51 protein-coding genes (1 of these 51 running past the window's edge) are annotated in these 57671 nt (G+C 51.5%); 17 read left to right on the top strand and 34 right to left on the bottom strand.

Features of this window, described 5'->3' with window-relative positions; genetic code table 11:
* The 3 genes in view from ruvX to ACY430_RS05530 are tightly spaced (at most 4 nt apart) and all read right to left on the bottom strand, a layout consistent with a single transcriptional unit that may run on beyond the window.
* On the bottom strand, positions 1-397 hold the 5' portion of the coding sequence (gene ruvX, locus ACY430_RS05540; protein ID WP_462137896.1) for a Holliday junction resolvase RuvX. The gene continues 17 nt to the left of window position 1, outside the view; 397 of the gene's 414 nt are visible here — the first part of the coding sequence; it begins with the start codon at positions 395-397; its stop codon lies beyond the left edge, outside the window.
* Between the two features lie 4 nt (positions 398-401).
* Entirely contained in the window at positions 402-656 is a 255-nt protein-coding gene (locus ACY430_RS05535; RefSeq protein WP_462137895.1) for a hypothetical protein, read from the bottom strand.
* The gene (locus ACY430_RS05530; protein ID WP_462137894.1) at positions 656-1270 is read right to left on the bottom strand and encodes a DUF924 family protein; all 615 of its coding nucleotides are present in this window, start codon (positions 1268-1270) and stop codon (positions 656-658) included. Before ACY430_RS05530 ends, ACY430_RS05535 begins: the two co-directional genes overlap by 1 nt.
* Positions 1271-1445: 175 nt before the next feature.
* Between ACY430_RS05530 and ACY430_RS05525 the strand changes: the two genes are divergently transcribed.
* Entirely contained in the window at positions 1446-3899 is a 2454-nt protein-coding gene (locus ACY430_RS05525) for an adenosylcobalamin-dependent ribonucleoside-diphosphate reductase (RefSeq protein ID WP_462137893.1), read from the top strand.
* 106 nt (positions 3900-4005) lie between these two features.
* Here the strand turns inward: ACY430_RS05525 and atpC are convergent, their stop codons facing one another.
* From atpC to ACY430_RS05485, 8 genes are read right to left on the bottom strand one after another with little or no spacing between them, the layout of a single operon-like run.
* Positions 4006-4404, bottom strand: coding sequence for an ATP synthase F1 subunit epsilon (gene atpC, locus ACY430_RS05520; protein WP_462137892.1), 399 nt, complete (start codon positions 4402-4404; stop codon positions 4006-4008).
* Positions 4405-4421: 17 nt separating this feature from the next.
* Positions 4422-5825 (bottom strand): F0F1 ATP synthase subunit beta, encoded by a 1404-nt coding sequence (atpD, locus tag ACY430_RS05515; protein WP_462137891.1) that lies wholly within the window; start codon positions 5823-5825, stop codon positions 4422-4424.
* Between the two features lies 1 nt (position 5826).
* Positions 5827-6705: an ATP synthase F1 subunit gamma gene (atpG, locus tag ACY430_RS05510; RefSeq protein WP_462137890.1), complete on the bottom strand. Its 879-nt coding sequence runs from the start codon at positions 6703-6705 to the stop codon at positions 5827-5829.
* Between the two features lie 20 nt (positions 6706-6725).
* Positions 6726-8252 (bottom strand): F0F1 ATP synthase subunit alpha, encoded by a 1527-nt coding sequence (gene atpA / locus ACY430_RS05505; protein WP_462137889.1) that lies wholly within the window; start codon positions 8250-8252, stop codon positions 6726-6728.
* Positions 8253-8282: 30 nt separating this feature from the next.
* Positions 8283-8825: an ATP synthase delta subunit family protein gene (locus ACY430_RS05500; RefSeq protein WP_462137888.1), complete on the bottom strand. Its 543-nt coding sequence runs from the start codon at positions 8823-8825 to the stop codon at positions 8283-8285.
* Positions 8807-9367 carry an ATP synthase F0 subunit B gene (locus ACY430_RS05495; RefSeq protein WP_462137887.1) on the bottom strand — a complete coding sequence of 187 codons (561 nt, stop codon included), beginning with the start codon at positions 9365-9367 and terminating at the stop codon, positions 8807-8809. Before ACY430_RS05495 ends, ACY430_RS05500 begins: the two co-directional genes overlap by 19 nt.
* Positions 9360-9872, bottom strand: coding sequence for an ATP synthase F0 subunit B (locus tag ACY430_RS05490; protein WP_462137886.1), 513 nt, complete (start codon positions 9870-9872; stop codon positions 9360-9362). The genes ACY430_RS05495 and ACY430_RS05490 overlap by 8 nt, the downstream gene beginning before the upstream one ends.
* 21 nt (positions 9873-9893) lie before the next feature.
* Positions 9894-11183 carry a cation:proton antiporter gene (locus ACY430_RS05485; protein ID WP_462137885.1) on the bottom strand — a complete coding sequence of 430 codons (1290 nt, stop codon included), beginning with the start codon at positions 11181-11183 and terminating at the stop codon, positions 9894-9896.
* An 84-nt stretch (positions 11184-11267) separates the two neighbouring features.
* On the opposite strand from ACY430_RS05485, the gene ACY430_RS05480 reads away from it, so the two are divergent.
* A complete protein-coding gene (locus tag ACY430_RS05480) occupies positions 11268-12965 on the top strand; it encodes a chloride channel protein (protein WP_462137884.1) in 1698 nt (565 codons plus the stop codon).
* Positions 12966-12993: 28 nt separating this feature from the next.
* Here ACY430_RS05480 and ACY430_RS05475 read toward each other — a convergent pair whose 3' ends face one another.
* Positions 12994-14682 (bottom strand): autotransporter outer membrane beta-barrel domain-containing protein, encoded by a 1689-nt coding sequence (locus tag ACY430_RS05475; RefSeq protein WP_462137883.1) that lies wholly within the window; start codon positions 14680-14682, stop codon positions 12994-12996.
* A 438-nt stretch (positions 14683-15120) separates the two neighbouring features.
* Here ACY430_RS05475 and ACY430_RS05470 point away from each other — a divergent pair, with 438 nt between their 5' ends.
* From ACY430_RS05470 to ruvB, 4 genes are read left to right on the top strand one after another with little or no spacing between them, the layout of a single operon-like run.
* On the top strand, positions 15121-15867 hold the full coding sequence (locus tag ACY430_RS05470) for a YebC/PmpR family DNA-binding transcriptional regulator (RefSeq protein ID WP_462137882.1): 747 nt from the start codon (positions 15121-15123) through the stop codon (positions 15865-15867).
* Between the two features lies 1 nt (position 15868).
* A complete protein-coding gene (ruvC, locus tag ACY430_RS05465) occupies positions 15869-16402 on the top strand; it encodes a crossover junction endodeoxyribonuclease RuvC (protein WP_462137881.1) in 534 nt (177 codons plus the stop codon).
* A complete protein-coding gene (gene ruvA, locus ACY430_RS05460; RefSeq protein ID WP_462137880.1) occupies positions 16399-17001 on the top strand; it encodes a Holliday junction branch migration protein RuvA in 603 nt (200 codons plus the stop codon). The genes ruvC and ruvA overlap by 4 nt, the downstream gene beginning before the upstream one ends.
* 12 nt (positions 17002-17013) lie before the next feature.
* Positions 17014-18051: a Holliday junction branch migration DNA helicase RuvB gene (ruvB, locus tag ACY430_RS05455; protein ID WP_462137879.1), complete on the top strand. Its 1038-nt coding sequence runs from the start codon at positions 17014-17016 to the stop codon at positions 18049-18051.
* A 3-nt stretch (positions 18052-18054) separates the two neighbouring features.
* Here ruvB and ACY430_RS05450 read toward each other — a convergent pair whose 3' ends face one another.
* A complete protein-coding gene (locus ACY430_RS05450) occupies positions 18055-18498 on the bottom strand; it encodes a hypothetical protein (RefSeq protein ID WP_462137878.1) in 444 nt (147 codons plus the stop codon).
* An 84-nt stretch (positions 18499-18582) separates the two neighbouring features.
* Here ACY430_RS05450 and ACY430_RS05445 point away from each other — a divergent pair, with 84 nt between their 5' ends.
* From ACY430_RS05445 to ACY430_RS05435, 3 genes are read left to right on the top strand one after another with little or no spacing between them, the layout of a single operon-like run.
* Positions 18583-19197 (top strand): histidine phosphatase family protein, encoded by a 615-nt coding sequence (locus ACY430_RS05445; protein WP_462137877.1) that lies wholly within the window; start codon positions 18583-18585, stop codon positions 19195-19197.
* On the top strand, positions 19194-20840 hold the full coding sequence (gene argS / locus ACY430_RS05440; RefSeq protein ID WP_462137876.1) for an arginine--tRNA ligase: 1647 nt from the start codon (positions 19194-19196) through the stop codon (positions 20838-20840). Before ACY430_RS05445 ends, argS begins: the two co-directional genes overlap by 4 nt.
* A gap of 6 nt (positions 20841-20846) precedes the next feature.
* The gene (locus tag ACY430_RS05435; RefSeq protein ID WP_462137875.1) at positions 20847-21584 is read left to right on the top strand and encodes a CDP-alcohol phosphatidyltransferase family protein; all 738 of its coding nucleotides are present in this window, start codon (positions 20847-20849) and stop codon (positions 21582-21584) included.
* On the opposite strand, the gene rplS is transcribed toward ACY430_RS05435, so the two are convergent.
* The 6 genes from rplS to ffh form a co-directional block, all read right to left on the bottom strand.
* The gene (gene rplS, locus ACY430_RS05430; RefSeq protein ID WP_462137874.1) at positions 21581-21931 is read right to left on the bottom strand and encodes a 50S ribosomal protein L19; all 351 of its coding nucleotides are present in this window, start codon (positions 21929-21931) and stop codon (positions 21581-21583) included. The genes ACY430_RS05435 and rplS overlap by 4 nt on opposite strands.
* A gap of 33 nt (positions 21932-21964) precedes the next feature.
* Positions 21965-23263: a tRNA (guanosine(37)-N1)-methyltransferase TrmD gene (gene trmD / locus ACY430_RS05425; protein WP_462137873.1), complete on the bottom strand. Its 1299-nt coding sequence runs from the start codon at positions 23261-23263 to the stop codon at positions 21965-21967.
* A 133-nt stretch (positions 23264-23396) separates the two neighbouring features.
* A complete protein-coding gene (rimM, locus tag ACY430_RS05420) occupies positions 23397-23915 on the bottom strand; it encodes a ribosome maturation factor RimM (protein WP_462137872.1) in 519 nt (172 codons plus the stop codon).
* A 23-nt stretch (positions 23916-23938) separates the two neighbouring features.
* Positions 23939-24178: a KH domain-containing protein gene (locus ACY430_RS05415; protein ID WP_462137871.1), complete on the bottom strand. Its 240-nt coding sequence runs from the start codon at positions 24176-24178 to the stop codon at positions 23939-23941.
* Entirely contained in the window at positions 24166-24408 is a 243-nt protein-coding gene (gene rpsP / locus ACY430_RS05410) for a 30S ribosomal protein S16 (protein ID WP_462137870.1), read from the bottom strand. The genes ACY430_RS05415 and rpsP overlap by 13 nt, the downstream gene beginning before the upstream one ends.
* 84 nt (positions 24409-24492) lie before the next feature.
* Positions 24493-25845 carry a signal recognition particle protein gene (gene ffh, locus ACY430_RS05405; protein ID WP_462137869.1) on the bottom strand — a complete coding sequence of 451 codons (1353 nt, stop codon included), beginning with the start codon at positions 25843-25845 and terminating at the stop codon, positions 24493-24495.
* 59 nt (positions 25846-25904) lie between these two features.
* Here ffh and ACY430_RS05400 point away from each other — a divergent pair, with 59 nt between their 5' ends.
* Together ACY430_RS05400 and polA are read left to right on the top strand one after the other, a co-directional pair.
* Entirely contained in the window at positions 25905-26489 is a 585-nt protein-coding gene (locus ACY430_RS05400; protein WP_462137868.1) for a class I SAM-dependent methyltransferase, read from the top strand.
* Between the two features lie 49 nt (positions 26490-26538).
* On the top strand, positions 26539-29181 hold the full coding sequence (polA, locus tag ACY430_RS05395; protein ID WP_462137867.1) for a DNA polymerase I: 2643 nt from the start codon (positions 26539-26541) through the stop codon (positions 29179-29181).
* A gap of 23 nt (positions 29182-29204) precedes the next feature.
* Here polA and ACY430_RS05390 read toward each other — a convergent pair whose 3' ends face one another.
* The 6 genes from ACY430_RS05390 to ACY430_RS05365 form a co-directional block, all read right to left on the bottom strand.
* On the bottom strand, positions 29205-30662 hold the full coding sequence (locus ACY430_RS05390; protein ID WP_462137866.1) for a leucyl aminopeptidase: 1458 nt from the start codon (positions 30660-30662) through the stop codon (positions 29205-29207).
* 106 nt (positions 30663-30768) lie between these two features.
* The gene (locus ACY430_RS05385; RefSeq protein ID WP_462137865.1) at positions 30769-31152 is read right to left on the bottom strand and encodes a hypothetical protein; all 384 of its coding nucleotides are present in this window, start codon (positions 31150-31152) and stop codon (positions 30769-30771) included.
* 128 nt (positions 31153-31280) lie between these two features.
* Positions 31281-32489 carry a glutamate--cysteine ligase gene (gshA, locus tag ACY430_RS05380; RefSeq protein WP_462137864.1) on the bottom strand — a complete coding sequence of 403 codons (1209 nt, stop codon included), beginning with the start codon at positions 32487-32489 and terminating at the stop codon, positions 31281-31283.
* A gap of 6 nt (positions 32490-32495) precedes the next feature.
* A complete protein-coding gene (locus tag ACY430_RS05375; RefSeq protein WP_462137863.1) occupies positions 32496-33536 on the bottom strand; it encodes a DsbA family protein in 1041 nt (346 codons plus the stop codon).
* On the bottom strand, positions 33502-34794 hold the full coding sequence (gene purB, locus ACY430_RS05370; RefSeq protein WP_462137862.1) for an adenylosuccinate lyase: 1293 nt from the start codon (positions 34792-34794) through the stop codon (positions 33502-33504). Before purB ends, ACY430_RS05375 begins: the two co-directional genes overlap by 35 nt.
* Complete coding sequence (locus tag ACY430_RS05365) at positions 34791-35528, bottom strand: MBL fold metallo-hydrolase (RefSeq protein WP_462137861.1); 738 nt, start codon at positions 35526-35528, stop codon at positions 34791-34793. Before ACY430_RS05365 ends, purB begins: the two co-directional genes overlap by 4 nt.
* Positions 35529-35672: 144 nt before the next feature.
* Between ACY430_RS05365 and ACY430_RS05360 the strand changes: the two genes are divergently transcribed.
* The 5 genes from ACY430_RS05360 (at position 35673) to ACY430_RS05340 (ending at position 42450) form a co-directional block, all read left to right on the top strand.
* Positions 35673-36593, top strand: a complete 921-nt coding sequence (locus ACY430_RS05360; RefSeq protein ID WP_462137860.1) for a sacsin N-terminal ATP-binding-like domain-containing protein — start codon at positions 35673-35675, stop codon at positions 36591-36593.
* Between the two features lie 77 nt (positions 36594-36670).
* A complete protein-coding gene (locus ACY430_RS05355) occupies positions 36671-38776 on the top strand; it encodes a protein NO VEIN domain-containing protein (protein WP_462137859.1) in 2106 nt (701 codons plus the stop codon).
* Positions 38777-38780: 4 nt separating this feature from the next.
* Entirely contained in the window at positions 38781-39512 is a 732-nt protein-coding gene (gene ispD / locus ACY430_RS05350; RefSeq protein ID WP_462137858.1) for a 2-C-methyl-D-erythritol 4-phosphate cytidylyltransferase, read from the top strand.
* Positions 39509-39991, top strand: coding sequence for a 2-C-methyl-D-erythritol 2,4-cyclodiphosphate synthase (ispF, locus tag ACY430_RS05345; RefSeq protein WP_462137857.1), 483 nt, complete (start codon positions 39509-39511; stop codon positions 39989-39991). The genes ispD and ispF overlap by 4 nt, the downstream gene beginning before the upstream one ends.
* Complete coding sequence (locus tag ACY430_RS05340; RefSeq protein WP_462137856.1) at positions 39988-42450, top strand: ComEC/Rec2 family competence protein; 2463 nt, start codon at positions 39988-39990, stop codon at positions 42448-42450. The genes ispF and ACY430_RS05340 overlap by 4 nt, the downstream gene beginning before the upstream one ends.
* Here ACY430_RS05340 and dnaE read toward each other — a convergent pair.
* The 4 genes from dnaE to lon all read right to left on the bottom strand — a co-directional run bounded on the left by dnaE (position 42356) and on the right by lon (position 50521).
* A complete protein-coding gene (gene dnaE, locus ACY430_RS05335; RefSeq protein ID WP_462137855.1) occupies positions 42356-45856 on the bottom strand; it encodes a DNA polymerase III subunit alpha in 3501 nt (1166 codons plus the stop codon). The genes ACY430_RS05340 and dnaE overlap by 95 nt on opposite strands.
* Positions 45857-45979: 123 nt before the next feature.
* Positions 45980-46243 (bottom strand): RNA recognition motif domain-containing protein, encoded by a 264-nt coding sequence (locus ACY430_RS05330; RefSeq protein ID WP_462137854.1) that lies wholly within the window; start codon positions 46241-46243, stop codon positions 45980-45982.
* Between the two features lie 115 nt (positions 46244-46358).
* Positions 46359-47981 (bottom strand): inverse autotransporter beta domain-containing protein, encoded by a 1623-nt coding sequence (locus ACY430_RS05325; RefSeq protein WP_462137853.1) that lies wholly within the window; start codon positions 47979-47981, stop codon positions 46359-46361.
* A 137-nt stretch (positions 47982-48118) separates the two neighbouring features.
* Positions 48119-50521, bottom strand: coding sequence for an endopeptidase La (lon, locus tag ACY430_RS05320; RefSeq protein WP_462137908.1), 2403 nt, complete (start codon positions 50519-50521; stop codon positions 48119-48121).
* A 267-nt stretch (positions 50522-50788) separates the two neighbouring features.
* Between lon and ACY430_RS05315 the strand changes: the two genes are divergently transcribed.
* Positions 50789-51289 (top strand): ferritin, encoded by a 501-nt coding sequence (locus ACY430_RS05315; protein ID WP_462137852.1) that lies wholly within the window; start codon positions 50789-50791, stop codon positions 51287-51289.
* A 14-nt stretch (positions 51290-51303) separates the two neighbouring features.
* Here ACY430_RS05315 and nadA read toward each other — a convergent pair whose 3' ends face one another.
* From nadA to ACY430_RS05290, 5 genes are all read right to left on the bottom strand, one after another.
* A complete protein-coding gene (gene nadA, locus ACY430_RS05310) occupies positions 51304-52257 on the bottom strand; it encodes a quinolinate synthase NadA (protein WP_462137851.1) in 954 nt (317 codons plus the stop codon).
* A gap of 54 nt (positions 52258-52311) precedes the next feature.
* Positions 52312-53994, bottom strand: coding sequence for an inverse autotransporter beta domain-containing protein (locus ACY430_RS05305; protein WP_462137850.1), 1683 nt, complete (start codon positions 53992-53994; stop codon positions 52312-52314).
* A gap of 131 nt (positions 53995-54125) precedes the next feature.
* Complete coding sequence (gene nadC / locus ACY430_RS05300; protein ID WP_462137849.1) at positions 54126-55001, bottom strand: carboxylating nicotinate-nucleotide diphosphorylase; 876 nt, start codon at positions 54999-55001, stop codon at positions 54126-54128.
* The gene (gene nadB, locus ACY430_RS05295) at positions 54998-56578 is read right to left on the bottom strand and encodes an L-aspartate oxidase (protein ID WP_462137848.1); all 1581 of its coding nucleotides are present in this window, start codon (positions 56576-56578) and stop codon (positions 54998-55000) included. The genes nadC and nadB overlap by 4 nt, the downstream gene beginning before the upstream one ends.
* A partial coding sequence (locus ACY430_RS05290; protein WP_462137847.1) for a hypothetical protein occupies positions 56575-57671 on the bottom strand: 1097 nt, incomplete at its 5' end. The genes nadB and ACY430_RS05290, both read right to left, overlap by 4 nt.

Genomic DNA, 57671 nt, shown 5'->3' with positions numbered 1-57671 from the left:
CGAGATATTCCCGCAGGATAATAACCGCCGCCAGTTTATCAACGACCTTTTTCCTTTTCCCGCGCCCCATACCGCCGCCGATCAAGGTTTTCTCCGCCTGAACGGTTGAAAAACTTTCGTCCCACAAAACGGTTTCAATTCCGAAAAATTCCTTAAGGATTTCTGAAAACTTTTTTATATTTTTCGCTCTTTTTCCCAAAGAGCCGTCCGAATTAAACGGAATTCCCACGACCACGCGCGCGGGTCTGTGTTCCTCAATAAAAACCGCGAGGGATTTTAAATCGGTTTTTTCGTCTTTTCGTTTTATAACGCCGAGCCCGTTTGAGGTTATACCGAGTTCATCGCTCACGGCAACGCCGATGGTTTTTGTTCCGACATCAAGAGCAAGAAATTTCATAATATTATTTTCGCCTTTTTTTTAAATTAATTAACGCGATAAATACCGCGCTCCAGAATAAAACCGTCAAAATAAATAAACCCAATTGAATATACCCCGGAAAATATCCAAAACCCGTATCCGTCAAATATGCCGGTAAAACAAACGGAAACAGAATTACATTTCCTATGGCGGGGGATATTTGCAAACCGGCAAATACTCCGAAGAAAATAAAAAGCACGGCGAAAGCAAGGGCTAAAATATATTTTATATTCCGCACTAAAACGAACTTCCCGGTTGTTTTAGAAATTCAATTTCCTCCAACGTGCTCTCCCGTCCCAGTATTTTATTTCTGTGCGGATACCTGTCGAATTTTTCAATAATTTCATAATGCTTTCGCGCGTAATCAGCCGACCCTTTTAAAAATTTAAAAACTTCCGCGGAATCCTTAAATTCATCGGCGAGGGATAAAAAAGTTTTAACGGATATTTTCTGGACGGAAATGTCCTCGGAATGCATCAGAGGCATAAAAAAGAAAAGCCGCTCCATGGGAAAAAGAACCGAGTGAAATCCAAGTTCCATTCCTTTGCAGGATGCGGCAAGTGCAATTTCGTCAAAAGCAAAAGATTCCGGATGCCCCCGGTGTATGTTTCGCGGAAACTGATCGGTGAGAATTATGAAAGAGAGAGTCCCGCGGGGCGTTTGCAACATGCCGTCCAACTCCCCGCTTCGCGCGAGAGACAGAAAATCACCGAACTCCCGCTCCACAAGACGGTCAAACCCCTCATCTTTCCCGAACCACGCAGACAACTTTTCGGTCGCGCAAAGCCCGTTTTTTTCTGTTTTTCCGAACCAAAAACTGTTTATTCGCTCTGCCAGACCTTCCACCGACATAAAACCTTCCTCAAGTATTCATTCTTAAGCACTTAAAATAAAGAATTTTTCGAGTTTTTCAAGAAACTCCAAAAGTTTTCTTCTTGACTTACCACAATATCTGGTAGTCTAATATCCCTCGCAGCACGACATGTTGAAGTGGCGGGGTTAAAGAGAAAAAGGAGTGATTTAAAAGATGTCTTCTGAGAAAACTGAAAACGGAGTAACGGGAAAAGAGAACGGCAACATATTTGAATTGCCGAAAAAGTCCATTCCGGACGATACGGTTTTCCGCAATGAGGAAAAACCCGATGTTCCAAGACTGGTCGTGGACGAACAGACCGAGGAAGACCTCCCGAAAGAAACAGTTGAAGCATTCGGCGGAGACGAACTGCGCGCGCGGGTGTTTTACGAGAAATATGCCCTGAAGGACGAAGACGGCACAACGGTTGAGACCCTGCCGGAACAGATGTGGAAAAGGGTCGCGACCGAAATGGCGTCTCCTGAAAAGACAAAAGAACTCAGAGAGGAATGGACGGAGAAGTTCTACTGGCTTCTGTCAAACTTCCGTTTTGTTCCCGGAGGAAGAATTCTCTTCGGCGCCGGACAGACTCGGCGCTCAACCCTTCTGAACTGCTACTTTATGCCCATCAAGAAAGACTCCATTGAGGGAATCTTTGAATGGTGCAAGGAAGCCGCGAGAACATACTCTTTCGGCGGCGGTGTCGGAACTGATATTTCCGTTCTGAGACCCAAAGGCGCGCCGGTTAACAACTCCGCCATTTATTCCACCGGAGCGGTCTCATTCATGGAACTTCTTTCAACCACGACCGGGACTATCGGTCAGGCGGGAAGAAGGGGCGCTCTCATGATAACAATTGACGTCAACCACCCCGACATACTTGATTTTCTGGACATCAAAAACGATCAGGACAGGTCGCAGGTTAAATTCGCGAACATTTCAGTGAAGGTGTCCGATGAGTTTATGCAAGCGGTTGAGGAAGACGGGGATTTTGACCTGAAATACGAAAACAAAAAAGTGCGGATGAGAAAAACCGTCAAAGCAAGAGATATATGGAAGCGGCTGGTGAAATCCGCATGGTCTTCGGCGGAGCCGGGACTCATCTTCTGGGATGCCGTAAAACGCTACTCCCCAACTGAATACGGCGGAATGGAAGTTGAGGGAGTTAATCCCTGTAGCGAACAGGCTCTTGAAAATTACGGCAACTGCTGCCTTGGCAACATAAATCTCAGCCTGTTCGTCAAAGACGAATTCACCGATGACGCGCGCGTTGACTGGGAAAACCTTGATCGCTCGCTGTCATACTCGGTGCGTTTTCTGGACAACATTCTGGACTACAACGAAAAGAAGCACCCTCTCATCTTCCAAACGGAAGCGTCTCAACTTTCAAGACGCATAGGGGTCGGCTTTACGGGTTTTGGCGACATGGTTGCCAAACTGGGTAAAAAGTATGACTCCGATGAAGCCATTGGGTTTACGGACAAACTTTTCGGCCACATCAAAAACACCGTTTACATGTCAAGCTCCAAGCTCGCCGAAGAGAAAGGGACCTTTCCGGCATACGACCGGGAAAAACACTTCGAAAACCCCTTCCTTGACTCTCTTGACACCGAAGTGCGTGAGAAAGCCAAACAAAACGGGCTGAGAAACGCCTGCATACTGACCGTTCCCCCGGTTGGAAGCGGGTCGGTTCTCGCTGGCACTTCGAGCGGCATTGAGCCCATATTCGCGCTCTCATACTTCAGAAGGTCCGAGTCCCTCTCAAAAGAACAGTTCAAGGTCTATCACCCTCTGGCCGGCTCCTACATGGACACTTTCAACCTTTCCAGTGAAGAAGACCTGCCCGAAACTTTCGTAACTTCGCACGAAATCAAACCGGAATTCAGGGTGCGCATACAGGCGACCATACAGAAACACATAGATTCATGCATATCCAGCACCGTCAACCTTCCAAACGACGCATCGCTTGAAGAGGTTGAGAAAATTTACTTCCAGTCGTGGAAAACCGGCTGCAAGGGTGTAACCATTTACAGGGAAGGCTCCAGAGAGGGCATTCTGATTACCGAACAGCAAAAACAAGAAAATGGAAAAAATAGGGATGGGGAGATTCTACAAGCCACTCACCCCAACCTCACCTCGTCTCCTCATCCCTCTAAAATTTCTGCGGCTGAAAAAAAGGAAAGGCCGCAGATTCTCAAAGGCTTCACCGAGGTTGTCCGTACGGGGCACGGCAACCTCTACGTTACGGTAAATACCGTTGACGAAAAACCGTTTGAGGTCTTTGTCCAAATAGGCAAGTCGGGCTACACCACAATGGCGGACGCCGAGGCAATCGGGCGGCTCGCCTCTCTGGGCCTGAGAGCCGGAATAGAGGCCGAACAGATAGTTGAACAACTTGAAGGAATCGGCGGCGCTTCTCCGGTGTTCTCGGAAGGCAAGCTTGTCATGTCAATAGCGGATGCGGTCGCGGCGGTGCTTAAAAAACACTTCTCCGGCGGCGAAGAGGAAATTACCGTGCAACAGTCCAAAGACCTGGCCGGCAACTGCCCTGAATGCGACAGCGCCGCACTGGCTTTTGAATCCGGATGCGTAACCTGCCGGTCGTGCGGTTACTCAAAGTGCGGATAACCTGAAAAGAGCGGAGATATTTCTCCCCCATCCTCCTTGAAAATCCCGACCGGAAAAACTTGTTCCGGTCGGGATTTTTCTTTGTCTTTGTCTTTGTTTTTGTGAACTACATTCCCGCACGGGCGCGGACAATCTGAAGACGGTCGGACAGGCGTTCGTGCTCTTCTTCGCCGAGAAAACCGGATTCAAGGCGGCTCTCAATCTCTTCGGACTCTCTAACGGCTTCGGCAACATCAATCTCGTCCGGGCTTTCCAGGGTTTGCGTCAGAACCGTTACGGTGTCATCTCTGACCTCAGATATGCCGCCGTGAGCGATAAGAGTTTTCTCGCCGCCCTGCACATCCACATATCTGATTCTGCCGGACACGATGTTTGACACCATCGCCACATGACCTGCGAGCACGCCGAACTCCCCCAAATCGCCTTTGAGAACAACGGTTTCAACCGGGGCTTCAAGAGCAAGCCCGGCCGGAGTAATGATTTTCAGTGTAAGGTTTTGTGCCAATTTAAGTCTTCCCGCCGTCAGGCGACCATTTTCGCCGCCTTCTCCCGAACTTCCTCTATGCCGCCCACCATGTAGAACGCCTGTTCGGGAACATCATCCATCGCGCCTGAAAGTATCTCGTTAAATGCCTCTATTGTGTCCTTAATGGGGACGTATTTGCCCGGGGTTCCCGTGAACTGCTGGGCGACAAAAAACGGCTGCGAGAGAAATCTCTGCATTTTTCTGGCTCTGAAAACCGTGATTTTGTCTTCCTCGGAAAGCTCGTCCATACCCAGAATGGCGATTATCTCCTGCAATTGCTTGTAGCGTTGGAGCACTTCCTGCACGTTACGCGCCACCTTGTAATGATCTTCGCCCACAACCTTCGGCTCAAGGATGCGCGAGGTTGAATCAAGAGGGTCAACCGCCGGATATATGCCGAGCTCGGTCAACTGGCGGGAAAGAACTATTGTGCCGTCCAAATGCGCGAAAGTGGTCGCCGGAGCCGGATCCGTAAGGTCGTCCGCCGGAACGTATATTGCCTGCACCGAAGTGATTGAGCCGTTCACCGTGGAGGTGATTCGCTCCTGCAACTCTCCGAGGTCGGTGGAAAGGGTCGGCTGATAACCGACCGCCGAAGGCGTGCGCCCGAGAAGTGCGGACACCTCGGAACCGGCCTGTGTGAAGCGGAAAATGTTGTCTATGAACAGAAGAACATCCTGATTTTTCGCATCCCTGAAATACTCCGCAAGCGTAAGCGCCGTCAGGGCAACTCGCGCACGGGCTCCGGGCGGCTCATTCATCTGCCCGAAAACAAGACCTGTGTTGCCGAGAACCCCGGACTCCTTCATCTCCATCCACAAATCGTTGCCCTCACGCGTTCTCTCCCCCACTCCGCCGAAAACCGAAACGCCGCCGTATTCCTTCGCAACGTTGTTTATCAACTCCATAAGAAGAACCGTTTTGCCAACTCCCGCACCGCCAAACAGCCCGATTTTTCCTCCTCTCAGAAACGGCGCAAGCAGGTCTATGACCTTGATTCCGGTCTCAAAAAGCTCAAGTTTTGTGCTCTGGTCAACAAACTCCGGCGCCGAGCGGTGAATTGGCCACCTCTCGTCGCACTCAATCGGTCCCGCTTCGTCAATCGGCTCGCCAACAACGTTTATAAGCCGTCCAAGCGCCTTTTCGCCGACCGGAACAGTTATCCCCCCGCCGGTGTCAACCACCTCCTGCCCCCTCTGAAGTCCCTCCGTGGAGTCCATCGCCACACAGCGAACGCGGTTTCCGCCTATCTGCTGAACAACCTCCAGCACCAGATTCCACTCATTGGAACTGATTGACGGATTCGTAACCTTTAAAGCGCCGTAAATCTCCGGCAGTTTCCCCTCGGAAAACTCAACGTCAATTACGGGTCCTATAACCTGAACAATTTTTCCGTTCATTCTAATTTTCTCCTCCTTCTCTCAATGCCTCGGTTCCGTTAACAATGTCCATAAGCTCCGTGGTTATTATCGCCTGCCTTGTTTTGTTGAACAGCAACGTGAGGTTTTTTATAAGTTCATCTGCGTTGTTTGTGGCGTTTTCCATCGCCGTCATGCGCGCGGCGTGTTCGCTCGTGAGCGATTCAAGCACGGCGCTTTCAATCCTGAGACGCAGACTGGACGGAATCAAATCGTTGACTATCTCCCGCCTTGACGGCTCAAAAATGCAGTCCTGCGTCTCCCCTTCGGGCGCAGGCGGAATTTCAACCGGAAGCACGGTCTCAAAAACGGTCTGTCTGGACAGCGCGGAAATAAAATTGCTGTGAACCAGAACCACTTCGTCAGTCTCCCTCTCTGAAAATTCCTTTGAGAGAAGAGACGCGAGTTCTCCCGCGATGTCGGTGTAGTTTTCCTCGTTCACGCCCGTGTAGTAAGAGCCCTGCAAAAATCCGGACGGTGAAAAAAAGTCTCTGCCTTTGTTGCCGAGAAAGGTCATTTTCAAATCCTCTTTGCCGAAACCGCGCTCGGAAATCATCGCGTCAAGCCTCTTGATGAGCACATTGTTGAAGTTCCCGCAAAGCCCCCTGTCGGAGGTTAGAAAGACCACATGGCCCCTCTTCGGTTCTTCAGGACGGTAAAGGAGCGGATGTTCGTCCGGCTCGCAAACGCTCAAAACGCCCGAGGCGATTTTCTCATAAGCCTCAACGTAAACGCGGTGCGATTTCAGAAGAGACTGCGTCCTCTGCAGCTTCACCGCCGCAATCAGCTTCATGGCGCTCATTATGCGCCTTGTGCCCTTCGCGCTGATTATCTTTGTGTTTATCTGTTTAAGACTCGGCATATCCGTCTCCGCGCGCCCACCTACGCCTGCGCAAGCCCGGCGGTCTGCGATTTCAGTTCGTCAAGAGCCGAGGTTACGCGCGGCTCCAACTCGTCTGAAATCTCTTTTTTGTCCCTGATTTCGTCAAGAAGCCCCTTGTGCTTGGCTTCAAAAAAGTCAAGAAGTTCTTTCTCATAAGCACGCACCGAGGAAACCGGATATTCGTCCAGATAGCCCTTTGTAACAGCGAATATTGAAATTACCTGTTTCTCCACCGCAAGCGGCACAAACTGATCCTGTTTGAGAATCTCAACAAGCCTCACACCTCTGGCGAGCTGATCCTGTGTGATTTTGTCAAGGTCGGAAGCGAACTGTGAAAACGCCTCAACCTCGCGGTATTGAGCAAGTTCAAGCCGCAAAGTTCCGGCGACCTTCTTCATCGCCTTAATCTGCGCCGACCCGCCGACCCTTGAAACCGAAAGACCCACGTTAATTGCGGGCCTCACGCCCGAATAGAAAAGGTTGCTCTCAAGATAGATTTGCCCGTCCGTTATGGATATTACGTTTGTCGGAATATAGGCGGACACATCTCCCGCCTGCGTCTCAATAATGGGCAACGCCGTAAGCGAGCCGCCGCCGTCCTCGTCCCTGATCTTCGCGGCGCGCTCAAGAAGGCGCGAGTGCAAATAGAACACATCTCCCGGATACGCCTCCCTTCCCGGAGGGCGTTTGAGCAGAAGCGAAATCTGCCTGTAAGACCACGCGTGTTTTGTGAGGTCGTCATAAATAACAAGTGCGTGTTTGCCGTTGTCCCTGAAGTATTCCCCGAGCGCGCAACCCGCATAGGGCGCAATAAACTGAAACGGCGCCGGTTCACTCGCCGAAGCCGTAACAACGGTTGTGTATTCCATCGCGCCGTGCTGTTTGAGTTTGTCCACAACTTGCGCCACATTGGATTTTTTCTGACCAATCGCAACATAGATGCAGTGAACATCCCCGCCCTTCTGGTTGATTATTGTGTCAATGGCGATGGCGGTTTTGCCCGTCTGCCGGTCACCGAGAATAAGCTCCCTCTGTCCCCTGCCAATGGGAATCATTGAGTCTATGGCTTTGATTCCGGTTTGAAGAGGCTCGTTGACGGATTTTCTAAAAACAACGCCCGGCGCCTTGAGTTCAAGACTGCGCGTTTCGGATGTCTGAATCTCACCCTTCCCATCCACCGGAATCCCGAGCGAGTTCACGACTCTGCCGAGCATCTCGTCGCCGACCGGAAGAGCGGCGATGTTTCCCGTGCGCTTCACGATGTCTCCCTGATTGATTTCCTTTTCTTCTCCGAAAAGCGCGACCCCGACGTTGTCCTCCTCAAGGTTCAGAACAAGCCCTCTAATGCCGCACGAAAACTCAACAAGTTCGCCCGCGACCACGTTGTCAAGTCCGTAGACTCTCGCAATGCCGTCTCCAACTGAAATAACAGTTCCAACCTCCGAGGTCTCAAAACTGCGCTCGTAGCCGCTTATTCTCTTTTTGAGTATTTCGCCAACATCATCAACTTTTATGGTGTCCTGCATTGTTGTCTCCTTTTTTCCCCGCCGCGCCGCCTATTTTGAAATAGCCGCGCGCATTTTTGCCAAATGGGTTTTGACGCTGTCGTCGTAAACGGTGTTCCCAATCCTCACAATCATTCCGCCTATTATCTCCGAATCCTCGGTGAACTCAACCTCTGACTTTTCGCCGCCCGCGACACTCCGGATTGCACCTTTGACGCGCTCGCGGTCATCGGGGCCGAAGGGGCGCGCCGCCGTAACGGTTACCCGTATCATACCGCCCGCGGAGCATAGGCGATCAATCACGGCTCTGCGCCGCGCGAAAAGGGCTTTCAATTTGCCAAACTCCATGGCGGCGGCAAGAAAGTTGCTCAAAACATCTGAAAAACCGCCTGCCGCGCAAAGGTCTTTTACTATCATTATTTTCTCCGAATCCGGAACAACGGGGCCTTCAACCGCCCTTTTCAAATCGGGCGAATTTTCAATGACCCTGAAAAACTCCTCAAGCCCGGACACACAGTCGTCAAGAGAACCCGCGCCGTCCTCACAGCATGACACAAGCGCGTCAACCAGATCCTTTAATTTCGCGGCAGCCATTTGCCCTCCATTTTGCCGTCTTTCACGGCGGCTTCAAATGTTTTTACCGAAGCGGTTTGCCCTTCGTCCGCAGATTCTCTCAAAAGATTTTCCGCCACGCGCATAACGGCGGCGGCGGCCTCCTCCCTGATTGCCGCGCCCGCTCTGGCGGCGGCAAACTCCAGACTCTCATTCACCTCTTTGAGTATCGTTTCTTTCTCCTCTCCGGCGCGGAGCAGTATGTTCTGTCTTTCGGTTTGCGACTGCGCGGCGATTGACGACTTGAGCGAACTTATTTCGGATTCGAGGTTCGCGATTTTCGCATCGCATTCCTCAAAAAGTTTTTTTGCTTCGGCGAGTTTCCTGCCGGACTCTTCAAACTTTTCGGACATCTCGCGCCTGCGCGATTTCATAAACTCTGACAGCGGTTTTTTCAGAATGTAGGTGAGAGCGCCAATCAGCACGGCGAGGTTGAATGCGTGCTTTCCAACATATGCCCAGTTGAAATGTGCCGCGCCGCCCGCGGCTTCGTTTGCGGCGGCGAGCAGGGAAAACTCAAACATTGTTTCCACGCCCCACGGCGCGGACCACCATCGCCGCCATGTCTTCTATTTTAGATTTCATCTCCGCTTTGGCTTTTTCCGCCTCCGCCGCCAGTTCCGCCACGCGCTTCTCAAGAACTCCGCGCGCCTCCTCTCTCGCCGAAAACACAATATTTTCCGCTTCCGCAGCCGCCTCTTTCGTGATAAGAGCCCTTTCGGCAAGCGCGGTTTCCCTCGCCTCTTTGATCGCGGAATCGTATTGCCCGGACATTTCCCGTGTGCGCTCGGACAGATCTTCGGCTTCTTTTCCCGAACCGGAGGTCGCCTTCTCGCGCCTGTCGGCGAGTTTCATCAGGGGCTTGAAAAACAGGATGTTGAGCAGGTAAAGCGCAACGAGAAAAATAATGAACTGCACGAACAGGGTTTTGTCCGCAGTGATTAAATCATCTGCGGCAAAAGCGCCCGGAGCACCCGTGAACGCGGCAAAAAACGCCCCTGCAAACAATACTTTCGCTTTTGTCTTCACTCCGTAAAAACCTGAAAACCGTTAAGGATCCGGACCCTCTTCGTCCGCCGGATTTCCGTATCCCTTCTGGAGCAAGAACGGAACAACGAAGGTCGTAAGCATAACGGTCAGCACTATCGCTGAAAAAAATCTGGAATCAAAAACTCCGTTGCCGTTATTGTAGCCAATCTGCGCAAAAATCAACCCCACCTCCCCGCGCGGTATCATTCCGATGCCGATTATGTGCCTTCTGATGCCCGAACCAAAAGCCGCAAACGCGCTCACGTATTTTCCGATGAACGCCACAACAAACAGCGCCAGAGCGACCGCGAGCACAGCCGAGTTGCCTTCGGAGAACGGATTGAGAACGCCCACGTCCACTTGAGCTCCCACCGCGACAAAAAACACCGGCACGAGAAAGTCCGAAACATTTCGCAGTTGCCTCTCAATTTCCTCAAAATGATGAGTTTTTCTGACAACCAACCCCGCCGCGAACGCGCCAACTATCGGCGCAACTTCGGCAAAGTATTGCCCGGCATAAGCGTAAAGAAAAGCGATTGAAAGCGCGGCGACTATCATCGCGCCCCGGCTCCGGAGTTTCTCCACCAAAGAGAAAACCCTCTCCACGACAATGTTTCCGAGCACAATGGCAAGGAACAGAAAACCGAACGCCTTGCCCGCGATAATGGCGGTTTGCGAGACGGACACGCCGCCTGCCGCGCTCGCACTTTGCGTTTCTATCAACCCGCTTACGAGGCTCAGGATAATAAGTCCCACCACATCGTCTATGACCGCCGCGCCGATTATGATTTTCGCTTCCGGCGAGCCCAGCTGCCGCAAGTCCGAAAGAACCCGCGCTGTTATGCCCACGCTCGTCGCCGTAAGGGTCGCTCCCGCCGTTACGGCGATGAGAAATACGCTCTCCTCTCCGAGCCCCATAATTCCGTAGGCGGCAAGCGCGTAAACAGAGAGAAATCCCAGAAGAAACGGTGCGACTATTCCCGCAAGCGCAACAAGAAGCGAAACGGGACCCACCTTCAAAATCTCTTTCAGTTTGGTCTCAAGCCCGATTTCGAACAGAAGCACAACAACGGCGAGTTCGGCGATAAGATGAAAAGTCTGATAGCCCGCATCGGTCGGGGAAGACGGCATAATCGCCAGCGCGCCGGCGCCCAGAACAACGCCCGCCACAAGTTCTCCCAAAACGGCGGACTGCTTGAGCCGTTCGGCTATTTCGCCGAAAAACTTGGATACAATCAGCACAAGGGATAAAATCAGCAGGAAATCGCTCGCGGATAGATTATGAGCGGCGTGCGCGGACTCTGATATCATGGAACTTTTGGCCCACAGGCGGGGAATACTCGCACAAACTCTACATATCAATACGCTTTGCTGTCAAACCCGAATGGGGTGTAAATGAAAAAAAACGGCTCCCTCTCCAGAGAGCAAACCTTTCTCATAACCGGCGCTCTCGTCATAGGAATCGCGGCGGGCGGCGTAAATTATCTTTTCACAGCCTTTTACGATGAGATTTACATCAGGGCGGTTCAACCGTTTATTGAGCGCGGAGTGTGGTTGTTCGCGCCTCTGTTCGTGGGCGCGGCTCTGCTTATCGCGGTTTCTAAAATCCCTTTCGCGCCGAAAGATTTGCTGGGCTTCGGGTTTCCCCGTTTCATTGAGCGCATAAACCTCGGAAGTGGAATCGTCCGGGGGCGCGAGGCGATTGTGAGAGCTCTCGCATCCATCATAACGCTGGGCTTCGGCGGCTCAGCGGGGCAGGAGGGACCGATAGCGCAAACGGGCGGAGCCATTGGCAGCGCGGTCGGCAGGCGCATGCGGCTTTCCAAGTCAAACATACGCACCTTTATAGCGTGCGGAACGGCGGCGGCAATTGCGGCGACTTTCAACGCCCCTATTACGGGAGTGATGTTCAGCGAGGAAATCGTGCTGCTGAGAAATCTGCGCTCGGCGACTTTTATTCCCATAGTTATATCGTCTGCGTCCGCAACCGCGATTTCATATTTTCTCAAAGGCAACACGCCCCTTTTTGACATACCGGATTTTTCGGCTTTCAGTTTGAGCGACCTCGCGGTTTTCTATCTCCCCTTGGGAATAGTGACCGGGCTTCTTGCGGCGGGCTTCATAAAGATGTTTTCCGCGACCGAAAACCTGTTTCAAAAAATCGGGGACGTTAAAATACGGCTTTTTACAGGAGCCGCCATTCTCGGTTGCACCGCCCTGCTGCTGCCCGAAGTGCTCGGCAACGGCTATGAGCATGTGCAGGAAATTCTCACGGGCAACACAACGCTTTTAGTGCTCGCGGCGATACTGCTTCTTAAACCGCTCGCCACCTGTGTAACAGTCGGTTCGGGCTGGCCCGGAGGGCTTTTCGCGCCCGCGATATTCATGGGCGCGGCGGCGGGAGGAACGTTTGCAAAAGCGCTGGCATCAATCATGTCCACACCTGCGGGCATCGCGCCCGTATTCGCAACGGTCGGCATGGGCGCGTTTCTCGCGGCAATCACTCACGCGCCGCTCACCTCCATATTTTTGATACTGGAACTGACCCACACCTATAATCTCATCGTGCCCGCGATGGTTTGCATTGTAACAAGCTGGGTTGTCGCCCGCGCACTCTCCGGCGGCTCCATAGAGGCGCTTGAACTCAAAAAAGAGGGCGTGGAAATAAGCGGCATAGAGAACGAGAGCCTGCACTCCCTGCGTGTGCGAGACGTGATGAGAACAACCATTGAGACCATTGACGAAAACACAAGTTTGCGAAAACTGATTGAGGATTTGCCGGCGAGCAAATTCACAACATTCCCCATTGTGAACGCGGACGGAGAGCTGTCCGGCATCGTTTCAATTCAGGACTTCCGCCAGTGGCTTTTTCAGGAGGATTTGAAGGATCTGCTACTGGTCAAGGAGTTCGCCACTCTGGATGTTACCACCGTCTGCCCGGACGACAATCTGTATGAAGTGGTCAAAATCCTCGGGCAGAAACCCGCCGAAATTCTTCCCGTTGTGGAAACGAGAGGATCTAAAAAACTTGTCGGAATTTTGTCCCGAAGGGACGTGATTGAGGCGTATAACAAAGCGGTTGCTGTGGGGTGAGTTGAGTTTTTTACCAATTTCCCCGCGCTTAAAGCCGCAGGCTTGCGCGGGCGAGCGCGTTTAAATCATCGTTGCCGGATGAATATCCGGTCTCAACGCCTATGTTCACTCTTTTAAAACCAAACTCTGCGCCAAGCGCGTGGTTGTGCCGTCCGTCCAATTCATTTATTTGTGAACGGGCGTAGGCGTTCGTATCGTTCCAGTTATAAGCAACCTTTGCCTGCATAACCGTGGTGCGGATTTCCTGCTTTACATCGTTGAACTGCGTTCCCGGGGCAATCCGCGAAATTAAATCGCCGCTTTCTAATGCTCTTTTGATTGACACTTCCATGCCGCGTCCGTCAAGGCCTCTGTCGTAGGAAAATGCCGCTACAACCACACCCGAATACTCTTTTGTCTCGTCTCCCAGCACCTGCGCGGAACCGCCAAAATTCAGACCGATTGCATTATATGCGTTGAGTTCAAATCCGCCGCCGGCATCAACGAAAAAGTTGTCATTTACAGATGCGTCTCCGGTGTCATACCGCACACTGCCGAGACCGTAGGGACGCACGGAGAGGTGGTCGCTGAAATTGAATGTATATCCCGCTTCGCCTTCAAAGCGGAAACGCTGGTTAAGGGAAGTTAAATCGGAAAATTTATTACCCGAATCAGACACTGCGTCTGAAATCTTTATGCCATACCACATGGCTTTTGCCCGCGCCGTGAAGTCCAGAGCGCCAAACGCTAACGCCTGCTCTAATCCCCCAGCCGTAACCCAGTCAAGTGACGTTACGTCCCAGCTGTTGAAAATGTCCGAAGCCGCGTAGTTTTCCTCTATGGTGTGCTTGCCAAAGCCAATTCCACCGAGCGCCCAAAATGTCATTCCCTCGTATGGATGCACTGCGAAGTAGGGGTAGATGCTTCCGCCGAAGGTTTCCACGCCGCCCGAACCGTTCACTGCGCCCGTTGTAAATGTGTAGTCCGTACTGCCAAAGTTGAACCCTAAGGAAATCCCGGTTGTGAAAAGTTCCGTTCTTCTGTCAATTCCGAACAAAGTGCTTTTTGTACTGCCTTTGTAATCGCTCGTTATTCCGCTTTGTGTTGGGTCGCCTTCAAAAAACTGCACGCCGCCGCCAATCCAGAAAGAGGAATCCGTTCCTATCGGCATTTCAAAACTGCCGTCATTCAAACTTTCCATTAAATCGGGCGCCTGGAGTTTGTAATTTCCTTCTCCCAAATGGCTCGCGCCTACCGCGTCGTAGAGGGTTTTGGCTATAAACTGTTCAATGCCCTTTACTTCGTTTCCGCCGACCTTAATGCGTGGCGCGTGCGACCGCGAAGAACCCATTCTTGCTTCTATCATTCTCATATTTGAGCCGACAAAGTTTTTGGACAATGTTCCCAGGGTTACTTCGTGGAAATCTTTGCGTTGCTCTTCTTGCAGTTCCGGCGGGGCAAAAGTAAGAGTTAGAACCGCAACATTTGACGCAGGGCAGGCGCCGCCGTTTTGCGAGAGACTACTGGCTCCGCCACACTCAGATTCACCCGACTCGCCTGTAGTTATAGAGCCGCCGATTCTAATCATTATTTCAGTTGTCTCAGTAATCGCGGTTGGGTCGCCTGAAAGTGTGAATTGCCCGCGCGTATCGGTGGTTGCCCTGAAATCAGTAACAGTAATCCCCGCAGGAAGACCCAAAAACTCCGAATGAGTAGGCAACAGGGCAAGAGGCGCCACTCTGACAGATCCTTCTCTTGTCCAGAACGCATTGTTCCCCCGGCTATCACCACCAGTAATACCACTCGCTCCGCTGAAGCGGACGGGAGCTGGAAGATCAATCGTGATGGTTACACCACCGTCTGCAAAATCGGAAGATTGTATTTCGTTGGAGGAAAGTGTTAGGTCATACGCGCCAAAAGCATACGCCTGCGCAGGAACGCAAAGCAGAAAAAAGGCAATAATTAGACAGCGGAGAGGGGCTCTACCCCCCCCCCCCCAAAAAAGTTCTTAATATCCTTAATAAAGGTAACACGCAAAAATCTTCTCCTCGCATCAAAAAAAATTCCGGAACCGATAGGCATTCTACATCAATAGCGGCGGCGCGGTCAAGAAACCCTCCCCTTGCCAAACCCACCGCCCTGTCTTACAATGTTTGTCCGCGCGGGGCAACAAAATATGGCGGGACATTCAAAATGGGCGAACATCAAACACCGCAAGGCGGCGGTTGACGCCAAACGCGGCAAAGTCTTTACAAAAGTGATACGCGAACTTACGGTCGCAACCCGGCAGGGAGGCAGTGATGCGGACTCAAATCCGCGCCTGAGAACCGCCGTTGCGTTCGCGAAAAGCAACAACATGCCCGGCGACACAATTGAAAGAGCGATAAAACGCGGCACGGGCGGCATGGACGGCGCAGATTTTCAGGAGGTTTTTTACGAGGGCTACGGGCCCGGCGGAAGCGCGGTTTATGTTCAGGCGCTTACGGACAACAAAAACCGCACCGTTTCGGACATACGGCACATTTTCAGCAAATACGGCGGAAACCTCGGCGAGAACGGATGCGTGGCGTGGATGTTTGAGATGAAGGGCAGGATTGATTTCTCCACGGAAACGGAAAAACTTTTTGACGCCGCCATAGAGGCGGGCGCCGAAGATGTGCTGAGCGAAGACGGCGAAGCGGCGGTTATTACGGCCGTTGAAAAGTTTGAGGAAGTGAAAAACGCTTTGGAACAGGCGGGTTTCAAGTGCGAAGCGGCGAATGTTACGATGATTCCGCAAAGCAGCGTCAAAATTGACGGCCGAGAGGCAAACAAAATGATTCAGCTTATGGAAAACCTTGAAGACAGCGATGATGTGCAGAATGTTTACGCGAACTTTGACATAGAAGAGGAGATTCTTGAAGAGTTGAGCAGCCAGACTTGAAATGAGGGTTATAGGAATTGACCCGGGTTCACAATCCTGCGGATACGGAATTGTGGAGCGGGACGGAGGAAATCTTCTTTTCATAGCCAGCGGCGAAATACGCCCGAAGCGGTCTCTCCCGATTGAGCGGCGGTTACACCTGATAAGCAAGGAAATCGCCGGAAAAATTGAGCAATTTTCCCCCGTCTGTATGTCAATAGAAAAGGTTTTTGTGGCGAAAAACGCGAAAGCCGCCCTGCACCTCGGTCAGGCGCGCGGAGCCGTGCTTGCAACTGCGGCGGCGTTTGATGTTGAGGTTTTTGAATACGCGTCCACGAGCGTAAAAAAGTCTGTCGCGAGCAACGGACGGGCTTCAAAACAGGAAATTCAGAAAATGGTTTCCCTGCTGACCGGCAGAAAAAATTTTGAAAGTTCAGATGAGTCGGACGCGATTGCGGTCGCCGTGTGCCATATCAACAATGCGAGAGCCGCCGATAAAATTCCGGGTTTTTCCGTGCGCAAATCCCCGCGAAGGAGGCGGTTCACGCTCAGGTGATTTCCCTGCTGAAAGGAACGGTTGTTAAAAAATCACCCGAATTGACCGTGATTGAAACTGCGGGCGGCGTGGGCTACGGTGTTGCCGTGAGCGCGCGCACGCTCGGCGATTTGCCCTCCGGCACGGGCGGCGAAGTAATGCTCATCATACATACGCATTTTTCAGTCAATTCACGGGAGGGCGGGCTTGAACTGTTCGGATTTTCCGAACCGTATGAGGCGGAGATATTCAAAAAACTGATAGGAATTTCGGGCATCGGGCCCCGCGCGGCTCTTAAAATCCTTGCCGCCATATCGGCGGAGGAAATCGCCGATGCCGTTGTAAAAGGGGATTTGGACAAAAAGAAAATTCCGGGACTCGGCGCGAAAAGAGCGGCGACCATTATGAACGAACTCAAAGACAAGGTTTCCTCTCCCGCGACCTCGCAAGGTTCAAGCGCGGACAGGGCGGCGGTCGGGAACATAGTGTCCGCGCTGAAAAACTACGGGTTCAGAACTTCCGAAATTAACGCCGCAATGAAAGAGATTGAAAAAATCGCAAAATCCACGGAGCGTATAGAAGACGCGGTTAAACTCACACTCAGCATTATGAAAAAATAAGGGAACCGGAAAATGAGCGAAAAACAGACCGAACGAATTACAAACCCGCAACCCACACCGGATGACATTGCGGGCGTGGTGAGCAATGAAAAACTCCGCCCCGAATACTTGAAAGATTTTCTGGGACAGGAAAAAACCAAAGAAAAAGTGGACATTTTCATAACGGCGGCAAAAAAAAGAAACGCCGCCGCCGACCATGTTCTGTTTTGCGGCCCTCCGGGGCTCGGCAAAACGACCCTTGCCCGCATAGTCGCCGGAGAGTTGGGCTCAAAACTGCATCAAACTTCGGGGCCCGTGCTTGAAAGAACGGGAGACCTCGCCGCGATTTTGACGGGGCTTGAAGAAAAAGATGTTCTGTTCATAGACGAAATACACAGAACAAACAGGATTGTTGAGGAGTATCTGTATTCCGCGATGGAGGATTTCAGCATAGACCTGCTGGTTGGCGAGGGACCTTCGGCGCGGTCAATGAAAATCAATCTGGAAAAATTCACCCTTATCGGCGCAACCACACGCACGGGGCTTATAACTTCGCCTCTTTATTCGCGCTTCGGAATGGAATTGCGCCTTGAACACTACGCGCAAAACGAAATTGAAGCGATAGTCAAACGCTCGGCAAAAATAATGAAAGTGGAAATAACCGATGCCGCCGCCGCGCACATCTCACAAAGATCGCGCGGAACCCCGCGCGTGGCGAACCGCCTTCTGCGCAGAGTCAGAGACTATGTGGAGGTGAAAGCGGACGGAAAAATTGATGAAACCCTTGCGCTTGAATGTCTTGATATGCTTGAAGTTGACAGTTTCGGGCTTGATGGAATGGACAGGGCAATTCTTGAAACCGTTATCCTGAGATTCGGCGGGGGACCGGTCGGGATTGAAACCATAGCCGCATCCGTGAGTGAAGACAAAGAAACAATTGAACAGGTCTATGAGCCGTTTTTACTCCGCAAAGGGCTTATTGAGAAAACCCCCAAGGGCAGAAAAGCCGCGCCGCTTGCGTATTCGCATCTGGGGCTGGAAGATCCGGATAAACACCGAACCCTTGTCTGACCGCTACTGTTTGAGCGGAATCTCGCGTATGAATTCGTCCCAGTGCTTGTGCCCGATGTGCAGGGGCTCCACTTTTTTGCGCATCCCCCTGTATCCGCCCTCTCCGGGGAAAAGACGCTCATAAACGCCATCGCGGATTTTCAGCCACTTATCCACGGATTCGTAGTCCGAAAAATAGACCACTGTTTTGTAAGTCCAAACGGGGCTCGCGGTGTGAAGACGTTGAGAAAACATTCTGTATCTGCCTTTTATAATTCCCATTTTGCGCATCTCCTCCCAGAACGGAAAAAGGCGCGTTCTGTAAAGTTTTACGAACTCCTCCTCTTTGTCGTGCGGGACAACGTAAAAACTTTCCTCAATAACCGAGCGCGGACTGTAATCAAACACATCAGCCCGCGCGTTTGAGCACAAAAACAAAACAAATAACAGCGCGGCGATTTTCTTCATAATAATTCCCTCCGGGATTTTCATAGTATCTACTGATAGTGTAGATTGCTCGGCGCGGTGCTTCAAACCCGCTTCACGGATAAAATGCTTCTGACATTGGTAAGACACGGCGAAACGGAATGGAACAGGCTGCAAAAGTGTCAGGGCATAAGCGACATTCCGCTTAACGAAAACGGGATTTTTCAATCAAAAAAACTCGGCGAAAATTTGAAAAACGAAAAGATTGACGCGATTTTTTCAAGCAAACTCCGCCGCGCCATCGACACGGCGAGGGAAATTGCGAAACATCACGACATTGAAGTGGGTGTGCACGTGGATTTGCACGAGATGGATCAGGGGGATTTTGAAGGCGTTGAGTTCTCGGAGATAAGGGAAAAACACTCGGACAAACTCAAAGCGTGGACGGAAAAACCCGAACAGTTCCGCATACCGGGCGGGGAAACCTTCACGGAAGTTCAGTCAAGGGCGATGAACGCCATAGCGCAAATTCAGGAAAAATGGACGGACGGAAATGTTGTGGTTGTGAGCCACAATTTGACGATAGTGGCGATGCTTTGCAAATTCTGCGGGGTTCCGATTTCGCGCTTCCGGGAGTTCAAAATCAGCGAATCGTCAAAAACGGTTGTCATGTGCGAAGGCGGAAAATACACGGTTTCCAAACTCAATGACACCTCCCATCTTGACGTGGCCGCACAATGAAGGAAGAGATAAAAGAGCGGGTTTTGGACGCGGCAAAAGCCGTTTGCCCTGATGCGCCTTCGGGCGTGGAATTTGAGATTGAAACCCCCAAACAAAAGGAGTTCGGTGATTTTTCAACAAACGCCGCGATGGCGCTCGCAAAAGCCGCCGGAGATTCCCCGCGCGACCTCGCGGCAAAATTGGCGGCATTTCTCGCGGAGAACAACCCCGACATTTTTGAAAAGGTTGAAATTGCGGGACCGGGCTTTGTCAATTTTTTTATAAAGCCCGCGGTGATTTTGTCCAAACTGCGCCAAATACAAGACGCGGCGCAGCGTTTCGGCATGGGGGAAGGAAACGGAAAAAGCGCGCTGATTGAGTTTGTGAGCGCCAACCCGACCGGGCCGCTTCATTTCGGGCACGCGCGCAATGCGGTTGTGGGAGACGCGCTGGCAAATCTGCTTGAATTCGCGGGCTGGAAGGTTTTCCGCGAGTTTTACATCAATGACGCGGGCAGGCAGATGGAGATGCTCGGCGAATCCGTCAGGGTGAATTTGCTGGGGTTGTTCGGCGAAGAAGCGGAAATTCCCGAAGACGGCTACAAAGGGAAATACATCGCCGAAATCGCCCGCGAAATCTTTGACGGCTCCGATGCCGAAAAAGCGAAAACGGACGCGGAATTTTGCGCGGAGCGCGCTTATGAAAAACTGCTCGGCGTGATAAAAAAGGATCTTCAATTTATAGGTGTGGAGTTTGACGACTGGGTGAGCGAAAGGGAGTTGCTTCACTCTAAAACCGGCGGCAAAAATATGCTTGACGGTGCGATGGAAAAACTGCGCGCGGTGGACGCGGTTAAAGACGAGGACGGGGCGCAGTGGTTCAAAGCGACTGAATACGGCGATTCCCAGGACTGGGTTCTGATAAAAAAAGACGGCTCGCCAACTTATTTTCTCACCGACATTGCCTATCACTTTGAAAAGTTTTCGCGCGGTTGCGGGAAACTCATAAACATCTGGGGCGCCGACCATCACAGCCATGTGGCGAGAATGAAATCCGCAATCGGCGCGTTAGGGCTGGACGGTTCCGCGCTTGAAGTTCTGCTTATTCAGTTCGTCCGCCTTGTGCGGGACGGCAAAGAGGAATCAATGGGCAAACGCGCGGGCAGTTATGTTACTTTGCGCGAAGTGTCCGAAAGGGTGGGAGCCGATGTAACACGGTTTTTTCTTTTAATGAGAGCGGTGGAAAGCCATCTGGATTTTGACCTTGAACTGGCCTGCAAACAGTCAAACGAAAATCCGGTTTATTATGTCCAATACGCTCACGCGCGGATAGAAAGCATCAGGCGCAACGCCGCCGAAGCAAAGGTGAGCGCGGACGGCGGGCAAGCCGCCCTGCTTGTTCTTGAGCCGGAAATTGAAATTGCCAAACTGTTGCTGGCTTTTCCCGATGTTGTGCGCGACAGCGCCCGCACCCTTGCGCCGCATAAAATCGCTTTTTATCTTCAAGGGCTCTCCGCATCTTTTCACTCCTACTACAACGCCAACAGGGTTATTACGGACGACAAAGAAATGTCTTCCGCCCGCCTTTTTCTGTGCGAATGTGTAAGAATAGTTATCAGAAACGGGCTGGGGATTCTCGGTGTTTCAGCGCCGGAGAGAATGTAGCGGAAAATGAACGAAGAAATGAACAACGAGATTTTTGACAGAAGCAAGGACAAAAAGGGTCCCGAAGGAACGAAAATTCTGGGGAGCGATGTCAAACTGCTGTGGCTTATGCTCATCAAGCCCATTGAGGACTACCTCATCGGGAAAAAATGCCACCCCGATGCGCTGACTTACACCACGCTTATTGTTTCGGCTTTCACGGGACTGCTGTTTTCATTCGGGTGGGTTTTTCTCGCCGGCGTTTTTCTGCTCGCCGGCTCAACGGCGGACATATTTGACGGACGGCTTGCGCGCTCTTTGGGCATGTCATCGGCAAGGGGGGCTTTTCTTGACTCCTCGGTGGACAGAGTGGCGGAGCTGTTTATCTACCTCGGAATTATGAGCCACCTGCGCGACTCGGTTTTTATCTATGTAATTCTTCTCGTGGTCGGATCGTCGGTTTTCGTAAGTTATATGCGGGCGCGCGCCGAAGCGCTTGGAATAGACTGCGCGGTTGGCGTTATGCAGAGAACCGAACGGGTTGTCTATCTGGGAGTCGCGTCTCTTTTGAACTTCTTTGTGGACGGGCTTGCGCGGTTGGCGGGTTTTGACAGCGGGGACTACGGGCTCAAAATCGCGCTTATTATCCTGCTTGTGTTTTCCTCATACACGGCGTTTGAGCGCGCGCGTCATACCATTAAAGAGATTGAAATTATGGAAGAAAAAGCGCCGAAAGGCAGTCCGTGGAAAACTCCCGGCCCTTAACCTTTTGACCTTTCCTTAATTCTGCTCGCCTTCTTGGAAAGTCCGCGCATATAGTAGAGTTTGGCTCTCCTGACCTTGCCCGGACGTTTGACTTCAACTTTGTTTATAAGGGGCGAATTGACGGGGAAAATCCTCTCAACCCCGATTCCGTAGGAAACCTTTCTGACCGTGAATGTGCTCCGCACGCCGCCGCCTTTGAGGCTGATGACCGTTCCCTCAAAAACCTGGTTTCTTCTTTTGTCGCCTTCAAGAATGTTGTAATGAACGGCGATAAGATCCCCGGAACGAAACGCGGGAATGTCGTCCCTGATTGAATCTTTTTCAAACTGACTGAGTACTTCGCTCATTTGCGCGCTATCCTATCATTGTTTTTTCAACTATCAAAACTCACACGAGAAAAGCCTGTCCATTATCGCCGCCGCCGCGCCGCGCACCGAAAGATGGTTGTAATCGCCGTAACTTCTGATGGGTTTAAGCGTGTGGTCCGCGGAGTCAAGAACTTCGCGCACGATTCCCCATCCGGTTCCCAGAAGAAGAAGCCACGGGCGGTCTCCCGCCATAATTTTTTCCCTCATTTCCCCGTATCCGGTCATTTTCTCTCCAACCCTCGCATCTGTCGCGATAATTTCCGGTTTCTTCCCCTCCAGTTTTTCTATCTCCGCCGTAACGTTTTCAAGCGAGTTTTTTATCTCCACAAGTCTCATCGCTTCGGCACGGGTCTCGTTGTAGCCCGCTCCGGCTCCGACCGTCCAGTATTTAATGACCCTTTCGGCGAGTTCACGTTGCCCCTCAATGGGATTGACCGGGAAAAATTTCCTCACTCCGTAGGTTCTGCACGCCCGCGCGATATCATGGATATCAAGATTGGTAAAAGCGGAAGAGACTGTTTCAAACCGGCTGTTGTAAACGGGATAATGAAGCAACGCGACATACGCCCTGTAATCGGGCGCGTCCGTTTCCCGCCACTCGCAAAGCGCGGTGGTTTCGTCTTTCGTGAGCGCCGCCCGGTCAAGAATATCGGGACGTTTTATCAGGGTGTTTTTTATTCCCGCCTCCCTTCTCCACCGCGCTATCTCCTCATGATTGCCGGAAAGCAGAGTTTTGGGCACGGAAACACCTTCGTATGTTTCCGGACGCGTGTATTGCGGATGGCTCAAAAGCCCGTCCGAAAGAGACTCATTTTCAGTGGACGCGCTGTTTCCCACAACACCGGGAACAAGGCGCGACACCGCGTCCGTTATAACCGCGGCGGCGTATTCCCCGCCCGAAACTATGTAGTCGCCGATTGAAACCTCCATGTCTATATGCAGGTCGCACACCCGCTCGTCAACGCCCTCGTATCTTCCGCAAACAATCACAACTTTCCCGTAATCCCGTAGCTCGCGCGCGAGTTTGCCGTCAAAGGGGCGACCTTGCGCCGAGGTGAGCAGGGTAACGGTTTTTTCGCTCCCCTCCTTCGCCGCCTTAATCGCTTTTCCAAGCGGTTCGGGCAAAAAAAGCATTCCCTCTCCGCCGCCGTAGGGCTTGTCATCCACAACCTTGTGTTTGCCGTCCGCGAAATCCCGCAGGTCGCGGATGTTGATGTCTACAAGACCCTTTTCACGCGCTTTGGACAAAATCCCGCACGAAAAAACCGAATCAAAAAACTCGGGGAAAATTGTGATGATTTCGTATTTCATAAGAGGCAATGAAATCAAAGGACCGGAAACTTCAGTATGCGGCTCCCAATGTATCAGATGTTTTCTTTTCAGCCATTGAACTTAGACTGGAAGCGGAATAATACAAGAGTTTGAAGGAACTTGAAAAAACAGTTCACTCCTTCTCTTTAAGCGCTTTGGTGTTTTTTACCACCACCGTCCCCTTTTCTAGGTCAACGCCCGCGATGAACTTTTTCACCATCGGAACAAGAATTTCCCCGCCGTCCGGGGTGGAAATTACAAGCACGGACTGCATTCCGCTTTGCACAACCGATGAAACACCGCCGATTTTTTTGCCGTCTCCGTCCGCCGCTTCAAGCCCGATGAGTTGAAAATTGTAGTATTCTCCCTCGCCGGTTTCAGGCAGGTCTGATGAGGCAATCATCACCGTTGAGCCCGTAAACTTTCGCGCGCCGTTAAGGGTGTCCACTCCGGAGAGTTTCAAAACCGCATTTTTTTCGCGCACAATTTTTTCGGTTATCTCAAAACTGCGCGGCTCGGACGAGCCCGCAGACTTTATGAAAACGCGTGTGAGTTTTTCCAGCGAAGAGGTTTCGCCGCTGAACGGAATTACCTTTAAGCCGCCCCCAAGCCCGTGGCTTTTGGCAATTCTCCCGTAATCAATAAGCCTCATCGCCTTCGTGGAAGGGAAGGATTTTAATCAACTATGTCCAGCGAGAACCAGATTCCCCGCTTTGCGGCGGCGGCGGCGAGCAGCCCCCTGAGCGCTTTGGCGGTCTTGCCCTGTCTGCCGATGACCTTTCCCATGTCGGGTTGCGCAACTCTGAGGCGCAGAACCGTTTTGTCTTCATTCACAACTTCTTCTATTTTAACCTTGTCGGGCTCATCAACTATTGAAGAGACAAGGAACTGCAATAAATCTTTCAAGCTTCCCATTTTTCAAGTCCAATCAGTTTTTTGACCGTATTTGACGGTTTGGCGCCCTTTGAAATCCACTTTTTGATTTTTGCCTCGTCAAATTTCAGTTCGTGCGGACGTTTAATCGGGTCGTAGTAACCCAGAATTTCAAGAAATTTACCGTCCCGCGCACGGCGCTTTTCGGCGGCGACAATTCTGTAAAACGGCTTTTTCTTCGCGCCCAGTCTTGTGAGTCTTATTCTTACCAAAAAACCTCTCCTCCCGGTCCGGCGGGCAGACCCGCGCGACCGGGAACAATTCTATATGACTCCGTCCGCAGTTCCAACTTCTCTCTAATCAAGTCCGCGCGGAAGACCGGCGAGTTTTCCCATTTTGCCCTTGCCGCCCTTTTTCATAACCGACTGCATCTTTATAAAGTTTTTAACCGTCCGGTTCACTTCGGCGACCGTTTTTCCGCTTCCCGCCGCTATGCGTTTTCTTCTGCTTCCGTTGAGAATTCTGTGGTTGCGCCTTTCTCCGGGCGTCATTGAGTCCACAATGGCGACCGTTGTTTTCATCGCCGCGCGCGCCTTGTCCGTGGCTTCGGGATTTTTCAAAAGCGACCCCGCGCCCGGAATCATCGCCCCTATGCTTTCAAGCGGACCCATTTTGCCGATTGCAAGCATCGCCTGCTTGAAGTCTTCAAGCGTGAAGCGGTTTTTCATCACGTTGCGGGTCATCTGCCCGGCTTCGGAATCCGTTACGGCGGTTTGCGCCTTTTCAATAAGGGTCAGCACGTCTCCCATGCCGAGAATGCGGGACGTTATTCTTTCGGGATGAAAAATCTCAATGTCCGAGGGGTTTTCGCCGGTTCCGAAAAACTTGATCGGCTTGCCGGTTACGGCGCGCATTGAAAGAGCCGCGCCGCCGCGCGCGTCTCCGTCCATCTTTGTAAGAACGACCCCGCTTATGTTAAGCGCGTCATTAAAGCCCTCCGCCGCCTTCACGGCGTCTTGTCCGGTCATCGCGTCCGCAACGAGCAAAATCTCTGCGGGGGTGGATGTGGTTTTTATCCGCTTCAACTCCTCCATCAGTTCTTCATCAATGTGAAGGCGTCCGGCGGTGTCAAAAATCACCGTGTCAAAACCGTCCTTGCGGGCGAAATCCACGGAGCCGGAGCAAATCTCTTCGGGACCCGCCCCTGCGGGCGGCTCATAAAAACCCGCGCCCGTCTGCGAAGCGAGTGTTTTTAATTGTTCGGCGGCGGCGGGTCTGTAAACATCGGCGGGAACAAGAAGGATTTTTTCCGTTTTTCCCGCAAGGTTCTCTCCCGCGAGCCAGACTGCGAGTTTCGCGCAAAAAGTGGTTTTTCCCGCACCCTGAAGCCCCACCGCCATTATCGTAAAAGGCCCCGCCCCTCTGCGAATGAGCCCCTCGCTTTGTCCGCCGAGAAAAGCGGTCAGTTCCTCTTCGACCGCTTTTATGAAATGCTGTCCGGCGGTTATTCCCCTTTCCCGCTCCACGCCGACGGTTTTCTGTTTTACGGACTGGGTAAAATCCTTTACGACCCGAAAATTCACATCGGCTTCAAGAAGGCTCATACGCACTTCCCGAAGCGCGGAATCTATGTTTTCCTCCGTCAGGCGCGGCGCGCCTTTGACCTTGCCGAGTATGCCCGTGAGCTTTTCGGAAATTCCCTCAAACATATCCACGATTCTAACAGAAGCGGATTGGACAATTCGGGCTTTGGGCTTAAAATAGAAAAATGTCCGAAATAGGAATTTATCTGAAAAACGCCCTTTTTCATCCGCTCAAAACCGGAGCGGTGCTGCCGTCTTCAGAGCGGCTGGCGGACAGAATTGTGGACGAGGCGCGGGTTTCGCGCGCGGGTGTGATTGTTGAGTTCGGGCCTGGAACGGGCGTGTTCACGCAAAAAATTATTGAAAAAATGAGCCCCGAAGCCACTCTTGTGGCGATGGAAATCAATCACGATTTCGCCGAGCGAACAAGAAAACGGTTTCCGCGCGCGCGGGTTTTCAACGCCTGCGCGGGAGACACTTTGAAGTGCCTCAAAAGTGTCGAAATTACAGGGTGCGACAGCATAGTCTCCAGTCTGCCGTGGGCTGTTTTCTCCGACGCTTTGCAGAAAAAACTGCTCAATTCGGCGTGTGAAGCGCTTAACCCCGGAGGAGTTTTCACCTCCTTCGCCTACACGCCCCTGCACGCGCTTCCGGGCGGAAGAAACTTCAGAAAAAACCTTGAAGCGGTTTTCGGCGGAGTTGAAAAAACCGGAACCGAATGGCGCAACGTGCCGCCCGCATTTGTTTACCGGACCGTGAAACGGGGCTGAAAATCCGCGCCTTTGACACCCCGCGCGCAAAGCCCTACAATTTCAGGATATGCCCCCTCTCTACCTCATAGACGGCAGTTCCTATGTTTTCAGGGCCTACTACGCGGTTGACCGCGCTTTTTCAACCTCTTCGGGTTTTCCGACAAACGCCGTTTTCGGTTTTTCCAACATTCTGCGCAAGTTTATTAAAGACTTTGAGCCGCAGTTTATGGGGGTGGTTTTTGACTCAAAAGGCCGCACTTTCAGAAAGGAAATCTATCCCGAATACAAAGCCAACAGGGACGCGCCGCCGGAGGATTTGAGCCCGCAGATTGAAAAAATAATGGAACTCACCGAAGCGATGGGCGTGCGCATGGTTCAAAAGGAGGGTTTTGAGGCGGACGACCTTATGGCCACAATCGCGGTGGCGGCGGAAAAACGGGGCGAGGAAGTGGTGCTTGTTACCGGAGACAAGGATTTCTGCCAGTTGGTTTCTGAAAAAATCACGATTTACGACCCGATGAAGGAGTCCAAAACCCGTATCGCGGGGGTGGTGGAAAAATACGGTCTGCCTCCCGGAAAATTTGTTGATTTTCTCGCCCTTGTGGGCGACTCTTCGGACAACATTCCCGGAGTTGAGGGCGTGGGTCCCAAGGGCGCGGCAAAACTGCTCGCCGAATACGGCTCACTGGAAAATCTTTACGAAAACACCTCCGCGCTTAAAGGAAAGCAAAAAGAGAGAATTGAGCGCGACAGGGAAAAGGCATTCCTGAGCCGAACGCTCGCGACCCTTAAAACCGATGTGGAAACGGAAACCGGGCGTGAAAAATTCGCGTATGACGGCGCAGACACCGAAAAATTAAATCTTCTCCACAAGGAACTTGAATTCGGCGGAAACGCGACCGAAGAGAAAAATGCCGACACCGCACAATACGAACTTTTAACGGAAAGCGAAAAAATTGACGCGCTGTTTGCCGGGATTAAAAAAACCGGCGCCGTGTCCATAGATCTTGAAACCACTTCTCCAAATCCGACCGAAGCGGAAATTGTCGGCATCGCGCTGTCAACCGCGCAAGGCGCGCACTGCTACATTCCGGTCGCCCATTCGTCCGGAAACGCCGATGCGGATGCGGTTTTCCAAAAAATAAAAAAAATCGCCGAAGACCCGGAAATTAAAAAAATAGGGCAAAACCTGAAATACGAACACATCGTTCTGGCAAGGCGCGGAATTGAGCTGAAAGGTATTTTCTTTGACACAATGACCGCCGCGCATTTTCTGGACTCCTCGGGTTTGAGTTACGGGCTCAGTGAACTCGCGCGCAAACATCTGGGGCGCAAAATGACCACTTATAACGAGGTTACAACCGAGGGGAAAAAACGCATTCCGTTTGCCGATGTGCCTCTTGAAAAAGCCAGAGACTACGCATGCGGGGATTCGGACGCGACTATGGAGATTTACAAAAAACTGAGCGCGGAGATTGCCGGCGCGGGCATTGAGGAAAATTATCGCAAGTGGGTTCCGGAAATAACGCGGGTTTTGTCCGCCATGGAGCAAAAAGGCGTTTTTGTTGATACAAAAATGCTTGGGGAAATCTCGGTTGATTTCGAAAAAAAAATAGACGCCATATCGTCGCAAATATATTCCGCGGCGGGCTTTGAACTGAACATCAATTCCACCGCGCAACTCAAAGACCTGCTTTTCGGAAAACTGGGGCTCGCGCCGGTAAAACGCACCGCGAAGGGCGCGCCGTCAACCGATTCCGAAGTGCTTAAAGCCCTTTCGGGGCTCCACCCGATTCCCGCGATGATTCTTGAATACAGGGAAATTTCCAAACTCAAGTCCACATACGTTGACGCTCTTCCGAAACTGGTCAATCCCGCGACCGGAAGAATTCACACCTCATACGGGCCCACCGGAACCTCAACGGGGCGGCTCAGTTCAAGCAACCCGAACCTTCAAAACATTCCGATAAAAAGCGAGGATGGAAGAAAAATCCGGCGCGCCTTTGTGCCGGCGGACGGATTTGTTTTTCTGTCTGCGGACTATTCTCAGATAGAACTGCGCCTGCTCGCCCATTTTTCGGGAGACGAAAAACTGCTCGCGGCTTTTGAAAACGGCGAAGACATTCACTCCTCAACCGCGTCCGAGATACTCGGAGTGCGCGAAGCGGAAGTAACATCCGATATGAGACGGCTCGCGAAAAACATCAATTTTGGAATTATTTACGGCATCAGCCCGTTTGGGCTGTCAAAGCAGTTGGGCTCAAGCATGAATCAGGCGCGCGATTATATGGACACATATTTCAGCCGCTATCCAAAAGTCAAAACATATATGCGCGAATACGCGGACAAAGCCAAAAACGCGGGCTTTGCCGAAACAATTATCGGGCGCAGGCGTTTCATTCCCGAACTCGCGTCAAGAAACAAACTGAAAATCAGAAACGGCGAGAGAGCCGCCATTAACACGCCCATTCAGGGTTCGGCGGCGGACATAATAAATGTCGCGATGATAAAAATTCACGGAAAACTTGAAAAAATGGAGTCGTCAATGATTCTTCAGGTGCATGACGAGTTAATTCTTGAAACCGCTTTTGATGAAAGGGAAAAAGTCGCGGAGATAACCCGCAACGAAATGGAAAACACCCCGTTTAATTTGAAAACGCAAATGAAGGTTGAAATAACCGAAGGAAAAAACTGGGGCGAATTAGCGTGAGGGCAAACCCGCGCCGGAACTTTTTATTTTCGCAAGATGTAGTCAACCAGCAGCCTGACGCCGAAACCGGTCGCCCCTTTGGGATACCAGTCGCTTCCCCTTTCCAGATAGGCGGGACCCGCAATGTCCAGATGCGCCCACGGAACGCTGGAGACAAAATGCTCAAGGAAAAGCGCGGCGGTTATGGCTCCGCCCCAGCGGTTTCCGGTGTTTTTTATGTCGGCAAAATCGCTTTCTATGTCTTTGCGCATATCGTCTGAGAGCGGAAGCTCCCACACCTTTTCGCCCGCCGCGTGCGAAGAGCGTTTGATGTCGCGCGCGATTTTTTCGCTGTTGCTCATAAGCCCCGCCGTATGAACTCCAAGAGCCACAACGCACGCGCCCGTGAGAGTGGCGAGGTCTATAATCTCTTTTGAGCCGATCTCCACCGCGTAACTGAGCGCGTCCGCGAGAACAACGCGCCCTTCGGCGTCCGTATTTACAATCTCTATGGTCTTGCCGTTCATTGCGGTTACGATGTCGTCCGGTTTGTAGGCGGACGGTCCCGTCATGTTTTCCGCCGCCGCCACTATTCCGTGAACGGTAACGCCCGGCTTCGCTGCGGCGATTGCCTTCATCGCTCCCACCACGGCGGCCGCGCCGGACATATCCATCTTCATCGTTTTCATTGCCTCGGCGGGTTTGAGGCTCAAACCACCGGAATCAAAGGTTATCCCCTTGCCGACAATCGCGACCGGGCGCGACCGGACGGCTTTGGGAGAGTAGGTCATATGGATAAGACGCGGAGGGTTTGAACTGCCCGCGCTAACCGCGAGCATTCCGCCCATTCCCCTCTTTTTCATCTCATCCGGCATAATGACGGAACAGGAAAGCCCCTCTTCCGAACACATGGTTTGAGCGTAATCCGCGAGAACGGAAGGCGTGAGATGGGCGGGCGGCTCATTAATCATATCCCTGCAAAGACGCACTGCGCTTGAGATGCTCCGCGCCGCTCGCGCCGTGCTTTTGAAAGAGGTTTCGGACGCCGTGGAATAAACCGCAACAGAGGAGATAGCGCCCTCTTTTTTGGAACCGCTTTTGTATTTGGAGAAAACATAGGAGCCGCAAAGAGCGCCTTCCATCAGCGCGCGCAATGCGGGCGCGCCGGATGCGGGAAAATCCAGAACGATTTCTTTCACATGAGAGCCCGCGTTTTTCGCGGCAACCGAAGCGGCTTTGAAAAAATCAGATGGCGCGGAGAACGATTTTTTATCGCCAAGCCCGACAATCATAACTTCGGAAGCGGGCAGATTCCCCACCGTGTCCACAGTAAAAAACCCGCCGAGGCGCAAGCCGCTCGCTCGCTTGCTTGCCCGTGAAATCGCGCCTTTCAGTTTTTTGTCAATCGCGGAAAATCGCCGTTTTTCCCCTTCATACACGCCTATGGCGAGCAAATCCGTTTTTGTGCGATGAGGGTTTTTTACGCGAATAAAACTTGTCATTGAAAACTCCCGTTAGCCGTATCTCCCAGCAATTCAAACAATCTATCTGAAATTGCGCGGGACGGGAACGCTGAATAAAACAGTTTGAGTTTTTACCAATCCGCGCTTAAAGCCGCAGGCTTGCGCGGGCGAGCGCGTTCAAATCATCGTTGCCGGATGAATATCCGGTCTCAACGCCTATGTTCACTCTTTTAAAACCAAATTCCGCGCCAAGCGCGTGGTTGTGCCGTCCGTCCAATTCATTTATCTGTGAACGGGCGTAAGCGTTTGTATCGTCCCAGTTATAAGCAACCTTTGCCTGCATAACCGTGGAGCGGATTTCCTGTTTCACATCGTTGAACTGTGTTCCCGGAGCAATCCGCGAAATTAAATCGCCGCTTTCTAACGCTCTTTTGATTGACACTTCCATACCGCGTCCGTCAAGACCTCTGTCGTAGGAAAATGCCGCCACAATCACGCCCGAATACTCTTTTGTCTCGTCTCCCAGCACCTGCGCGGAACCGCCGAAATTCAGGCCGATTGCGTTATACGCGTTGAGTTCAAACCCACCGCCGGCATCAACGAAAAAGTTGTCATTTACAGACGCGTCTCCGGTATCGTAATGATGAAAACCCGCCCCTACTCACATCCGCCTTCGAGCATAACCTTTTCAATTTCATAGCCCGCCGCGATGACGGCGATTTTCGCGCACAGCGAAAGCAGTTCGGGGATTTTGCCGAACTCTTTCACGCCGTTCGGAAACTGGCGGAACTCCATTCCGGACGAATTCAAATTCTGCGTTTCGCTTTTTTTAGAGTTCGTGCGGTAAAACGCGCCCGCCACCTCGGTTTCCACCATATACAGCACCGGCTCGGCGGGATGTCCGTCATCGGTGCGCAAAACGGTCTCAATCCCTTCTTGAATAACGATTTGTCTGCTGGGATTTTTTGACTTTCCGGCGCGCATTTTCTTTCTGTTCTCCGCGTTCAGATTTCTGATCCCGTCCCCGCCCGAAACCGCCACAACCGCCATTCCGAAGGTGCCGTTGTTGCTTTTCACGAAAAGAAGCGGCTCGCCGTTTGCCGGACCCGCCGCCATTTCGTCAGCCGCGCGGGCGATCCTCTCCCTGTCTTGCGGCTCGTCAAAATCCACATTTTCAATAAGCCGTGTCTCAATGGAAATAATCTCAGGGTCAATTCCGCACACCGCCGCCGCCTCGCGGGCGAGCGAATTGTAAAACTCAAAATGCACGTCCTTTCTGCGGGAATGCCAGCCGATTTCCACCGGAGGCAGAACCGGCTGCTCTATGTCGCGCAAAATCGTGGGGCAGTCATCGGAAAAATCATTGTTGAGCAGAACAGCGTCCGGAACAAAACCGCCCGCAGAGATTTTCGCACCGTCCCTTGCGGCTTTGACAACCTCAACCGTTCCACCCCCCGAAGCGGCGGCGGAGAGAACATCGCGCTCAATCGCGTCATCAACAAAACCAACTTTCACCTCAAACCCGCGCGCGCGCAAAACCTCTTCAAGCGTCTTCACATTTTCCCAGTAATGCGGGTTGCGCGTGTGGATTTCCGGAATCACGAGGAGTTTGTCCGCGCCGGGATATTTGCGCGAAATGGCGTCCCTGATGAGAAGCCCGAGCCGGTCGCGAAAATCCGGGGAGAGGTTGTTGAAACCGGCGGGAAAGATGTTTGTGTCCACCACGGCGGCTTTGCTTGACGAAATCCTGATGTCCGCCGAGGAGTAAAACGGCACAAAAACCTTTTCCAGATGAGCCGCCTCCCACACCCCGATGTCCGCCGCCGCGACGGCGACCGCCCCGCTTGCTTCGTTTATAAAATCCATTTCCGGTTATTTTACGCCCGAAAGGCGCAATTCAATCGCTTTTATCAAAAGCCCGGGGTCGTTGGGAACCCTCAAACCGTCCACAAAAAACGCGGGCGTTCCGTCCACCCGCAAAGAAACCCCCTCTTCTATGTCCCTCTCAACCAAATCCGCCGTTTCGGACTGCTCCACGCACTGCGCGAATTTGCCGCCGTCAAGCCCCGCCTTTGCGGCGAGGACGGCAAAATGCTCTTTGTGATTGTCTTTCGTTATCTCCGCCTGCGCGGCGAAAACCTCATCGTGAAAAATCCCGAACGCCTCATTGCCGCCGAGCCGCATAAAACAGTATGACGCCTCGGACGCCTCATAAGCCCAGTCGTGAAAACTAAGCGGAAACTGCTTGTAGACAACCTTCACATCGCCGTCGTATTCGTCCAGAATTCTTTTCAAAACTTCGGACGAGGCGCGGCAATACGGGCATTGAAAATCCGAAAACTCCACAATCACCACGCGCGCGCGCGGATCGCCGAGAACGGCGACTTCATCAAAGGAGATTTTTTTCATATTGTCAGCCGCATAATCAACCGCCGTGTCAAGAATCCTGTTCCCCGCGATTACACGCCCGTCCGGCGACACAAGCAGCAGCGGCGCGCCCGTGAAAGATTTAGGCGCAGCTTTGAAGCCGGGAATCTGAGAGTCGTTCAAATCGCTCTCACCGAAAGGTCCGCGCGCTTCCAGAATGATATGCCGCCCGTCCGGCGAGAGAATAAATGGCACGGGGGGAATATCCGTTTCGTAGCCGTCCGGCGACTTTACAACGAACATTCCGCCCGTAAATCCGTCTCCTTTGTCTCTGACATTCTCCGCCCTGACGGTGTATCCGTCCGGAATGAAAAGCGAAAATGTTCCGGCGAAAAATCGCGCGGCGGCGTCCGCCTTGTTGCCCAAATCCTCATCGCTCTGTCCGCCGCCGCATGAAAGCGCGGCAAGACAGAGGAGAACCGCGAACAAAAAAACCTTCGCGCGCACGGAATCAGCCGAAAACCTTTTTGAAAATAGCGTCAACATGTTGGAAGTCCCCCGAAACATCAAAGCAGGCGTCAATCTCTTGTGAGGAAAGAAGACGCTTCAACTCGGCGTCCGCTTTCAGAATTGCGCGGAAGTCCGTCTTTTTCTCCCAGCACTTCATCGCATTTCTCTGAACTATCTTATACGCCTTCTCGCGCGAAACACCCTTGTCAATAATTTTCAGCAAAACCTTGTGCGAGAACACAAGCCCTTTTGTCAAATCCATATTTTGCGCGAGGCGGTCTTTGTGAATAACAAGCCCTTCCAGCAGGGTCTTGAGCCGCGCCAGCATAAAGTCAATCAAAATCGTCCCGTCCGGCGCGATAACCCTCTCAACAGAGGAGTGGCTTATGTCTCTTTCGTGCCACAGCGCGATGTTTTCAAGCGCGGCGGTGGAGTGAGACCTTACAACCCTCGCAAGCCCGCAAAGATTTTCGGACAGAATGGGGTTTTTCTTGTGCGGCATCGCCGAAGACCCCTTCTGACCGCTTCCGAACGGCTCCTCCATTTCAAGCACTTCGGTTCGCTGAAAATGGCGGATTTCGGTCGCAATTCTTTCAATCGCGGCGGCGATGAGTGAAAGACACAGAAAATACTCCGCGTGTATGTCGCGGTGGATTATCTGCGTGGAGATGGCGGCGGGCTTCAAGCCCAGCTCGCGGCAGGCAATTTTCTCAACTTCGGGCGGAACGCTTGAATAAGTCCCGACCGGTCCCGACATCATTCCCACGCTCACGCCCCCGGCGGCGCGTTTCATTCTCTCAAGGTTGCGCCCCATTTCGTCATACCACAGGGCGAAAACCAGCCCCAGCGTTTTCGGCTCGGCGTGAACGCCGTGAGAGCGCCCGACCATAGGCGTTTTTTTGTGCCGCAGGGAGAGTTTTTTGAGAACCTTCATCACATCGCTCATATCTTTGAGGATAATCGCGGATGCGGCTTTCAACTGGAGCGCGAATGCGGTGTCCAGCACATCGGACGAGGTTATGCCCATGTGAATATAGCGGGCGTTTTTACCAACCTTTTCAGAAACGCAAGTGAGAAACGCCACAATGTCGTGCTTCAAATCCTTTTCAAGTTTCGCAATTCTTTTTTCGTCAAATGCGGCTTTTTTTCTGATGTCCGCAAGAGCGGCGCGCGGTATTTTCCCCTTCCGGCTCCACGCCCCGCAGACCGCCAACTCAACTTCAAGCCACCGTCCGTATCGCGAATTGTCGCTCCAAATCTCCGCCATTTCCTTCCGGCTGTATCGTGAAATCAAAGGACAAAAACCTCCCCGCAACTTTTCGGTGCGATGTGCAGAGACGCGGAAAAACCGCTTATCGCCCTGCGCGCGGCGTCCAGCGCAAGACGCGGCAAATTGTTTCTCTCACTGAGGTGCGCCAGAACAACAAAACGCAAATTGCCGTGCGCAACGCTTTCAAGCAACCGCGAACACTGGCGGTTTGACAAATGTCCCAGCCGCCCCGCAACCCTCTGTTTCACCTCAAGAGGATAACGCCCCGTGAGAAGCCGCCCCTCATCGTGATTGGACTCTATTATCAGCATGTCGCAATCGCTGAGCCGTTCAAGAACCAGCCCGGTTTCAGACCCTATATCTGTAACAATCCCCACCTTTTTGCCGCCCGCCTCAACGGTGAACCCGACCGGGTCAACCGCGTCGTGCGGAACGGGAAAAGGCGTTATGAGAATGTCGCCCACACCGAAGGGCTCGTCCGTGCGGAACTCACGCAAATCTCTAACGCCGCTCCACAGATGCCGTGTGCGGGATGAAACATAAACCGGAACAGGCAACACGGTTATCGCTTTTGTGTGATCCTGATGCTCGTGGCTGATGATGACGCCGTTCAACTCACCGACTTGCGCCCCGACTGACTTAAGACGCTCCGAAACCTGTCTCGCGCTGATGCCGGCGTCAACAAGGATTTTCGCGCTACCGCTGTCTATAAAAGTGCAGTTCCCGGAACTGCCGCTGGCAAGGGTTTGAATTTTCAAGAATAAAACTTCCTTTGAATATGGCTATTATGATTACCCTCACAGCCGTTTTCAAGCCGATTTTGAAACCTCGTCCGATGCATTTATAATCTGCATCCACAACCGACAAAAGACACTAAACTTTCCAAGTTGAGAAGCAACGCAATGAGCGAAGAACTAAATCCGAAACTAGAAGAACTTAAGAAAAAGCGGCGCCTTCATCTTAAGTCAAAGGAGGAAAATAATGACGATGCCCACGAAATGTTTGCGCAACAGCATTCCGACAAAGGACAGTTTATTTTTGAAATTCTTCAGAATGCCGAGGACTCAGAAGCAAGTTATGTGCGTTTTGATGTGCGGAATGATGATTTGGAAATAAGACATGATGGCAAAAAAGTTTTCCAGTATGAAGATGTTTATTCAATAACCACAATGGGTCATTCAACAAAAAAGAATGGTGTTAATCAAATAGGAAAGTTCGGTGTTGGCTTCAAAGCGGTTTTTAATATTACCGATTGTCCGATTGTTCATTCCGGCAAATATCATTTCAAAATTGAAAAATACATAGTTCCAGAGACGGTTGACCCCATAGACATCGGAAAAGAGACTGTGTTCATTTTTCCTTTCAAATCCGGCAATGCCAAAAAATCTGTTATTGAAAATTGTGAGAAGATAAAAACAAAAAGTGAAAACTTGCTGTTTCTGAAAAATATAAAAGAAGTTACTTTCTTTTATAATGGTGAAGAACGAAAATTAAAAATTGAAAAATCTTCTAAAGAAATACCAGAACCTCATAGAAACAGATTAAAAGTTACGGAAGCAACAGCCAAAGACGAAGAAGGTAGTTGGTCCTTTCTTATCATAGAATCCAACGAGGAAATTCCGGAAACATCACACAAGGTTCAAATAGCTTTCCAAAAAGAAAAAAACAAATTCGTGGAAATTGAAATGCCCGTTTTTGTTTTCTTTCCAACAAGTAAACAAAGTGGGCTTTCTTTCCTTGTTCAAGCTCCCTACAAAACAACCCCGAGCAGAGAAAACATTCCTTTGGTGACAAAGAGAATAAGGAAATTACAAAAGAAATAGGAAAACTAATCGCCAACTCTCTTCCCCTGATAAGAGATTTAAATCTTTTGACTCCCGAGTTTTTTGATCTCTTGCCATTGGCTTCGGATGATGAAGAAACTCATGAACCTTACGCAACTGCACATAAGGCAGTTATGAAAAAATTTGAGGAAGACAATTTGATTCCCGGATACGAAAAAGATACATATCTTTATTTAAAAGAATCTTTGTCTGGCACACCGGAAGTAATTCCTCTTGTTAACCCAGAAGAAGTTAAAAAGGGAACTTGCAAATGGGTTTCTCCTGATATTTCCCAGCGCATCATCAATCTTCTTACCATAGAAGAGTTTACTCTTCAAAATTTGGCGGAAAAAATTGATGAAACATTTATAAAGACGAAAAATTATAAATGGCTGGACAATCTATACAAAGCGCTTACCCCAATCAAACACTATAGGGATAGTGAGAAATTCAAAGCATTTGCGACCAAACCCATTGTGCCCCTAAAAGATGGGGAAAGGTATATCTCACCATTGAATTCCGAAGATAAACCACAAATCTTTATGCCTCATGACGAAGAAGAATTCCACGACTTCCAATCTTCTTTTAATATTATTGACCCCAAAATTTTGGAATATGAAAACGCCAAAAAATTTTTTGAAGAAGAACTAAAAATAGACAAACCTAAAAGAAAAGATGACATAGAAAAATCCATCTTGCCACGCTACAAAAAAACAAATCCACCAGTCTGCGCAGAACAGTATAGCAAAGATATTCTTTTCATTGCAAATGCTTACGATAAATCAAACGACAACGAAAAAGAACAGATAGCGAAACTTTTGAAAAATGTCGAAATTATTCTTACAGAAAAAGATATCTACTCCGCGCCCGAAGACACTTATCTTCCCAATAACAAGATTCTCAAATGGTTTGACGGCAATGAAAAAGTAAAAATCGCTAAGGAATTGGATGAAATACAAGAGAAAAAAGACAAGATTGATTCTTTATTTAGCGCTCTTGGATGTAAAAAGAGTATCGAATTATTTCATAAAGAAAAATACTCTAAAGGAGAACCACACAACTGGCAAAGTACAGAAAAAGGGTTCAATCCAGAATTTCAAATTGAAGGACTTGACCACTCCCTTGCGAACATTACTATGGAGCGTTCAAAAATTCTTTGGGGGATTCTCTTGGAAAACCATAGTTTCATTAAAGGAATTTTGCGAAAAGCTGATACTCAAAAGGATTTGGCTTTTGACTCAGCCAAAGAAGAAACTTTTTCAAAAGCAGGAGAGGAAATCAAAAACACCGACTGGCTCTACGACAAAGAGGAAAAGTTAATCCCCGGAGATTGTCTCGGAGGACTCACTTTTAATGACCTACACCCCGATTATTCAGGAGATGACCTTACCCGTGACAAAGTGATTAGAGTTTTGGGAATGACGCCGGAGACATTGACAGTAGAAGAACATCGTGAAAAAACGGCGGAGCTGGAAGAAAAAACGGCGGAGCTAGAAAAGGAAAACAAAGAGCTTAAAGAATTCAAAGAAAAACATGAAAGACAGCAAACCCTGCAATCAAAATCTTATTCTCAAAGGCGGACGGGGTCAGATAGTGTATATGCATCAGATAAAGGTCAGGATTCTGAGGAATGGGAACCTCAACGCGAAGCGGACGGTTCCTCTAAATGGTCTCTCGCCAAAACTTCTGCCCCTATTCAAAGAAGTCTGCAAAATAACCGTTCAGAAGAAGGAAACGAGAACGAAGACTCTCAGCGCAAAGCGACACCAATACCCAAGGAAGTTGGAAGATGGGGAGAGAAAGAGGTTTTTCTTAAACTGAAAGAAAAGCATTCATCAGACGAAGTTATAGAAGTTAAATGGAAGAACGAAATCAAAGAAATCGGCACCCCTTACGACATTCTTATTAAGAAAAATGGAACCCCTGACATCTATGTTGAGGTTAAATCAACCATAAAAGGATCTCCACACCTCTTTGAAATAACGGGCGCGCAGTGGAATCACGCCCGAAAATGCCAAAACGGAGAAATACCAGGTGAGTATGAAATCTATGCCGTGTTCCATGCCGGGGAAAAACATTCAGAAATAGCAGTATTGAAAAATCCCGTTACAGTGTTTAAAGAAGACAAACTTGACGTCCGTCCCTTGGGGCTGAAACTTGCCCTAAGCTCCACAGAGATATAGTTCAATGTCTGAATTCGCAACGCCCTCAGCTTCCGCAGTTATTCTCGCAGCAGGAAAAGGAACTCGCGTTTCGGGCGGAGAGCCAAAACAGTTTCTCAACCTCTGTGGCAAACCCGTTCTTGCGCGAAGTTTGCAGACTTTCGCGTCTTGTGAATCCATAAGCGAAATTATCATCGTTGCGCCGGCGGACAAAATGGAAGAGGCGCGGAAAATCTCTCAAAAATGGACGGACGGAAAAGCGGCTGTCATCACCGGAGGCAAAAACCGTTTTGAGTCGGCGCGGTTGGGATTTTATGCCGCGAGCGAAGAGGGCGAAGCGGTTGTTCTTCATGACGCGGCGCGCCCGTTTGTTGAAAAGGAATTGATAGAACGGTGCGTTCGCGCCGCGATTGAGTTCGGAGCGGCAACCGCCGCTATTCCACTTGACGACTCAATCAAGTTAACCGGGAACGACAGGCAAAATCCGGATATTCTCCGCGTTGTGGGAAATCCGGGGCGCAAAGATGTTTGGCGCGTTCAAACACCGCAGGCGTTCAGACGCGATTTGCTCGCCGAAGCATACGAAAATTTTTCGCCCGCGCTTGAGGAAATAACGGACGAAACCGCGCTTTTTACTTCAACCGGCGGCGGGGCGGTCTTAATTCCGGCGAGCAAACGCAATATGAAAATCACAACCCGTGATGACTTTGCCATTGCCGAACTCATCGCGGAAAATATGGCGGAGACGGAAAAATGACGATACGCACCGGAATAGGATTTGACGCACACAGGTTTGCGGAAAACCGCAAACTTCTGCTCGGCTGTGTGGAAATTCCTTTTGACAGGGGGCTCGAAGGACATTCGGACGCAGACGTTCTTGCCCACGCAATATGCGACTCCATGCTCGGCGCGGCCGGGCTGGGCGACATCGGAAAACATTTTCCCGACACAGACCCCGCATACAAAGGTGCGAGTGGCGCGTTTTTGCTTGAACAAACGCGCGAAAAAATCGCGCGGGCGGGTTTTGAGGTCTCCAACGTGGACGCAGTTGTGATATGCGAAAAACCGCTTATCGCCCCGCACGCAAAAAAGATGAGTGAGAAAATCGCGGAGGCAATCGGCATTGCGCCCGGCGCGGTAAACATAAAAGCCACAACCACCGAAAAAACGGGGTGGACGGGAGCCGGCGAGGGGATAGCGGCAAAGGCGATCTGCCTGATAAAAGAAAAGCCGTGAACCCCGGACTTCTCTCATCGCTTTTTCGCAAACATGGAATTGTCGCCTGTGCCGTGGCGCTTATGTTCGGCATAATTGCCGCGCGGTTTTTGCCCGTGTGGACGGCGGCTTTGTTCGCCCTGCCGGTGGCTTTGGCGCTTGCGGGCGGGAGAAAACGCTTTGCGGTTTTCTTCGCCCTTTTTTTCTTTCCGCTCGGAATGACGTTGCCGCATCTTTACGAGTCCAAGCCGGACCCCGTGTTTTCCGCACTTGAAGGAAAGCGGATAACCGTTACGGGCTCGCTCTATGAAAACGCTCAAAAACGGCTGAACGGCTCGGTAAAAATCCCGCTCAAAATTGAGAGCGCGACTCGCGGCGGCGAAACTGCGCGGGTGGATGTGAAGGTCATCGTCTATTCAAACGGTCATGAAAATCTCGCCTACGGCGATGAGGTTTCGGTGCGGATTCGGGCGCAACGGATAACCGGCTTCAAAAATCCCGGCGCGGGGGATTACTCCCGGCGGCTCGCGGAGGACGGTGTGTTTTTCACGGCGTATGCCGAAGCGGGCAAAATTAAGCCGCTCGGCTCACGGGCGCGGGACGGGGTCCTTTTGCGTCTTGTGAACGGCTTGCGGCGGGACTACGCCGTTTTCATACGGCAAAACCTTCCGCAACCGCAGGCTGAGATTGTGAACGCACTCTCCATCGGCGAAAAAAGCGCTCTTGACGAAACGCTTAAACGCAAATTCACAACGCTCGGAATAGGCCATTTGTTTGCAATCTCGGGCTTGCACGTCGGCATCGCGGCGGTCTTTTTCTTTATGACGGTCAAGTGGCTGCTCAAACGCTCGCAATACATTATGACGCGGTTTGTCGTGCCGCAAATCGCGGCGGGGCTGACAATACCGGCGGTTTTTCTCTACGCCCTGCTCGCGGGTTTCGGAAACTCGTCCGTTCGCGCGGCAATTATGGCAACGGTCTATCTGATCGCGATGATTTCGGGCAGGCGGGATGACAGAATGAACGCGCTCGCGGCCGCCGCGGTGCTTATTCTGTTGTTCTCCCCGAATGCGCTGTTTGAGCCGTCGTTCATTCTGTCTTTTTCGGCGGTGGCGGGAATCCTGCTCGCCCTCAACCGGTTTGGAGTGAAAACCCGCGAACCTGAGAAGGACCCGACTTTGGCACGAAAAATCTCGCTTGCGCTCATTGCGGTTGTGTTCACAACGGCGGCGGCAACCATGATGACTCTGCCGCTTGTTGTGAACATGTTCGGGGTCGCGCCGGTTCTTACTTTTCCCGCAAACATCGCCGCGATGCCAATTGCACTCGCGATGGTGCCTCTGTGCATTGTGGCAATGGTGGTCTTTGCCGCGCTCGGTTTTGTGCCGGAGTTTCTGCTCTCCTCGCTGTCGTTTCTCTCAACCGCGCTCACCAAGGTCGCCGAAGCGCTTTTCGCCGTAAGCCCCGAGATTTCCGTGCCGCAGATGTCGGGATTGACTTTCGTGCTTTTCTACATGGCGCTTGCCGCCGCGTTTTTTGTGAAAAGGGGACGCAAAGCCGCGCAGATTGCCGCCACCGCTCTTTTTGTGTGCCTCACCGCAAGCGCGGCTTATGACTTCCGCCCCGCCGAAAGCGGGGAAACCGAAGCGGCGTTTTTTGACGCGGGGCGCAAGAGCATCGCACTGTTCACATTTACAGACGGCTCAACCGTTCTCGTCAAGGGCGGCTTTTCACGCAAAGCGCGCTCGGCTTTCATCGGCTCGGCCGTTGTTTCGCGCGCCCTGCTTGCCAAGCGGATAACAAAAACGGATCACCTCATTCTGCTGTCAAACGACCATAGCCAACTCAACGGCGCGGCGGCGCTGATAGAGAACAACAATGTGGAAAATCTGTGGATAAACGGCGTAAAGTTAAACGACAAATTGTGGAAAACTGTGGAAAACTACGGCGTAATGTGGAAAAACATACACAAATCCCCGCCCGTTCATAACATCTCCGAAAACGGCGCGGCGCGGCTGGAATTCCTGCGTTTACGGGACTTCACGGTCGCCGACTCGCGTTTTCCGCGCCCCGTTATCCTCAAAATCGTATGTGGAAAAACCTCGTTTCTACTCATGGAATCTATCCACAATATCCATAGTGGCGTAGGAAAGTTGGATATTGTGGATATTGTGGAAAACCGCGAATTGCGTAGTGATGTAGTGTTTCTGCCCGAAATCACAAAGAGGAACAAAAACGCGCTTTCGCTACTTGTGCGGGCGGCGCGTCCGAGTGTTGTGGTGTGTCGCAGGTGCGAAAAAAAGATGTTTGGGGAAAATCCCGCTTTTGAAATCCGCGAAACAGGGATTGAGGGAATGGTGTCCATTTTCACGGACGGAGAGAAAATCACCCGAACGGAGGTTTTCTCTCCGCGCCGCCGCCGCCATGCCGCACCTCAAGCGCGAGCGCTCTATCCCCGAGAAGCGACTCAATCTCCCTGACAAAATCCGGAGACGCCTCAACCTTGTATTTACCGACCTCTATGGAAACGGTTTTGCCCTCCACTCCGAGGTTCAAATCAACCGTTGCCCCGCCCCGGTGCTGTTTGAAAATGCTTTCAAGTTTGGAGAGGTTTTCCGTGTTCGCCGTTTTTTCGTCAACGGAAATGGTAACGCGGGACGCGCGGGAGAGGAATTCCGAAACGGACAGAACCTCTCTGACCTTCATCTGCTTTTTGTCTTCGGGACCGTCAACGTTGCCCGTCAAAATCACCGGCTCGGTCTTCTGTTCAAGCAGGTTGCGGCTTTTGGCTATCGCGTCATTGAAAATCACGCACTCAACCGATCCTTTCAGGTCCTCAAGCGCGAGCCTCCCGAACAGCCCCTTGCCGGACTTGGTCGTCTTTATGGCGAGCGAGCGCACGACCCCGGCGATTGAAATCTCTTTTTTGTCGGGCAGGAGATTAAACCGCTCGGTGTCGGCATGTGAGGTGAAAACTTTCAACTGCTCGGCGTAGCGCGTCATCGGGTGGCTTGAAACAAACAGCCCGACCGCTTCCAACTCGTATTCCGCGGTCTGCTCATCGCTCCACCTTTCCGCTTCGGGCAGAACCGGCTTTGTTATCGCGCCGGAATCGGACGAAAAAAGAGATGACTGCCCGCCCGCATCTCCGGAAGAATCCATCGCGGCATAATACGCGGCGATTGTGCCAAGCGAGTTCAGCAGTTTCGCGCCGTTCTCCTCAAACGAACTCAGCGCGCCGCTCTTTATGAGCATCTCAAAAACCTTTTTTGTTATCCGCTTGGTCTGAACGCGCGTGCAGAAATCAAACAGGTCTTCAAACGCGCCACCCTCCTCACGCGCGGCGATTATAGCGGCGACCGTCTCCTCGCCCACGCCTTTGAGCGCGGAAAGCCCAAAGCGCACGGTCTTTTCATCAACCGGCGTGAACCCTGACATGCTCTCGCTTACATCGGGCGAAAGAACCTTTATGCCCATCTTTCTGCATTCGGTTATGTGCGCGATGAGTTTGTCCTTGTCACTCGCGGAATCAACCGTCATAAGCGCGCACATAAACTCCGCGGGGTGATGCACTTTGAGATACGCCGTCTGGTAGGTGATAAGGGCGTAGGCGGTGCTGTGGCTTTTGTTGAAGGAATAACCCGCGAACTTCTCCATAATCTCAAACAGTTCGGCGGCTTTTTCTTTTTTTATGCCTTTGTCCACGGCACCTGAGACAAACCGCTCCCTCTGCGCCTCCATCTCCCGGGGCTTTTTCTTTCCCATCGCGCGCCGCATCAAATCCGCATCCGCGAGACTGTAATTAGCGCAAATACTCGCCGTCTGCATAATCTGCTCCTGATAGACGAAAAGCCCGCGCGTTTCGCTGAGAACCTCTTCAAGAAGAGGATGCGGATACGAAACCCGCGCCTTGCCGCGTTTGCGTTTGATAAAGTCCTCAACCATTCCGCTGTCCAGAGGTCCGGGGCGGTAAAGCGCGAGCGCGGCGACTATGTCGTCAAAATTTTCGGGTTTGAGTTTGCGTAGCATTGAAACCATTCCCGATGACGACTCAATCTGAAAAAGCCCGTGCGTTTCGCCTTCGGCTAAAAGTTTGTAAACATTTTCGTCATCAGACGGCATGTGGTCTATGTCAAGTGTGGGAACCGAGCCGTTTTTTGAGCGGGAGCGTATGAGGTCAATGGTCTTTTGAATGACTGTGAGAGTTTTAAGCCCGAGAAAATCAAATTTTACATAACCCAGACTTTCAAGCGCGTGCATGTCAAACTGCGTTACGGTTTCACCGTTAGCGCCTTTGTAAAGCGGCACACGGTCGGAGATTTTCTCGCTCGCAATAACCACGCCCGCCGCATGCGTTGAGGAATGGCGCGTCATATCTTCAAGGTGTTTCGCCATTTCAATCAAAGTGGCAATTTGCTCCGAGCCCTCAACAAGTTTTCTGAGTTCGGGCGTTTCCTTCACGGCTTTTTCTATGCTGTGAACCTTGCCGCGAAAAGACGGAATAAGTTTTGAAACCCTGTCCACCTCGCCGTAGGGAACCCCCATAACCCTGCCGACATCGCGCACAACCGCCTTTGACGACATTCTTCCGAAGGAGCCGATTTGAACAACGCTTTCGCTGCCGTATTTTTCGCTCACATAGTCTATGACGCGGTCGCGCCCTTCGGCACAGAAGTCTATATCTATGTCGGGCATTGAAATTCTGCCCGGATTGAGAAAACGCTCAAAAATCAGTTTATGAACCACCGGATCAACATCGGTTATGCCCAGAGCGTAAGCGGCGAGACTGCCTGCCACGCTTCCGCGCCCGGGGCCGACCGGAATGTTGTTTTCTTTTGCGTATCGCACAAAATCCGCGACCACAAGAAAGTAGTCCGCAAAGCCCATTTTGCAGATTTCGTCAATCTCGTATTCAAGCCGCCCGGAGTATTCGGCGGAGTCTTCCGCGATTCCGCGGGACAAAAGCCGCTCGGCAAGAAGGCGCGGGGCAAGTTCGCGCAAACTCCGGACCGAAGACTCGCCGCCGGCTTCAAACTGCGGAAAGCGGTAGCCCTCATCTTTGAACTCAAAATTACACCTGTCCGCGATTTGAACCGTTCTGTCCAGCGCGTCAGAGAAACCCCTGAGACTTTTCTCCATCTCCCCGCGCGTTTTGAGATAAAACCCGTCTCCCGGAAACCTCATTCTGCCTTCGTCTTCAAGTTTTTTCCCCGTCTGTATGCAAAGCAGAACATCATGGGGCTCGTAGTCATCGCGACGCAGGAAATGGCAGTCATTGGTAGCGACAAGTGGAACATCAAACTTTCCGCTCAACTTTTTCAACTCAGCGTTCACGCGTTTTTGCTCATTCACACCGGTCGCCTGAACTTCAAGGTAATATCTGTCGCCGAAGATCTCTTTGTAGGTGGAAATGACCTTTCCGGGCGGGTCGGGATAGCGTTTGAAAATCGCCTGAGATAACTCTCCGCTCAGACAGCCGCTTAAAACTATCAACCCCTCGTTATGCTCTGAGAGCATCTCGTGGTCAACTCTGGGACGACGGTAAAGTCCCTCAAAATAGCCGCGCGTAACCAGATTTGAAAGGTTTGAATATCCCCGCTCGTTCATGCACAGAACGGTCAGGTGAAAGTTTTTACCGTCAGACGGCTTGTCCAGTTTAAGCGTGGGGGTAACGTAGATTTCACAGCCGATAATCGGCTTTACGCCCTTTTTCCTTGCCTTACTGTAAAACTCGTAAGAACCGAAAAGGTTACCGTGGTCGGTAACGGCAACAGCGCCCATCTTCAACTCGCTCACCCTGTCAATCAGGTCGTCAAACTTTATAGCCCCGTCAAGGAGCGAGTATTCCGAGTGGAGATGAAGATGAACGAAACTGTTGTCTTTCATTCAAAAAATTATATCCGCAGATTACGCAGATAAGACCTGCGCTAAAAAATAGAAAGAATAATTTCTTGTTTTACCGCTTGCTGTGGCAAACGGAATATCTGCGTAATTGCGGATAAATAAGAATTAGCGTCTTTCGCTTCTTTCGCTTCTGGGGCGGGCTTGATTAACTCTCAAGTTTCTTTCGTTCAGAACACTGTCGTTAAGTCCTTCAATGGCTTTTTCACCTTCGGACTGTTCACCCATTTCCACAAATCCAAATCCTTTTGAATTTCCGGTCTCCCTGTCTTTTATTATGTTCACACTCACAACCGAGCCGTGCTGAGAGAATAACTCCCTGAGCTCATCTTCGGTCGTGTTGTAAGACAAATTGCCTACATAGATATTCATTGAAATCTCCTTCAAGGTTTTTTGATTTTCGGATTAATCCGATATAGATAACCAATCGTCCGTTAGTGTAATACCTAATTGTTAAACTTTCAAGACCTTCTGCTTGAACTTGTTTTTAAGGCGCTAACCTATACCCCTGCATACGCTCCCGTGCGGGTCGCACCTCAATTTCGCGCAAATTCTGGTTGTTTTCATCAAAAACCAGATGCATTTCATCATAAAAAATCTCTTCGGGCACGGTTAGAGAAAAATCTTGTTGCGCTCTGTCAGAAGGTTGAATGGTTCTCCGCCAAGTCTCCGCGCCATTGAGATAGAGGACGAGAGTTGAGCCTTCTATTCTGTCGTAATTTCCATTCCTGGACACGATTAGAACCGTGCCGCCCCCGAAGCCATCTGTTGCGGCCGTCCAGTCAAAGATTACGCTTTTGTTCAACGCGTCAGTCGGGTGAAACTGAATTGAGCAATCGTTGCTGGAGAATGTCGTTCCGCAATCGTTGCCCAGGGTGATTTTGCCGTCTATAAGGTTCCCCGTTTGCTCAAGAACCGCCGCCGGTCTGGAGTCAGAGAGTGATCCGACTGCATTGCTGTTGTAAACTGTGGTTATGTCTGTCGTCAGGGTTATGCCCGATACAAGATCCCGCGCGATGTTTCTGGAAACACTTATGGTTTCGATGATAGAGAATCGTTCAAGTTCAGCGAATTGAATTCTCTGCTGGTATTCACGGGAGACGCGTTTGTGCCTGTTTTCCCACGGTGAAGCGGTTTCGCCGGACGTGTAAAACTCTATGTGCTCGCGCGGCGTTTTTGACGGAATGTATGTCAGCCGGACGCCAAATCCGTAGTCGCCGTCTTTGACTTTTTCGTCAGTCTCGTATTTGAAGTCAGCCGTAAGCAGGGGAAACGGACTCACTCCGGCGCGGAAGATAAACCCTTTTATGTCCGGTCTGTCATACTTAATTGTCAAAGGCAAGACCGGAATACTGACTCCTCTGTTCCATTTGTAATATCTGGCTTCAAGGTCAATCCACGGAACAATGGCGTGGCGACCTATCAGCCCCACATCCCAACCGTTCGGGGTGTAGGCATAGCGGGTCCCGCCGTCAAGAAACTGGCCGTTGCTTATGCGCCAGTATCTGTTTGCGTATAAATCCACATACTTTGTGTTGATTTCTCCGCCCCACGAAAAACGGTGGTGCGTGCCGGGGTCATTCAGGTAGTCATAAAAGAAATTAAAACCGACAACGAAAACATCATCAAAGTTGCCGCGAATAACTCCGCCGCCAAACAGTCCAAGGTCTTCGTCTCTTATCTGCGCTCCGCTCTGGACAAGAACCGCAAAATTGCCGGAATCAATCGGCGCAAGAACCGTGTCAAACTGGAACACATTTTTCCGTCCTCTCCCAAGGGCGTTCTGCCATTCAAGATTGAGTTCGCTTAGAAAAGAGAGGCGCTCGGCTCTTTCTTCCAGTGCGTCAATGTGTTCGTTCGCAAAAGAGTTTGCAACGGCGACTGCGCGCTGAGTTAATTGTTCTTTGAGATTGCCGCTATCAATGCCGACAAAAATAGTTTCCAGGTCGGATGAGGAAATTTTTATTTCGTCAAAATACGAGGATCTTCCGCCGAAGTCCGGAGCGGGTGGCGCCGCCTGCACAAGAAGACCGCCGTCAAACCGCTCTGCAAAAACAGACGGTGTTAACAGACCCGGAAGCAGTAAAGCAACCGCCAAAAAATATCTCAATTGCATATAGCGCATATCTTTCTCTCACACCTCTCAAAAAAACTGAAACCCTCATAACAATACGGCGAATAATTTCCCGTATTGTATAGAACAGAAATCTACAAAACAACAAAACTTTCAATACATCCGCGCAACTTTCAGTTTATTTTTGTGCCGGACATAATTTCGCCCGCCGAGGTTGCGGCAAAACCTTTCAAAATCGGAGTGTCGGAGATTATCGCCTGCGAGAGAACCTTGTCCATGTGCTCCACGAATTTTACCTCAACGCCTTTTTTGGCTTCTTCGGGAACATCTTCCATGTCTTTTTCGTTTTCAAGCGGAAGGATTACAGTTTTCACTTTTCCGCGCTGAGCGGCAAGGATTTTCTCTTTGAGCCCGCCGATTGGAAGCACCTGCCCGCGAAGCGTGATTTCGCCCGTCATCGCTATGTCGCGCTTGACGGGTTTTTTCAGCAGCGCCGATACAATCGCCGTAACAATTGCAATTCCGGCGGAGGGGCCGTCTTTGGGGGTCGCGCCTTCGGGAGCGTGAATATGAATGTCAACCATCTGGTAAAAATCCCTGTCAAGACCGAGCTGCGCCCCGCGCGAGCGGACATAACTCATCGCCGCGCGAGCCGATTCCTTCATAACGTTTTCGCCTTCAGGTTTGACGCCCGTAACGGTGAAACTGCCTTTGCCCGGAACAATGGCGACCTCTATCGTGAGCAGTTCGCCGCCGACTTCCGTCCACGCAAGACCCGTTACGGCTCCAATCTGGTGGTCTTTCTCTATCTCTCCGTGCTTGAACTTCGGCACTCCGAGATAGGAGTTGATGTTTTTAGCGGTTATTTTGATTTTCTGCTGTTTGGTCTCAGGCTTTTTGGACTGCGTTCCCGCTTTGTCTTCGGCAACTTTTCTCGCCACTTTTCTGCACAGTTTCGCGATTTCGCGCTCAAGAGTTCGCACTCCCGCCTCCCTTGTGTAGCGGCGTATCATTTCAAGCAGAGCGGGATCATTGACCGACATATAGTCATCTGAAAGCCCATGCTCTTTGGTTTTTTTGCCGAGCAAAAACTTTTTGGCGATGTGAAGTTTTTCGTCCTCCGTGTAGCCCGGAATGCGAATTATTTCCATTCTGTCCTGCAACGCCCACGGAATCGTGTGGATTATGTTCGCGGTTGCGATGAACAATACTTTTGACAGGTCATAGTCCGCCTCTATGTAATGGTCGTTGAAGTTCAGGTTCTGCTCAGGGTCAAGGCATTCAAGCAGAGCGGACGCGGGGTCGCCCCGGAAGTCCATTCCGAGTTTGTCTATTTCGTCAAGCAGGAAAACCGGGTTGTTGGTTCCCGCTTTTTTCATTCCCTGAATAATTTTTCCCGGTAGCGCGCCGATGTATGTTCTGCGGTGTCCGCGAATTTCGGATTCGTCTCTGATGCCGCCGAGTGAAACACGCACAAACTTTCTTCCCATTGAGCGGGCAATTGACTTCGCCAGTGAGGTTTTTCCCACGCCCGGGGGTCCCACGAAACACAGAATTGGACCGCGCAGTTTTTCCGTGAGTGAGCGCACGGCAAGATATTCAAGTATGCGGTCTTTGGGATCTTTCAGGCCGTAGTGATCTTCATCAAGGATTGTTTTCGCCTCTTTTATGTCAAGGCGGTCTTTTGTGGACTCTTTCGTCCACGGCAAATCCATTATCCAGTCCACATAGTTTCGCACAACGGTTGCCTCGGCGGACATGGGCGGCATCATTTTGAGTTTTTTGAGCTCCTTGCGAACGCGCTCCTCAACACTCTTGGGAAGCCCCTTGTCTTTGAGTTTGCCCTCAATCTCCTGAACATCGGACTTCATATCGTCTTTTTCGCCGAGTTCCTTCTGAATGGCTTTCATCTGCTCGGTCAAATAGTATTCGCGCTGGGATTTTTCCATCTGACGGCTCACCCTTTTGCCGATGCGCTTTTCTATTTCGAGAATTTCCACCTCTTCCTGCATTTTTTCGTGCAGTTTTTTCAGACGCTCTTCGGGGCTTACCGTTTCAAGCAAGTCCTGCTTGTCGCTGATTTTGAGGTTAAGGTGGGACGCGATTGTGTCCGACAGTCTGCCGGGTTTCTCAATGGCGGAAACCGTTGAAAACACCTCGGCGGGGATTTTTCTATTCAGTTTAATGTATCCCTCAAACGCTTTGAGAACTGAGCGTTTAAGCGCGTCCACCTCGGCGCTTTCGGGCTCTGAGGGCTCCTGCATCTCCAAAACCCTGACGCGGTAGAAATCCGAAGTTTCAACATACTCCTCTATGTGTCCGCGTTTTTTGCCCTCAACAAGAACCTTCACCGTGCCGTCCGGCAGGCGGAGCATCTGCGCCACTATGCCGATGACGCCGGTTGAGTAAATGCCGTCTTTTTTGGGTTCGTTTTCGCTCGCATCAACCTGAGTGCAGAGAAAAATCTCCTTGTTCGTGTTCTCCACCTCTTCTATCGCCTTGATTGAACGCGTGCGGCCGACAAACAAAGGGGCAACCATGTAAGGGAACATAACAACGTCCCTGAGGGGAAGCATGGGGATTTCTTTGAGGTTTTTATCCGGACTCACTTTTGTGTCTCCCTGGCGCTTTTTTAAGCGCGCCACCCCGTCTTTATTTCAAGCCACCACATAGAGATTATATAATCACGCACGGAAACATATCAACCACTGCAAGAGAAATTATTTTTTCGCGGTCTCGCGGTTTTTTGCCTGTTTTTTGCCCGTTGGAGCCGCGGGCGGACTTTTGAAGTTGCCGATTTCCCCTTATAGTTTTTGAAGTTTGTTAACAAGGAGGGGTTTATTATGGTTATTGGAAAGAAAATGCAGGACGCCATAAACAAGCAGATTAACGCCGAGTTATATTCGTCGTATGTGTATCTGGCAATGGCTGCGGACTGCGAAACAAAAGGATTTGTCGGCTTCGGGAAATGGATGAGAAAACAGAGCGAAGAGGAAAACGCACACGCGATAAAACTTTTTGATTTCGTTCTTGACAGGGGCGGACGCGCGGAGTTGCAGGCGATAGACAAACCGAAATCGTCTTTTGGCTCGGTTAAGCAGATGTTTGAGCAGTCTCTCAAACACGAGCGCCTCGTAACGGACATGATCCACAAACTTCACGCGCTCGCGGTCGCTCAAAAGGACCACGCAAGCGCCGTTATGCTTGAATGGTTCATAGAGGAGCAGGTGGAAGAGGAAAAAACCGCGACTGAAATCCTTGACTCCCTGAAACTGGCGGGAACAAACCCTGCCGCGCTTCTTATGCTTGACAGGGAAGTTGGCGCGAGAGAAACAGCGGAGTAAAGCGGTTCGCGGGGTTAGCGCTCCGAAACGCTGAGCATTCTGTCTATCGGTTTTTTCGCCCGAACGGCCAGATTTTCGGGCACTTTCACTTCGTATATCTCATCGGTGAGAGAGAGCAGAACCTTTTCAAGCGTTATCATTTTCATATATTCGCAAACCGCTTCGGTGCTGGCCGGAAAAAACTTTTTGCCGGGATTCTCTTTGCGGAGGCGGTGAAGCATTCCCGTTTCCGTGGCTACTATGAACTCATCTCCGCCGTCCCGCGCGCGCGCGGTCATTCCCGAAGTTGAGAGAAATCTCACATCTTTGGCGACTTCCCCGTCCGAAACGCTGTCATAGAGATAGTGCGTTGTACATCCGCATTCGGGGTGGACAATCACTTCGGCGGCGGGATGCTCGTCCTTGACGCGCTTTATGTCTTTCACCTTGATGCCCGCGTGAACATGGCACTCGCCGGGCCAAATCTCCATTTTCCTGCCCGTTACCTTTGAAATATACGAACCGAGAAAAATGTCCGGCAGGAACAGGATTTTTTTGTCCGGCGGAATGGACTCCACAACCTTGACCGCGTTTGACGATGTAACGCAGTAATCGCTTTCGCTTTTGACCGCCGCAGATGTGTTCACATACGATACCACGACCGCGCCGGGGTGCTCGGTTTTCCACTCTTTGAGTTGCGCGGCGGTGATTGTGTCTGAAAGCGAACAGCCCGCATTTTTGTCGGGAATAAGCACTTTTTTATCGGGCGAGATTATGCTCGCGGTTTCCGCCATAAAGTGAACGCCGCAGAAAACGATGATTTCCGCGTCCGTGCGCGCGGCGGTTTGCGACAGACCGAGCGAATCGCCCACATAATCGGCAACGTCCTGAACTTCGGCAATCTGGTAGTTGTGGGCGAGGATAACGGCGTTTTTCTCTTTTTTGAGTTCCGCCACTTGCCGGGCAATATCTTTCCTTTCGTCCGCCATTTCTAACTCCCGTTGAAGGGAGTTTTAATTATAGCATATCGGGGAAAAGAGAAATTAGGGCGCGGGAACCACGGGCACCGCAATAACAAAGATTTCGCGGAAGTGTCCGATTCCAGCAAGGGTCATCACCATTCTGTCAAAAATGATGTCCGGAGGCAGTGTAATAGTGAGGATAGCGTCCGGGCGGTCAGCGGGGCCCGTTGCTGGTGTGGTGTGGACAACCGTTCCATCACGGCTGAATGCGATGATTAAACCGTCTATTTTACTTCTGGACGCTGTCGGGGAGAATCTGAGTGGAATCCGCACCCGTCCCATGGTGTAGTCAGTGTCCTCTCCCGACCAGTCAAAGGTTATCGTATCCCCGTTAGAGTCAATCGTATGAACCTGAAAGTCGCAGTTCGGATCGGTAAATGGTCCTTCGCAAATATTAGCACCACTGTTTACTCTATCTATCATGTTGCCCAACTGCTCAAGAGTCGCGGCAGGGTTGTTCCTTACAATATTCGTTTCTCCGGCGCCCGGACTCTCCCTATACCACCAGTCGGTAACCGTGGTCGTCAGAGTCGTGCCCGGCACAAGCAGAGGCGCGATGTTGCGCGGCTCCGGCGGTGGCATCGGCTCCGGCTCTGGCATCGGCTCCGGCTCCGGCTCAGGCTCCGGCTCTGGCTCCGGCTCTGGCTCCGGCTCAACGATGACCGGTAGAGCGAAAAAGTGAATTCTCTGCTGGTATTCGCGGGTCGCGCTACGGTGCCTGCTCTCCCACGGCGAAGCGGTTTCAGTCGGCATGTAAAACGCTATGTGCTCTTTCGCGGTTTTGGACGGAGTGTATGACAAACGCACCCCGAAGCCGTAATCATTTTCATCAATGCTTTCGGCAAGGTCGTATTTGAAATCAAAATTTAGCAGGGGAAACGGGCTGACTCCCGCGCGGAAGAAAAATCCTTTTATGTCCCGTGCATCGGCGTCCACAAAACCGCCAATCTCTTTTTTTATGTTCCATTTGTAATATCTGGCTTCCAGATCAACCCACGGAACAAGCGAGTGGCGGCCGATGAGCCCCACATCCCAACCGTCGGGCGTGTAGGCGTAGCGGGTTCTGTTATCAAGCGATTGACCGTTGCTTATGCGCCAGTATCTGTTTCCGTATAAATCCACATACTTTGTGTTGATTTCTCCGCCCCACGAAAAACGGTGGTGCGTACCGGGGTCATTCAGGTAGTCGTAAAAGAAATTAAAACCGGCAACGAAAACATCATCAAAGTTGCCGCGAATAACTCCGCCCCCAAACAGTCCAAGGTCTTCGTCTCTTATCTGCGCTCCGCTCTGAACAAGAACCGCAAAGTTGCCGGAATCAATCGGCGCAAGAACCGTGTCAAACTGGAACACATTTTTCCGTCCCACAAGGGAGCTCTGCCATTCAAGATTGAGTTCGCTTATAAAGGAAACACTCTCGGCGCTTCTTTCCATCGCGTCTATGCGTTCTTCCGCGAAAGCGTCCACCGCGGCGAGCGCGCGGGAAGAGAAGAAATTTTCAACGTTTTCTTTGAGATTGTTGTTTTCAATTCCGCCGACAACGGTGTGAAGGACGGAAGGGGAAATTTTTATTGAGTCAAAGTATGAGGTTCTGTCTCCGAAATCGGGAGCGGGAGGAGCGACTTGCGCGAGAATGCCGCCGTCAAAACGCTCTCCAAAAGCGGACGGTGTAAGCAGACCCGGAAGCAGTAAAACTGCCGCCAAAAAGTATCTCAGTTGAATATAGAGCATATCTCTTTCTCACATACCCCACCCCAAAAAAACCACAGGGGCGATTATATAAACCAAAATAAGAAATTTCAACACCGTCCCCGCGCCAATTTTGGAACAAAACCTCAAATCATATCCAGACTGATGTCCAGAGCGGGCGCGGAGTGCGTGAGCGCGCCGACCGAAATTATGTCAACGCCGGTTGAGGCGACCCGCTTCACATTTTCAAGCGTAACGCCGCCGGACGCTTCAACAAGTATTTTCCCGTCCACAATCCGTACCGCCTCTTTCATCAAATCTATGCTCATATTGTCAAGCATAACTATGTCCGCCCCCGCCTCAACCGCTTCTGAAACCTGATGCAGTTCCTTCGCCTCAACTTCAATGGGAAAACGCGCGTAGTTGTGCTCGGACGCGTTCGCGCCGTTTTTGACCTTCACGACCGCGTTTTTCACGCCGCCCGCGAGTTTTATGTGGTTGTCTTTTATGAGAATGCCGTCGTAGAGACCGAACCTGTGGTTTCCGCCGCCGCCGAGCCGCACGGCGTATTTTTCAAGTTCCCGCAAACCCGGAGCGGTTTTGCGCGTGTCCACCACGCGGGCGCCCGTGCCTTTGACCTCTTCAACGAACCGCGCCGTGAAGGTGGCTATTCCGCTAAGGCGTTGGAGAATGTTGAGCGCAAGCCGTTCGCCCGTGAGTATGTGTTTTTGCGAGCCGGTTATGGAAACGATTTCAGAGCGGTCGGCAAGCGCGTCTCCATCAGTTTTAGAGGTTTTCCATTCAAGGTTTTTGTCAAGTTTTTCAAAAACAAGGCGCGCCACCTCAACGCCCGCAAGAATTCCGGGCTGTTTCGCGCGCACAATCGCACGGCACGGAACATCGGTTTCAAAAAGCAGGTCGGTCGTAACATCTCCGCTTCTCACATCCTCCTCAACGGCCGTTTCTATGAGGCGGTCAACCTTTTCAGGGTCAAGAACGGGCGGTTTTCTATCGTTCTTCAAAGTTCCTCCAATCGGGGATTCAGCCCGCCCGAATTCTTGCCGAAAACGCTGTGTTTGCAAAATTTCGGGTCGGTCTCCGGAAAGTCGCGCCTTATGTGAACCCCTCTGGTTTCCTCTCTCATAAGAGCCGCGCGCGCCATCATAAGGCAGGCGGTCGCCATCGCGGCAAGCCGGTCGCCCCTCCATCCCGCAATATCCTCCGCCTCGCCGAGCGTGTTTTCAAGATATGCGATGAAACTTTTCATCTCGCCCGCCTCTCTGACTATGCCGAGAAGAGAATCGGCTTTTGACACAATCGTCCGGATGAGTTCGGAATACCTTTCGGCGCTTCCCCCGCCCGAACGCAAGACCGGTCGCGCGGGAAGGTCGCGCGGGAAAGGGGCGGTGTTTTCCGCCGCACTGTGCGCCGCGCGTTTTGAAAAAACAAGACATTCAAGCAGGGAGTTGCTCGCGAGGCGGTTCGCGCCGTGAACGCCCGCGCAGGCAGTTTCGCCGCAACAGTAAAGCCCTTTCAAACTCGTTTCGCCGCCGAGCCCGCTTTTCACCCCGCCGATTGTGTAGTGCGCGGCGGGGGCGACCGGAATTGGCTCCGAAAGGCAGTCAACGCCGTTTTCAAGGCATCTGCGGTATATGTCGCCAAACCGGTTTTTTATAACTTCGGGGCTCACATCCGTAAGGTCAAGACAGACAAAATTCCTCCCCGATTCGCTCATCCGCGAATGTATCGCCTTTGAAACCGCGTCTCTGGGCGCAAGGTCGCCGAACGGGTGGCGTCCCGCCATAAACCCTTCGCCGTTTTCATCAACGAGGCGCGCGCCCTCACCCCTGAGCGCTTCGGATATGAGAAAACATTTCCCGCTTTTGGAATAAAATGCGGTTGGGTGAAACTGCACAAACTCCATGTCCATTATCTCCGCGCCCGCCTCGTAAGCCATACGTATTACCTCGCCTTTGGCGGCTTGCGGGTTTGTTGTTCTGCCGAAAAGCGCGGCGGCTCCGCCCGTGGCGAGAATTGTTGAGCGCGTCCGCACTTCACCGGGCTCGCGGTCGGGACCGACAGTCCATGCGCCGAAACAACGGTCTCCCGAAGAGATTAAGCCCTCAACCTCAGTTCTCTCGAAAAGCGCGACACCTTTTTCCTTTTCAACGGACGAAATGAGAAATTCCACCATTTTTCTGCCGGTCGCCGCTCCGCCCGCGTGGAGAACACGCCGCTTTGAATGCCCGCCTTCAAGCCCCAAATCAAAGCCGTGCCGGTCTGAATCAAACTCCATTCCGAACTCCGCCATTTCAATCACCCGCTCCCTGCCCTCGCGCACAAGAACCTCAACCGCCTCCGGGAAGCATAAACCGCAGCCCGCTTTGAGCGTGTCGTCCGCATGAAGAATGGTTGAGTCCCCAACGTCAACGGCGGCGGCTATTCCGCCCTGCGCCCAGTATGAGTTGCTTTCTTTGAGGGTTGTGCGCGTAACAAGCGCGACTTTTGAGCCGTATGAGGCGGCGCAGAAAGCGGCATAAAGCCCCGCAAGGCCGCCGCCTATCACAAGAACATCCGTTTCCAAAACCTGTTTGCTCACTTTACAACGCTCCGGGGCACGGGGTTTATCGCTTTGAGAAGCGCCTTTTCAAGTTTCTTAAGAATATCGGGATTTTCCACTTTGCGTCCACCGCGCCGCGTAACATAGAAAACATCAAAAACCTGCTCCGCCCGCGTTGAAACCTTGGCGTAAATTATTGACAAATCCATGTCCGAGATAACGTTTGAGATTTTGTAGAGAATGCCCGGCTCGTCATTGGCGGCAACCTCAACGATGGTCGCCCTGTCTGATGAGATGTTGTCAAAAAAAACGCGCGGCGGCTGGGGCGGCACAGTTTTGCGGTATGAGGGACTTTTCCCGCGCCTTTTCAAAACCGCTTCCAAATCCAGTTTTTCCGAAAGCGCGTTTTTTATGTCATCGTTGAGTTTCTTCCATAACTCAGGGCTGTCAGACGCGGACTTGCCGAGTTTGTTCACATACAGAATGTCCAGAACATTGCCGCTTGAAGAGCCCTCCGCCCTCACGCCCATTATGTCAAGACCGTTCGCGCTCATTGCCCCGCAAAGCGTGCGGAAAAGTTTTTTGCGGTCTTTCCCCCAAAAGGTGAACTCGTCAAAGCCCTCTTTTTCGTGGTGAACAACCTCGGTGGCAACGCCTCCGCGCCGAGCCGATTTCATAAGGCGGAAGTGCCTTTCCATATCAATCGGGGAATGGCTGAACAGATACGATTCGGGCATGGTTTTGATAATACGCGCCGCCTCGCGCTCGGAAATCGCGCCTTCGGAAACACGGGCGATTTCCGAGCATACCATTTTTTTTCTCGCGGCAAACGAGCGCGCCCGGTCAACCTGCCCGCTCTCAAAAATCCGTGAAGCGGAAAAAAACAGCCTCCTCAAAAGCATTCCCTTCCAGTTGTTCCACACATCGCCAACCGAGCGCAAATCCGCAAAAGTGAGTACGTAAAGAAGCGCAAGACGCTCCTCGTCTCCGACCGTGCGGGCGAATTTTGAGACGAGTTCAATGTCGTTTATATCCTGCTTTTGCGAAAAATCGGACATAACTTGATGGTTCTCAATCAGGAACTCAAGCACCTCGGCATTGCGCCCCGAAAGCCCCATTCGGCGGTTGATTT

This window comes from Candidatus Mycalebacterium sp., from assembly GCF_977828045.1.
Note: the sequence above shows the minus strand (reverse complement) of the source record. Positions and strands in the feature narration are given on the sequence as shown.

Bases quoted from the DNA above. Each gene is read 5' to 3' on its own strand.
- atpG (WP_462137890.1), bottom strand. From the start codon at position 6,705: ATGCCGAGTCTTAAACAGATAAACACAAAGATAATCAGCGCGAAGGGC.
- ACY430_RS05330 (WP_462137854.1), bottom strand. From the start codon at position 46,243: ATGAATATCTATGTAGGCAATTTGTCTTACAACACGACCGAAGATGAG.
- atpA (WP_462137889.1), bottom strand. From the start codon at position 8,252: ATGCAGGACACCATAAAAGTTGATGATGTTGGCGAAATACTCAAAAAG.
- ACY430_RS05470 (WP_462137882.1), top strand. From the start codon at position 15,121: ATGGCGGGACATTCAAAATGGGCGAACATCAAACACCGCAAGGCGGCG.
- ACY430_RS05315 (WP_462137852.1), top strand. From the start codon at position 50,789: ATGGTTATTGGAAAGAAAATGCAGGACGCCATAAACAAGCAGATTAAC.
- polA (WP_462137867.1), top strand. From the start codon at position 26,539: ATGCCCCCTCTCTACCTCATAGACGGCAGTTCCTATGTTTTCAGGGCC.
- rplS (WP_462137874.1), bottom strand. From the start codon at position 21,931: ATGAGCGAAGTACTCAGTCAGTTTGAAAAAGATTCAATCAGGGACGAC.
- atpD (WP_462137891.1), bottom strand. From the start codon at position 5,825: ATGAACGGAAAAATTGTTCAGGTTATAGGACCCGTAATTGACGTTGAG.
- ACY430_RS05485 (WP_462137885.1), bottom strand. From the start codon at position 11,183: ATGATATCAGAGTCCGCGCACGCCGCTCATAATCTATCCGCGAGCGAT.
- ACY430_RS05495 (WP_462137887.1), bottom strand. From the start codon at position 9,367: ATGTTTGAGTTTTCCCTGCTCGCCGCCGCAAACGAAGCCGCGGGCGGC.
- ispD (WP_462137858.1), top strand. From the start codon at position 38,781: ATGTCTGAATTCGCAACGCCCTCAGCTTCCGCAGTTATTCTCGCAGCA.
- ispF (WP_462137857.1), top strand. From the start codon at position 39,509: ATGACGATACGCACCGGAATAGGATTTGACGCACACAGGTTTGCGGAA.
- ACY430_RS05435 (WP_462137875.1), top strand. From the start codon at position 20,847: ATGAACGAAGAAATGAACAACGAGATTTTTGACAGAAGCAAGGACAAA.
- ACY430_RS05375 (WP_462137863.1), bottom strand. From the start codon at position 33,536: ATGTTGACGCTATTTTCAAAAAGGTTTTCGGCTGATTCCGTGCGCGCG.
- ACY430_RS05390 (WP_462137866.1), bottom strand. From the start codon at position 30,662: ATGACAAGTTTTATTCGCGTAAAAAACCCTCATCGCACAAAAACGGAT.
- nadA (WP_462137851.1), bottom strand. From the start codon at position 52,257: ATGGCGGACGAAAGGAAAGATATTGCCCGGCAAGTGGCGGAACTCAAA.
- ACY430_RS05445 (WP_462137877.1), top strand. From the start codon at position 18,583: ATGCTTCTGACATTGGTAAGACACGGCGAAACGGAATGGAACAGGCTG.
- ffh (WP_462137869.1), bottom strand. From the start codon at position 25,845: ATGTTTGAGGGAATTTCCGAAAAGCTCACGGGCATACTCGGCAAGGTC.
- trmD (WP_462137873.1), bottom strand. From the start codon at position 23,263: ATGAAATACGAAATCATCACAATTTTCCCCGAGTTTTTTGATTCGGTT.
- ruvC (WP_462137881.1), top strand. From the start codon at position 15,869: ATGAGGGTTATAGGAATTGACCCGGGTTCACAATCCTGCGGATACGGA.
- ACY430_RS05530 (WP_462137894.1), bottom strand. From the start codon at position 1,270: ATGTCGGTGGAAGGTCTGGCAGAGCGAATAAACAGTTTTTGGTTCGGA.
- ACY430_RS05415 (WP_462137871.1), bottom strand. From the start codon at position 24,178: ATGGGAAGCTTGAAAGATTTATTGCAGTTCCTTGTCTCTTCAATAGTT.
- ACY430_RS05500 (WP_462137888.1), bottom strand. From the start codon at position 8,825: ATGGCTGCCGCGAAATTAAAGGATCTGGTTGACGCGCTTGTGTCATGC.
- ACY430_RS05480 (WP_462137884.1), top strand. From the start codon at position 11,268: ATGAAAAAAAACGGCTCCCTCTCCAGAGAGCAAACCTTTCTCATAACC.
- ACY430_RS05400 (WP_462137868.1), top strand. From the start codon at position 25,905: ATGTCCGAAATAGGAATTTATCTGAAAAACGCCCTTTTTCATCCGCTC.
- gshA (WP_462137864.1), bottom strand. From the start codon at position 32,489: ATGGATTTTATAAACGAAGCAAGCGGGGCGGTCGCCGTCGCGGCGGCG.
- argS (WP_462137876.1), top strand. From the start codon at position 19,194: ATGAAGGAAGAGATAAAAGAGCGGGTTTTGGACGCGGCAAAAGCCGTT.
- rimM (WP_462137872.1), bottom strand. From the start codon at position 23,915: ATGAGGCTTATTGATTACGGGAGAATTGCCAAAAGCCACGGGCTTGGG.
- ACY430_RS05450 (WP_462137878.1), bottom strand. From the start codon at position 18,498: ATGAAGAAAATCGCCGCGCTGTTATTTGTTTTGTTTTTGTGCTCAAAC.
- ACY430_RS05360 (WP_462137860.1), top strand. From the start codon at position 35,673: ATGAGCGAAGAACTAAATCCGAAACTAGAAGAACTTAAGAAAAAGCGG.
- dnaE (WP_462137855.1), bottom strand. From the start codon at position 45,856: ATGAAAGACAACAGTTTCGTTCATCTTCATCTCCACTCGGAATACTCG.
- ruvB (WP_462137879.1), top strand. From the start codon at position 17,014: ATGAGCGAAAAACAGACCGAACGAATTACAAACCCGCAACCCACACCG.
- lon (WP_462137908.1), bottom strand. From the start codon at position 50,521: ATGCTTCCCCTCAGGGACGTTGTTATGTTCCCTTACATGGTTGCCCCT.
- ACY430_RS05525 (WP_462137893.1), top strand. From the start codon at position 1,446: ATGTCTTCTGAGAAAACTGAAAACGGAGTAACGGGAAAAGAGAACGGC.